Below are 54598 nucleotides of genomic sequence, written 5' to 3' on the forward strand. Positions count from 1 at the left end.
ATACGCTCATGGGCGTATTCTTTTCCATATTAATATATTGAGGCACATAGCCGATCCCCAGGTTCTCCACCCTCTGGGATTTAAGGTCTTTGAATTCGATGCTGCCCTCATGCCGGATCTCCCCCAGAACAGCCTTGACCAAGGTGGATTTTCCTGCTCCGTTTTTTCCTATGATGACTGTAATCCGGCCGCAATGGATATGCAGGTTAATATGATCGATTATTACCTGGGATCCGTCTCTGACCGTGATATTGCTCATCTGAATACAATGAAGACCGCAGGCGGCCTCCTGCTGCCCATTCGGCCGGATTAGCTTTCCGGAGTTATTTCTTGCTGCTTTCATGGCACCTCCTGCCTTTCTTGTATTTATTGAATTAAGCCGGTCAGGGTATCTATATTTTTCTGCATGGAACGCAGGTAGGAATCGGATACGCCGTTACCCGTTACCGCACTGTCTATAATAGAAACCGTTGCCCCTGTCTCCGCGGCAATCCGTCCGGCGATGGAGTCACTGAATTGTTCCTCTGTAAACAGATACCGGATTTTGTCTTGCTTTACTTCCTCTACAATCTCTGCTATCTCGCCCGCACTGAGTGCCGTATCCGAATCCAGCGTCACGGTATGGGCTACGGAGATACCGACACGGTTCGCAAGATAAAGAAAAGCATCGTGGAAAATCACCGCCTGCATGCCTTGTGCCTGCTGTCCGGTTCCTTCCTTGAATTTCTCCTCATACTGCCGCTTCAGCTCTGCAATCTGAGCATCCAATTCTTCTATTTTAGCAATATAGGCATCCGCATTCTTCTCAATGGAATCGGAATGGATCAATCCCTTCAGTCCCTCGGCCACGTTATTAATCTGCCGGATGTAGAGCTGGGGGTCAAGCCACACATGGGCATTCCATTCGCCATGATTGTGCTCATCGTCATGCTCGTCCGCGTCATGGTCATGATGATCCTCTTCACTGGAAAGCATGGTAATTCCTTCACTGGCATCAATTACGGCAAGCTGAGGATAATTGGACATTACATCCTCCAGAAAGCCTTCCATCCCGCCGCCGTTGATAATCATTACATCCGCATTGGATATCAGCTTCATATCCTCTGTGGTCAGCTGGTAATCGTGCAGACAGCCTGTATTCAGGTCGGTTAAGCTGTCAATTTGCACTCCGTCCATCCCTTCCGTCAAATTTAAACCAATCATATATACCGGATAAAACGTGGATATAATTCGAAGCTGCTCTCCTGCATCCGCCGCCTCCCTATCTGATTTTTCAACTATAATGTGAATGGTAACCCCTGCCAGCACTACCAACAAAAGCATAATTCCAAGGAGCGTCGCCAACTTTTTTTTCATAGTATAGTAATCCCTTTCTAATTGCAACTCATTTGCATTAATAATTATATATGATAGCATCGCCTGCTGTCAACTTATTATACAAGGGAAAAGCAACAATTTCTTGTAATAGGGGCAAAACTGTGCTATGATTTGTCATGATAAATTTTAAGACGAATCTGTGACAGAGGTATTGGGAGGCTTTTATGAAATCAAACAGTATTAACAAATTAGTAACGGCAGCTTTAATGGCCGCCATGACTTGCGTTGCAACCATTGCAATTGCTGTTCCTTCCCCAATGGGAGGCTTTATTCATCCGGGCGACGGCTTTGTCATTCTGTCCGGCATCCTGCTGGGACCCTTCTTCGGAGGAATGGCTGCCGGTCTCGGCTCGATGCTTGCCGACATCATTCTTGTTTATGGTGCCTACGCTCCGGCTACTCTTGTGATCAAATGCCTTGCAGCGGTGACAGCTTCCTGCATCTACCGCATACTTCATAAAAATAGAAGGCCGGAAATCATCTCGGTGCCGATCGCCGGCATATTAAGCGGAGCGCTTGTAACCGCAGGATACTTTCTCTTTGAAGGCGCTTTCCTGGGCCTAGGATTTGCCGCGGCATCGGCAAATATTCCTTTCAATTTAATTCAGAACGGATTTGGTGTGGTAATATCCACCCTGCTGTTTCCCCTGCTCCTTAAAGTGCCCCAGGTCAAAAACAAAATGTACCGATAGAAAGGGAAATGGCTGAAATACCGCATTACAATGGAGGGTAATATGAAGAACCAAAAAACAAAACAAGTTCAAAACAGAAGCAATTTACCTGGTAAAAAGCAATCAAAGACGCATCAAAGTCCGCCCGCAGACAAGGGCTTGATATATTTGCTGCCGATTATGTTTATTGTCAGCATCTTTCCGCTGATCGTAAAGCTTCATGTATATTCAACTCATTTTTCACAATTTCCCTGGCACAGTGAGAACGATCTGTTCGTTGATTTCTTTCTGTATTATAAACAGATATTTTTGATCCTTACCGCTGTTATTATGGGCATCATCCTGTTATACCAACGCATGACCGATAAAAACAGCATAGCTTTCCCAAAGATATTTATTCCCTTAGGAATCTATGGTCTGCTGGCTCTGCTTTCTTCTCTTCTTACAAAATACCGGAGCTTTAGCTTTACCGGCACCCTGGAACAGTTTGAATCGGTATGGGCCCTGTTGTCCTATTGTCTTCTGGCCTATTACTCCTATTTGTTCGTCAAATCGGAACGGGATCTGAAATTTGTCCTGTATGCCCTTCTGGCCGGAGCCTTTATCATGGGCCTCCTTGGCGTGACACAAGCCTTTGGGAAGGATTTCTACAGCACAGATATCGGCTGGCGTATGATATCCAACTCGCTTTACGCCGACACCAAGGCAACCTTTCCTGTGAAAACAGTTTATTTGTCCCTGCTAAACCCCAACTATGTGGGTGTATATGTGTCCCTCCTGTTTCCCATTACCCTCTATATCCTCTTGTTTTCAAAGAAGCTGTGGCTTAAGCCTGCCTGCCTGCTGATCATCGCAGGTCTCATGATCAGCCTGTACGGTTCCCGGTCCACCGCGGGGTTCGCCGGTGTCGCTGTCACCATCCTGGTTACCGTGCTTTTGCTGTGGAGATATCTGATCCGGTATTTTTATCTCACCATACCGGTTATTCTTGCTATTGTTTTGGGATTGTTCACAATCAACAACTATACCAATAATTATATCGGCAGCCAGATAAAGAAGCTGACAAATATTGAGAAATATGCCCCCCTGCTGACAGATATCCAGACAAATGATGGCAATCTGGTGATTCAGTATGGAGGCAATACCTTAAAGGTAGTCTTTGAGGTGGATGAATACGGTATCTGCAATTTCTTCTTTCAGGATCAGACAGACAGTCCGGTTGCGGCAACCGTTGAGACGGTTAACGGCCCTGTAACCGTGACAGATGAACGTTTTCCCGGCTTTGTCTTCACCCCTGCCTCGAACCGGGATGGTGTAATCGGCTTTGATGCGAACATTAATCAGCAATTATGGTTCTTTACCAACCAGAGAGGGGACAATACCTACTATTATGTAAATGCCCACGGTAAATACGATAAAATCGTGCTGGCCCCCTCCGCCGTCTTCACCGGGTATGAGCGCTATGCCTCCGGCCGGGGATATATCTGGTCCCGTACCATTCCCCTCCTGAAGAGCCGCATCCTCTTAGGCTCCGGCGCAGATACCTTTGCCCTGGTATTCCCCCATAATGATTATGTACATTACAGAGCCAACGGCTATGAGGGACAGGTTATGTCCAAGCCCCATTCCCTCTACCTGCAGATCGGCGTACAGACCGGTGTGGTTTCATTGCTGGCTTTCCTGGCCTTCTGCGGCTGGTATATCCTATCCAGTGCCAAGCTATATTTCCGGTGCAAACTCAGCCAGCCCGGCGCTGCTGCCGGTGCAGCCATTTTCGTAGCTGTCATTGGATACCTGTTCAGCGGCATCTCCAATGACTCTACCATCACGGTTGCCCCGTTGTTCTGGGTGCTGATAGGAATCGGCATCGCAATGAACCAGAAAATCAAATCCGATATAGAGAACAGCAAAAAAGCACTCAATTGAGTGCTTTTTCTTTAAGCTGTTGGGCAGACTTGAACTGCTGACCTCCTCATTACCAATGGTGCGTACTATATTTTCATCGATATTCATTAACGCTCAAACCATTGTAAAATAAGGCTTTTCTGATTTTGTTAAAATCACTTAGATCGATATATTACCATAATTTCATAGAAATACTCATAGAAAATATGTTGCATATTTATAACGCTAACAAGTAAATCCTCCTATTATAATACAGCTTTCCACTGCCTGTTGGTAATGCAACTCTGCCAAAATAATGTAATAACTTTATACACTTTGTCCTATTTACAAATATGTCCATGTATGCTATGATATATTTACTGATATAAGAATATACAAAGAAGGCCTCGCGTAATGCGGGGTTTTCTTTTATTACTAACTTGACACAAGGACAAATAGAGCATTATAATAATTATGTCGAGGCGCAAAGCATCGTTGCTTCCTCGTAGCCCCACGGCTGGGGCGCTGGATTGAAATACATTTAATTACATTATTGAAAAAGGCTTTGGATTAATAATCCGAGGCCTTTTTCTTTGCCTGTAGCATTGGGCAATGGTGTTTTTAATTCAAAAAAAATAATAAAATAAGCATTGACTTTGTACACCTTTGGGTGTATAATAAATATATAAACAAGAGATCAACAAACTTAAGGAGGTAGCGATATGAAGAAGACGTTAAGGGTTAGCAAGTCAGTAGTCATGAAAAAAGCCTGGGAGCTTTTCAAGATGTCACAGAAATGGGTTGATAAATTATCTTTTTCCGAATGCCTTAAAAGAGCCTGGGCAACAGAAAAGAGAAATGCTGTTGAATATGTCGGACAGGTTGGTCTTTATATTAATGGGGCTTACTGCACTGCAATGATCGCTACTGGATACGTCGAAGGAAATACGTTTAAAGCAAGGGAAATACTAAAAAAGTTCGGTCTTGGCTGGAATGGTTATGAAAAAGTATGGGAAGGTACTCAAAAGCAGATGCAGGAGCTTTGCAGAGCATATGCATAATAAAAACACAGAAAAGGAGAATATCATGTTAGCAGAAGCCAGAAAAAGAATGGGGCTATCCCAGTCTCAATTAGCAAAACTCAGCGGTATATCTGTAAGGATGATACAGCACTATGAACAGGGGGTGAAGGATATAAATATGGCAAGTGCCCAGACTGTGTATAAACTTGCCGAAGCACTGGGTTGTGATACCTCGGAATTATTGACTATATTTAGTGATGCCGAATCCCTCGAAGCCCTATCAGATGATGTTAAAAAGGCAATTATAAAGAGAGAGGCGGCTGAGCGGTACAGTGGATTTAAAGCCTATCCAGGAACTTGTAAAGCTATTTTTAACTTTATTCCGGATGATATGTTTCACCGTCTTCCAGCAAAGGAGCTGGGGGAGATTGCAAAAGTAATTAATACCGCATATCAAGCCGGAAAAAGAGAAAAAGCCTCAGATTAATAATCCAAAGCCTTTTTCAATAATGTAATTAAATGTATTTCAATCCAGCGCCCCAGCCGTGGGGCTACGAAACAACAACGATGCTTTGTTGTTCGACATAATTATTATAAGGTAATTATTGCAAATTGTCAATTTATTAAATAAAAAAACGGAGGTATTTATTATGAAGTTGGTAGAGAAAAACGAGGGAACAAGAAAAGAATTAGTGAATGGTACTTTAGAGGAGTTGGTAACATGGTTAGTTAATAATCCAGATGAATACAATTGGCAGCTTGACGAAGATCCGAATGCCGTAATGCCTGATCTGTCTAATATTGAAACCGTTAATGATTTGCAGATTGAACTTGATAAGGTTGATTTATCCTGGTGGACTTTAGTAATCGAATAACCCCGTCTGATGATGGCCTTCCGGGTACAGGCCGAAACTCTCCCCAGCGTTAACCGGGGAGGTCACGGGAACCCGTCGGCATAGTGGATAATCGCCGCCGCTTTTATTATAGATTGTACATTGATAAATATATAAGTTTATCCGGCAATACGCCGGGTATTTGTCTGCTCAATAAAGGATTTAACTTGATCGTATCCCCATCCGCAGTCTACAAGGCCACCAACCATACTCTCCATAGATTGGATAGCCCTGAGTTCAGTTTCCGATAAGCAGTCCCTGATGTTGTCTCTTTTTGATATTCCGTACTTATCTCTCAACTGATTGGCATTCATTCCAAATAACACCTTGTAGATGCAGTTTGTGTAAGTAGAATAGGCATGGCCATGCATTCTATCATTTTCGGTAGATTGCTGTAATGCTTTTGTGAGCGATTGTCTTACTGCAATGCCTTTCTCACGTTCTATAAGTTTGCCAGTGAGTAGCTTTTCCATGGCGTTAAATTGCTTGATATAGCCTTCCTTGAATTTCATTGCCTTCGTGCCGGTGTACCCCATGGCAAGCAACGTAAAACCATCTTTTGTCATATGGTACATTGGTTGTTTTTTGTTCTGAGAGTTAATATAGTAGGACTCTCCATAATTGGCGAGTCTAAATTCATTACTACATTCGAGTTCCCTTATGTCTCTCAAAACCTTGTCATGGCTTTTTTCAAAAGTTTCTGCTACATCCAAACTACTGACTACGGTTACCTCTTCTTTATTAATTCTTGCGATTTCAACTAACATATTAACATTCCTTTCTGATGTTTTATTTTTTTATATCATATAATACATGAATTAGGAGAATATCAATCGACCGTCACTTGTCCTTGTAGTGCGCCTACTTTGTCCGGCCTGCAGCCAATACCTCCCGGGTAGCCGTACCTATCTTAGTGCCGTCATCCTGCATGTGCTTTCCCCAGCCCAGCTGATCCCAGTAGACCAGTACCGCAATGCGTGTCTTTGCCCCGTATGAGCCGTCTATCGTTAGTTTTGGCATCCATGCAGGCAAGACAGTATTAAGCCTCTCCTGGGCCCATTTAATGTCTTCCTTAGATGATTGAGGAGTAATGGTTTTTGTAGGCACATAAGGCGCACTGCTTTCTGAAATATACTTTACTCCGGTATACTCGCAAACCCCCCGGGCGATCTCCTGGGCGCTCTCCTTCCAATAAGCTTCATTTGCCATCATGGTGGTAGCTTCCTTCTCATTGGTCATGAAAGCCAGCTCTACAAGGATCGCCGCCTTGGTATCCATGGAATTGCAGTTGCACATTGCCCAGCCATACTTTGTCACTCCCCGGTTGGTCTGCTTTGTGCCTCCGGCCAGGTGCTTCAGCACAACCTGGGCCAGCTTTTCGGATTGCCCCGCATACTTGTCATGGATATAAATACCCACGCCCTGGGCGGTGTTAAAGCTGTTTCCGTCGCCGAAAGCATTAAAATGGACAGAAATACTATAATCGCAATTTGCCTTTGCTATGGCCCTCTGGCGATCTGCCAGGGCGGTGTCAGGATCATCGGCAGCATTACTGTCATTGAAGCCCGTCTGCATGGTGTCGAAGCCGCAGCGCTGCAGCTCCTTTACCAGGAAGGAGGCCACCCCTACATTTGCATAGTGCTCCCGGTACTGTTCCCCTTTTTTGATATCATTGATACCGTCTTTATCGATATCGACCGCCGCCGGAAACGGAGGGGTCCTCTTGCCGGCTGTGTTAGTTCCATGACCTAACCTGCGTCTATAGCAATTTTATATTTTACTGCGTTAGACATGGGCATCACCTTCCTTTCATAAATAAAAATCAAGCCATACGAATAAAGCGTCCTGTCACGGGGTCTCTGGCCTGTATATATTCACCGTAATGCAATTTCGTATGGCACGTTTTACATAATACTTCCAAATTTTCAATTTCATTGTTATGATGATCTCTGTCCTTGTGATGTACTTCTAATTTTTCTTTTGATCCGCAGCGGTTACACTTCTTTCCATGGGCCCTAAACGCTTTTAATCTGTATGATGCAACTCTTTGTCCTTTATATCCATTGCTGCAATATTTAATAAGCCAAGGAACCTCTGCGTGATTTTTACTTATTTTTTCTTTAACTCCCGGCTTATTCACTGGATTATCATGGATATTGCGATATGTCGTTCCACATGATACGGAACAAAACTTTCCGCCACCCCTGTTGATTTGGCATTGATGGGTCTTGAAGTCCTTTCCGCATTGTAAGCATTTTCTTTCAATCAATAATCTCAACTCCTTTACAAAACAAAAGCCTGTGATATTTATCACGGGCCAGCATCTACGCATATCTTAATTGCCATCTATGTCATCCTCCGATTTCTTCTTTAATAGCTCAATTGCATTTTTAATCACCGCAGGAACCGGCAAGCCCATCAACCCTGCATTTTCAAAGATCGATATTGACTCATTTGCAAGGTAGGCAATAATCACTGCATTCCGGATTATATTTGTGCCGGTGACACCCTCCAGCTGGGCCGCAACCAGGATGATCAGCAGGGTCATGCCCTTGCGGCACAGTCCCTTCCACCCGGCTCTGCTTTCCAGGGCTCCGTGATCTGTCTTTGGTGATCTTTTAAATACTCCCGCTACGATAAGCCCGGATATGTAGTCTGCCGCCATGAAAAGTATTAATACCTGCAATGCCGTGTCCCACCCTCCGAGTAAATTTGCAATGAAGCTTCCAGCGATACCAATCGCCGCTAATACTGTTTGTTTCATAAAACCATCCTTTCGCATAATTAAAAGGGAGGTGTTACCCTCCCTGAGTGTTACGGTTCCTGCGGTTATTCCGCAATGATACAATCGCCGTATGTTTCGCCGGTGGTCTGGTTCACAGTCGTGGTTAAAATCAAATCCACCTCCGCCTGCCATTTGCCATAAAGCATTTTTGCGGCCCGCCTCACAAAATAGGCCCGGTACATATCCTTCCCTGCCTCTAATCCTCCGTTATCCTTTGCCAGCATGATTTGATTTGCAATAAAAGTTTGCATCTGCATCACCTTTCCTTTCTCCTTTCTATTCTTCGGGTATCTCTTCCGGATCTTCTTCCGGTTCATCTCCGGTATCGTTCCCGGATTCATCCACTGGCTCTTCCGCTGGCATAACAAGTTCTATGATTTGAGGTATAACCTCTGTCAGCATGGTATTAAGCACCGTATTAGTTGTCTGTAAATCGGTCTGCGCAGCTTGTAATTCGCCCTTGACAGAATCCAATTCGCCCCGGGCAATAATTAATTCCTCTTGCGTAAACTGCAGTGCCTCTTTAGCATTTTTCAGCTCTGCCGATACTTTATCGGTGGACAGCGTTACAATATACTTACCTTCGCTGTCCTGCGTTATGGACTGATATGCTGCACAATCCGTTATGGTTTCCCGGATAGTCCCGTCCGCTAACAGGTAATCCAATCTCTCTATTGCAGTGGCATCCTTAAAGGCTGTTTGCACTTCTCCGATGCCCAGGGGGGACGAAAAACGGAATTGTATTTCATGGCGGTTGTCATCTTTCATCATTCCGTATCCGACCAGATCAAATTCCTGTCCGGTACATAATCTAATTTTGTTTGGCATGGATTTCCTCCTTTCTTCGCATAAAAATAAGCCCTGCATGAGGACTTCAATTAATAGCTATTTTCGAATATTTGTTCCGAACTTTAGTTCGCTAAATGAAAATTTGATCAAACTTAAGATAAATGTGATCCGGATAGAAAGCCAAACTGAGCTCGATGCCGCAATAAATAACATTGCCGGAACAGTAGGTACATGGTATCGCATGGTGATAGGTATGGTTGTCTCGACAAGTCTTGGTGTGGGCACATGGTACCTGGAGGGATTTATTGCATCACCTTTATACGAGTGGCAATGTGTAACTAAATATGGCAATCCAATAGAGGTACTCTATAGGTCAAAAAATAACGGTGTATGGACAAACTGGGGCATTAAATAGCTAATTATATCAATGGATATTCTATCGCAAAATTAACATACTTTACTGATCCAGCACCGGCTCCAAATACTATTTCGATAACGCCATTTGAGCCAATAAAAAGTGCACCAGTATAATATGTTGCCACTTCCCACCCTCCAGTATTGCGCCCTGTTGGTGTCCCCCTTACTGTTATGAGTGGTCTATAATCTGCGGGTGTTCTTGGTAATGTTGCAGCTGTAACCCTGCTGCCAAGAGTACCAACTACAGTAAGGTCCGCTGTTAAAGTTACTTTATTTCCAGCTATGCCCAGTATAAGGCTGCCTGTAAACAAAGACGTATCTAATGATGATGATAGGTTTATTGTCTTAGACGCTAAATTATCATTTTGTTCATTAATCGCCGCCACTAAATCGGCTTTTGCTGTGGTCTTTAAAAGCGCCAGATCTCCGATTGCATCATCACAATCTTTGATGCCTTTGTCCATCTGATTAAGATTAGGCTCGTTTACAGGTGTTGACGTTGATGGACTGTTTTTCCAGTTAATCCTTGCGTATCTCTTCGCCATGCTTCTTCACCTCTTCCTCAAAAGCTTCCTGCTGCTGTGCTACTGCTGCAGCCTCTTTGGATCGCATCAAATTTACATAATCAGCAAAGATGTACTTCAGCACCCCTGCCGGAAGATTGGCCTTGTTGATTGCTTCGACGATATCATTGTTTAATTCTGCGATTCTCAAGTCCATTCCTTTGACAATCTCTTCCACTGGTTCGGGTTTTACTATTGATCTATTTTGGTTCACGGGATCACTCCTTTTATGGTATATTTTGTTATATTGTGGTATAATCTCCTTACAGCTTGTCAGAGCTGAAATATTGAAGAGAGGAGGCGTTGCCATATGAAACTAAATCCGGACTGCATAAGGGATATATTGCTAACCGTTGAAGAAATTGCTACATACAGCAATATATTTGAATATGATCCCGAATCAAGCGACCTTAAAAGGCTAAAATCATATTCCGAAGAAGAAGTCATGTATCATTTACGCCAGTGTAAAGAAAATAACTTCTTCATCAAGTGTACATTTAATATCATTGGAGGGTGTACAATAATTGACCTCTCCCCTAAAGCACATCAGTTTTTAGCTGACATTCGTTCTGATAATATATGGAGCAAAACAAAGGAAACAGCTAAATCTGTGGGCTCATTTTCACTTGACATTTTAGCGAAAATTGCTTCAGCAGTTGCCACTTCACTAATTAACTCGGCATTGGCGGGAAATCCACCAACATAGTAACAACGAGCTCTGTTTTACCTTTGGCAGAGCTCGATATTTTATAATCCAGAACGTTTTTTAACTCAAAATCATCAAGCGATAATTTAATCTTGCCATCTTTATTTCCAACAAATAGATTACTACTCATTTTTGATGCTTTATTATTCATGATCTTCCTCCTTTCTGCGCATAAAAAGAGCAGATACCTTTCGGCTCTGCCCTTAGTCTATATTGATTTATAAGTTACTCAGTTACTGATACGTCACATCTTAAAACAATTACCTGTCCGCCCGCTGTAATCGTGCATGTGATATACGCTTCCCCAGCCGACACTGCCGTTACCTTGCCGTTGGCCGTACCAACCTTGACCACTGATTTATCAGAGGATGCAAAGCGTATATTTGACTTAGCAAGCGTATTCTCCGCCTTGATGGTGTATTTGTCCCCTATGCCTAAATCAAGGCTTGTATCGCTTAAATTCGGGGCGTTATCATCATATCCTATAGTGACAACGGACTGTAACTTGATGATCTCCCCATCTGGAGGAGTGATCTCACAGGTGATCGTTGCGGTGCCCTCAGATACGGCTGTGACAAGGCCATTTTTGCTGTTTACTTTGGCTACCTTTGTATCGCTACTTGTCCACTTGTATGTGGAGCCGGGGATTTTGTCATTTAGGTTTATGTCATAGGTTGTCGCATTGGTGAGTAATACGGTTGATGCGGTGAGGGAAGGGGTTGTGGGTTCGTCTGATTCTTCTGGCTCTGGCACAAATACATTGACCGTATAATACCCCCGCAACTGCTGATAATCTTTGTCGTTCGGAGTGAAAACAAATTCAAGATCCCACTTCCCAAGCCTCATATTATCATAATTAGGAAACTCCAAAACACCATCCATCCTCTTCCACTTTTCATTATAAACTTCAATTGGCGGTAAGTTTCCAATTATATCGCCGCCCTGCCTCATTTCAATACCGTCTTTACCTTGCATACACCAAGATATCAGTTTTCCATCATCCGATTTAAATTCCATCATTTCAGCATAAGCCTTTGAAGGAAAAACCGTAATCATGAAAGCAGTTAAAACTAACAAAAGTACTTTTTTCATCTTCTTTTCACCTCCATAATTGTATTATATCACCAATATCACCAAAATCCACAAAATTAATTAATTTTTAATCATTTCAGCAAAATTGATATTATTTCATGATATAACCCAAACAATAAAGGTATAAATTCATTGTCCCTTAAACCATAATCATATCCAATTATATCACTTTCCGTGTCATATTCTTCAAGATCGGTTCCGTCGTTGTCTTTAAGCATCTTGGAATACTTAGGCGATTTAATCAGCCCGGCGAATTCTTTGTCGGATATACCACATTCTATCATGGCTTCCTCTACTTCTTGAGCAATAAAGCCCACATGCAACCTATCACTTGTCCCGTCGTTATATTTAAATACTCTCGGCATAATCAATCCGGCAAATTTCAAATACTTTTCAGATAAAAAATCTATAGAATGCTTTTTGTTTCTATCAGATGTGACTACTGGCCCCGATCCAAGATATGCTCCGGCCCAATAATTTGATGATGATCCAACGTACATATCGCTTGCATTCGGTATAAAGTTATCCGCCGTAGAAATATATGCAGAGCGCAAACCATTAGTTACTCCTTTGGCATAGGCCGAACCAATATTCCCGATCGTAACAGGCGTATAACCGTTCAATGTGTCACAATCTAAATACTTAATTCTTCCATTTCCGTCCGGCAGTATGCGAGCATTAACCACGCCATTCTTTGATATTTGAATCCCGCCAGAAGAAACTACATTTGAATTTCCGTTCGAGGAATCTGTATATCCAACACCCCCCGCAGCATAACTTGATGATAAGCTTCCCGATGCCATGGATATATATGTAGTGGATACCCTTCCGTTTTCAATTATTGTTGCGTCGGAGCCGGACTGACTCACAATCCTGGCTCCGCTAACTTGACCTCCGCTGATATTTGGTGCTATTATGTTGTTGCCATTTAAAGTCCCTGTAAATGTGCCAGTTGCCGCAACTAATTCACCACTAAATTTTCCGTTCGTCGCTTCCATGCTGCCGTCAAGGTTGATCTTGAACCTACCATTGGCTGTGATGATTCCTTCCAGAGCGATATTGTTCGCCGTTATCCTTGCGGTTTCCGGGCTAAGATTGATTGCCGCTATAACCCCGTCCCTGGAAACCTTTAATTCCATTTCTCCGGCCAATAGTGTAATACTGCTGCTCAGTGTACCTTCTGCTGCTGTGGCTCTGGTGACTTCCGCAGTGATCTGACCGTGCACTACACTAAATGAGGTATCCACATTTTCGGACAGATCCTCCAAATCAATCCGTACTCCCTCGACATCCATCTTGATCCGGGTTGCTTTGCGGTCAAGGATTGCTATCTTTTCATTTACGCTGGTGTTTTGCTTAAGCTCTCGGCTCCCGGAAGCCTTATACTCATCATTTAGCACCTGTATCCCGGTCAGCGTCCGATTAAAGATATAGCCAACCACCGGGTCCTCCTGATCAAACTTAATCATATCCCCAGGCTCCAGATAAGGCAAACCTATGTTAGTGCTCTCATACGGTCTATATGGACGCTTTGCCATGTTGCCAAAGGCATTATTAGCAATCACCTGTAATTCGGCGGCAGATTTGCCATAGGTTAAAAAATTGCCCTGTATGATATATGCATTGGTGCCGGTCCCGACAATTGCCCCAATATCATCCTCGTCTGACCGGATGATCAGCTTATCAATCTCTCTGACCGTGTATTCCTCGAAGCGTACCCGCTCAACACCCCTGCTGATCGTCTCATTAATCAAATCACCTTGTACATATGATGCGTCTGTCTCTGATATCGGGTACAGATCATCACTGGGATAAAGATCATTAGATGGACACAGTCCATAAGTGGGCATCAGTATCACATGCTTAAACTTGCCACTCTCCCGGCTGATATGTCCAAAAGCCCCGTTAATCTCCTCACAGGCTTCTATGACGGTCCGTCCGGGTAAAGATTGCGGCTCTATGGTCCGTGTAACGATCATGCTGTCATTGGGGAGCGGTAGGCGGCTTGTGTCCTGCTCCAAACCGACATACGCCAGAAATGACGCACGGAATGCCGACAATGTCATTGGCAACGGTAGGGATCTATACCAATCCGCTACATCCACGTCAATGCGTTTCATGCGGTCATAGGCTGTGACATCCTTAAATCTCAGATCATCCTGCTTCGGTGCAGTCTCCACTGTAAAATGCCCCAGCGGAAAATCATATGTTTGTGATCCATTGATCACTTGTTGTGTCAGCGAGAATTCTTTCCCTGTAATCTCGTCGGTGACATCGGCAACTGTAAACTTCACTTGGGAAGCATTGCATTTCCCAAATTTGAGTTGCCCACCTGTGCAGATACTTTCCGATAGCTCAAAGTCTCCTTTGTCCTCTGCAAACTGTCCTGTATCAACCGTCAGATTAAGCGCCGGAAAGTTAGCTATCAATTCCTTCGGTACGTTCTGCGGCACATGAGGAAACCGGTCATTTTTATATATCTCTCTGAGTTCGCTCAATATATTTATCATCACTGATCCCCCTCATATGCGATAAATTCAATCTCAAGTGCATTGAGAAAGGTAGCGCCCTTGATCTGTTTTTTGTGTGTATATTTTATTTCTGGGACATAAAAACGCGCTGTTTCGTAATTGTTCGTTTCGTCATTCCAGTACTCCATTGTAATGACATCACGGGGAATAAAAAATGCCTGCAATATAATCTTCTGCCCCATGGAAAGCCAGTCAACGGTTTTAATCGTGATTGTGCTGGGTTTCTCCGGAAGGATGCCCCTGTTTAGTTTTCCCCGCCCATCCCTGTATGCATTTTTGTCCAGCCTTATGTTGGGCGTATCAGAATACCCTTCCGTAGCAAGGAGGCTGTTGGGAAATTGTGTCCCATTAACTTTTATATAATATCCCGCAAAAGCCATAGCACCCCTCCTTAATGTGCAAATATTACATCTCCTGTTGATTCATAATTTTCATTTTCTGCTTCGACTATAGCATCAAGCAATACTCTTTTATCGACCTTAAACACACCGTGTACCATTTTACCGGTACCAGCGCCGCCCATCTCCATAAGAGCCTCTTTAAATGCCTGCTTCATATCCGGGATCGGAGATACAATCTCGGGATACCTGGAATCACCCATAATGGATAAAAACTCTCCGTAATTAGCAGGTACAACGGTACCAGTTGCCAACCTGGGGATTTTAGGAGCAGCAAATTCCGGAACATTAAATCCAATGCTCTTCCCTCCGATTCCCGGAATCCAATCGGGAAGGGTAAAGCTAATACTGTTAATCGCACGGATAACCGAATTAATACCGGATACCACACCGTTTATCATACCGTTGATGATATCAATAATTGCATTTACAGGGGACTTGACCAGATTGATCAATGCGTTAAACACCGTCTTAAATCCAGTTTTAATATTTTCAAGTGCTGTAGCCGCGCCTTTTTTTAGTCCATCCCATAAGCCGGTGAAGAATTTTGCTATCGGCTGAACAATTTTAGTGTCAAACCAATCGCCAACCTTATTCCATGCGGTTTTTATGCCTTCCCAGCATTTTGATGCGGCTTCTTTGACTTTATCCCAGTTTTTCACGAGGAGAACGACTATGGCAATTAATGTACCTATCGCCAATACAACTAATGTAATTGGGCTTGTTAAGATGGCTACCGCTGCGCTAAATGCTCCGGTTACTCCGGTTGCTATAGCTCCAACTACATTCCATATCAGCATAGCGGCATTTACCAGTCCCCATGCAGCAGCAAAGGAACCAACGATTATTGCAAATGTCTCTACGGCACCTTGATGCTCACCGATCCAATCACCAAAGTCTTTTAACTTATCAACAATCCATCCCAATACATCAACAATTACCCCGCCTGTCCATTCCGCTATGGGCTTCAGTAGGTTTTCCCATAGCCATAATGCAAGAGGCTTAAGGGCTTCTATCGTCTCGTTTAAAATATCAAACACTGCGGCCAGCCCTTCAAAGAATAACGGTATGACATCTTCAATCGTCCATTTGGCAAGGGGCAGTAATACATTTTCATAAAGCCACACCAATGCATCCACAATATTTCCTGTAAGAGGTTCCAGTGCCCCCGTAAGCTCCTGGAAGGCTGTTAGTATCGACGTAAAATCAAGAGTGGTTGCCCAGTCCAGTGTTGCCTGACTCATGTCTCTGATGCCGCCCAGAATATTGTTGATTATATTCCAGATATCCTGCAGAATTTGCGTTCCGGTGCCATCCGTAACCCATGCCGTATTAAAGTTTTCCGTTATAGCCGATATAGTATCGTTTATATTCGTAAAAATGATCAGTATATTATCTATAGTTTCTGTACCGGTACCATTGAGCCAGACCGTGCTGAAGCTATCTCTTATTGACCCAATCAATCCAAGTACACTTCCGAAGGCTCCGCTTACAGAGTCAATGGCTGGCTGCCCGTAGATATCCCAGGAGCTCTTGATTGGCTCAAATAAGCCGCTTAAAGTGTCCTTGAATGAATTGACAGTATCGATCAGTTTGCTATCAATCTCAACCTCCTCGAACATCTGTGACGGTTCCGGGATACCAGGTGTTCCAGAAGCCCCTGCTGCATCATCCCCAACTACATTTAATTTATCTATTGGGCTTAATGCCTTCTTAGCTTCCTTTGCTGTTTTCTGCAATGATTTTGCGTAGTCCACCTGGGCATCCTTTGCCTTAGTAAAGGTTGTTGCACCATTTAAAAACACCGCAAAAAACTGTCCGGCTGTCGTTATGGCCTGGGACAGGTAATTGATCAATGTCTGTAGGGCTGGGGTGATCGTCGTTAAAATCGGGTCAAATGCCGTAGCAAAGGAATTTTTTAGTGTCAGCCCGGTTGTGGCAAGCGCGGATAGATTTTTATTTGTACTGGCACTATACTGCGCCAAATTCTGAAACCCTTCCTTCACAGCCGTAGTTGCTGCATTTAATACCCTAAATGCCACGCTAAATAGTAATGACATCTTGAGCAGTTTCATTGCCTTGCCAAGACCGCCGACGCTTTTCTTTGCCTTATCAGCACTCTTAGCAACCTTCTTCGTGCTTCCTGCCGCCTTTTTTTGCTCACCGTCTGCCTTGGTCAGAGACTTTTTATAGTCATTAAGGCCCTGTGAAAGTCGTTGGAGCTTACTGTAAGTCTCATCATATTCCTTGTCACCAAAATAATACCCCTGGGATTCGAGTGATTGGATACGGTCCTTGTAACGGTCAAGTTCATCCACCATGCTTTTGATTTTCTGGTTTCCGCTGTCATCTGCAGGATTTAAGGCGCTTTTAATTGCAATCCCAGCACCGGCAAACGTACCCTTTATGCTGTTTCCGATCTGCCCGAAGATTGCAGGGAGGCTGCGGCCCGTCTGTATTATAAAGTCTAATGTATTTTTGAATTCGGATGCTGACCGTTCTGCTTCATGTACAGATGCAGTGATATCATCCAATGCACTCTCAAGGGCTTCGGCTGCTACTGTATCGCTGTCCGGGATGATATCTGATACAGCGTCCTGTTCCATGGCTGCGATTGCCGCATCTACATTCCTCATGGACTCTTCCATGCGCCGGGCGCTGCCATCTGCGATATCCATGGCCTGTGCTGCACTTCCGGCAGCGGATTCAATTTGTGATGTGTTGATGCCCGCGAAAGCGTCTTTTATGCTGTTACTCAGGTTATCAATTGAGGATTGTAGGTGCTTCATGATATCCTTGAGGTTGTCTACTCCTCCTTCGAATCCATCGGTATCAATTTTGGTATCAAATTTTAGACTTCCATCTGCCATATCGCACCTCCAATCTATCCAAGGATTTTATTCCAGTAATCAATTTCTGCCTGCTCTTCTTCTGACAGTTTTACCTTCAGATCAATGAGCGCTTTATTGTTTCTGTAAAATTCCTGTTCATATTTTTCAAGTTTCTTTCCTTTGTTTTTCTTTGCTCGGATGTTGATAACTGTGGAAAGTAGTCCTTCACCGATTTCATTGAAATATCCAAGAAATGTCCACCAGTGCATATAATCAATTGCCCTGGTCTCAAATCCGGCAACTTTGTTCACAGCGGAAAAGATAATCTTTTCATCCTGTTCCCAGTCCATTACTTTCTTAATCTGCTGATGTTTTGAGCTGTCATCCTGCTCTTCACCACCCTCAAGAAACCATACCGCCATATCATTTGCCGCCTGGTAATCTTCCGGGGGAATTTTCTCCGGCTCTTGATATAAGCACTCGATCATCACTATAACTTTTTCCTGGTCTGAAAGCTCCGGGTCCCCGCAGGCCTGGAATATCAAAAGAGCCACCCGGTAATCACTCCGGATAGCCCTGTATGTACTATTGATTTTTAATTCTTTTGGCAGTTGCCCAATCATTACCTCACCTGCTTTGTATACTTATCAATGCGCTTCTGGCTGGCTGCCTGCTCCGCTTTAATCTCTTTTTCTATGTACGGACCAGCTGCATCAAGAAAACGTTCAAACAAAAACTTCCCCTTGACCGTGCTGATTGGTGACTGGTTTCCAAATGCGGTCTTTGCAACATCCGAATTAAATATATAATTGATCTGTGAGTTAATAATCTCATTGATGTTTGTGATAAGCTTTGCCGCCTCTTCAAGTTCATCCTCTGTGCCTTTTCTGAGTTGGACATCTTTTTCAATCTCTGTTACCGCCAGCATAATATTTTTTTTTGCATCCGAAAAACGTTTTAACATACTGTAATCTGCCGGATTAAACCGGATAACTCTGTTTTCGTCTCCGTTGATACAAAACTCTTTGTAGCCACTGTCAAAATTAAGACTATTCATATATCCTCCTTCATATGGGCAGCGGAAGGAGGTGGACCGCTGCCCATCAAACTGATACTTATAGGTTGATTAATCTGCCGTGAAGGTCTTTGTTGCTACTGCAAACTCGCCTTTAACCCGGTTGCCGATGTTATGTACATTAAATGCAATCTGGTATCCGGTGCTATCTCCACCATAGGATGACACCTCTATCAGTGCGTCCTCTTTGTATGCGGCAAATGATCCGGGGGTCTCCGTAATCGGTTCCCATAGATGCACCTCAACTGTAGTTGTCTTGAGATCATCCAATGTCTGGCGATCATCAATGATCTTTTGCAGCCTTGTAAACATCGGATCATCTTCGTCTGCATAAAATGGTTCTACAGACGCCTGTGCCTCATAGCTACTTATGGTCTTACTGGTTTCTCCTAGTATATTCTGTGCACTGTTGACCTCGGCATTTAACTCCACATTGTACTCCTCTAGGTCTTTTCCCAGCCTGGTATAAGCCGGGGTGCCTGTCGCGGAGGCATCAATGTAGTGAGCCATTAATTGTCTTTTAATCTTTGCCATTATAGCAATACCTCACTTTCTAAATGGTATTTGGCATAAATCTGTAACTGATATGTTACCGGTCCGGACAGATTTTCTGTGTCATTCCCGTATAGCATACCGTTGGCACTGCTCAGTTTAGTAAGCGTAGCCGGTACAGATTTATCGTTTATAGTTACCTCGATCTTTTGTCCTCTGGAAGCACGTTCCAGCCAGTAGGCCAGATCAAGAAAAAATGTGCTGTTCATTATCCTGTCGCACTCTTCACTTGACTGGAATTTAGCATACAACACAAAGTTGTGTTGCCTGTCCTGGTTCCCAATGATATCTTCTTTTAAGAGTTGGTCCCCTGTAGGATATAATCCACAGCTTCCCTCGGCACTCTCCGTAAAATCCACATTTATACCATTGTTAAGCATGGACATCTGTGGGAATACGGATAAAACATCTTTCACCAATTCGATTATATTCATTTTACACCTGCCACCTTTTCAGCCCCTTCACGGATATTGTCCTTATGATCAGCTTTCATCCTCTCAAACCAAAACGGCCCCGCCTGCGGATGGAAAGCGGTGTTATGTTGCAATGGTCTCCCGGTGGGATGCTTTTTCAGCCCTTTCGGAGACCGGAAGCCTGCAAGCTGACCGTTTTCATAAATTGGGAAGCTGGGTCCATATATCTCTCCATAATACTGATATCTGGCGTATGGCGTATCCTGTTTAACCTCTCCGCTGCCTATTATAGTGCTCTGAGTTGCGCTCTTTTCCAATTCTCCATTAAGAAAAGGCGTATAAGGAGCCATTAGCCGGATACACTCCTGGTCCACAAACTTCTGTACCCTTCCGCCAGGCTCAAGGCCCCTTGCTTTTAACATGGCATCAGTAGGTTTTAGCTCTAACCGCCCATCAAATCCCATCTGATCACCTCATTTACAGGATAGTTGATAATGCTGCATCCCTGGACTGCCGTACAGCTTTGCGTCAGCCGCATTAATACCATATACAGTATGGGCGGCTTTAAGTTCCTTTAAGGATGCGGATCGGGTTGCTTCCGTTGTGTTATCAATCTCAAAATCAATCACCTCTTTAACAACCATATCTTTAGCAGTGGCAAAAGTCATTCCTTCCGGGAGATGGGAGGCAGGTATCATGATCTTGATTGTATCCGCCCCGGTAAGGCCGCTTTTAAGGATGCTGGACTGTTTAACCTCATCCCATAAGGCTCCCTTTTTTCCATTTTTCCCGATGACATGGAGTCTATTTATATTCCCGTTTTTATCATACCGATACAAGGTAATATCTACATTCGTATGCATCATCAACACCCCCTATATAACAAATCAGTAAATGCAAGCCAGTTATAGATAATGCCCTTGACAACGTTATTGTGTGCCCGCTCCCTGGCTTCTGCCGTCTCATAGCTGGCGGAGTGCCCTCCTGTGGTCTCTGCTATAAGCCCTTTAACCCCGGCCTCCGTATCATGGTCAGCCGCATCCTTTTTAGAGAGGTATTCGGCCAGCTCACAGCAGCACATCTTGACATCATCCGGGATATTGTTATCCATAACCCTGTTAAAGGTGTACTGCCGAATAATCAGCGTAGCACTCCGTGCATAGGTATCAAAAGAGGCGGCATCAAGGACCGCCCCTTTGTATGTATCTTTGTAATACGTAAAGTCCGCATAATTGGTCATTGCGCCGCCCTCCTATCTTTATCCTCTGGTAATCACCCTTGCAATCGGAATCGCCTTGTGCGGGAAATATTCGCTTGATCCGCCCTCGTTGCTGTTTGCAAGTGACCATTTTGAGCCGGTTTCAAGATTGGCATCCGTGGGGGAAAGTACCGTGCTATCAGTGTAGGAAATACCATAAGGAGCGAATATCTTTCTCTGTCGGCCATACAGTGTATCCTGGCCTCCATTCTTCGCCGGATCTCTGTCTGTTTCATAGGGCACTTTTGCACCGCAATCAGTATACTCGATAGCTCCATCACCCAATACATAGGATGTATACTTGGTATAGGCAGCAACTTCACCAGTCGCAGGTACCTCCTCCACCGGCATGGTATCATCCACAAGTACAAGCTTGCCGTTCAGCGTTGCAAGAGGTAGGGATCTTTCAATGCCGTCACTGTCGGTATACTTCAAGTATTCCAGCAGATTGAGGTTTTCCAACCCTGTAGCAACTGCGGAGTGCATGATTGCAAGTGTAAATTTTGCCTTATTGTCGCCCAGCGCCTTCTGAATGGCGTTATTAAGGGTTACGGCATTAAATACCCCGGTTCCGTCCGTTTTATCGGATACGTCATAGGTATGACCATTTACAAATTCCAAATTCTTTGCTCCAGTCATGGAGAATATACCTTTGAGCACGCTCAATAACGTCTGCTGGTCAATATCGTCCCAGTATTCACCGACCTGGGAAGCGATCTGTGCCATAAAATCGGCTCCTCCGGTAATGTCATATCCAAAGTCCGTCTCTACCCAGGCATTGGCACGGCCTACTACCACCCGCCCCTGTGTGTAGGTCTTAAACTTGTTTGCAGTGATATCGGTAGACCCATTGTAATTCTGTGCAGCCCCTCCAATGCGTCCGAAGATCGGTACAGTAGCGTAATTACCGCCCACCTGGTCCGTGAACTTAGCGGCGATATCGGCTCTGTTTCTGATCGCTTTGGATTTCAGCAGTTCATTCCGGTTGAGGTTTGGTGTCTTCTCGACATAGGCCATAAACACCTCAGAGTTAAAATTCTTACTATCAAAAATTCCGGGCATATTATTTTACCTTCTTTCTTAGATTAATGTGGAGATATCGACATCCGGATGCGCATTTTTATAGGCCATAGCCTCCGCGAGCGTCATTTTTTCCCCTGGTTTACGTGGTTTCGTTGGTTTAACAATGATAGGCGGCTTTGTGCCGTCATTCTCAGATTCAAATGCTGTGGGGTTCGCTTCCTTGAGCTGCTTCATAAAATCATCACCACCCAGAAACTGACCATCTTCAAGCTTGAGCTCTTTTTTTCGGAACTCTTCAATTGCTGCCTTCTTTGCTAACTCGGAAGTGAATTTGAAGGTTTCGAAATACTTATTCAAAGCACCGTCATACTCCATCCTGGCAATTGTTTCATTAAATTCCGTCTCCTTCTTTCCCAATTCTTCTTTGAGCTTTGTGATCTCCCCTTGAAGATCATCGACATTGACACCTTCAAATTTCTTTAATGCTGCCTGTGCCGTATCAAGTAAGGACTTATAGTTATTCCGGTCCTGCTCAATGCTGTCATACTTAGCCTTTCCGACATACTCGCCGGAACCCAAATTCGCAAGCTTGACCTGCTTATCTTTGTTTTCAGGTAGTGCATTGTAGGCCGTAATGGCCGCTTCAAATTCGGGATACTTGTCGCCTAAAATTGCTTTTAAAAATTCCATATATCCTCCATATCGAGCCTGTTTTTAATCGTGGTGCCTTCCACTTCGATGCAGTGTTTAAACGCCTGTCTGCAAGGCAAGATTAGTTTAAACGTCATTTCGGACAATAAAATAAGCCGTATTGCTACGACTCTTCATTCTCATAAAAGGCTGAAATTCTGTCTTTTCGTATGTTGCATTTGTAACCATCCGGGAAGTGAAAAGGAATAAAACTATTATCCTTGATAAATTCATCATCCACGATTTGTCTTACTAGCGTTATGCTTTCCACAACTTCATAACTCGACCCATTATCAAGATGTATAATGGTATTGAACACCTTCTCGGCATTCATTTCATCATCCCCAATCCGTCAGAATAGATGCGTTCCCTTTGCTGTGGAAGCCCCATAGCCTGTGAAAACTCCCGGTATTGCCTCATTGTTTCCTGGTACCAAATCTTTATATTAATGATTTTATCCGGATCGGCTTGCGCCCTCTCCAGCAGCTTAATATCCTGTCTCTGTTTGCGCATGAGGGTTTCAAGCTGTCTCTGCCTCTGAGTAGCTTCATAGGTGGTGTATTCCTTACCTTTATACTCCTTTTTCTCATTTTCCCTGGCGTTCATTTCGTCAAGCTGTTCGTCCGTATAGTTGCGTTTTGATATCCCCGGAAGAAAAGGATAATAGGAATGATAGCAGTTCCACCCAGAAAGGCCAGGACCAGTTCCCAGCCCGCATACAGTTTCAAGTTCCTTCCGGCTGTATACCCTCCCTTGCCACACTTGATGGGTAGGTCTTGCGGTGGCGTGCCATGATACCTCAAAATAGTCTGTCTCCAGGGCTTCGGCGTTCATATCATTGATGCGAGCCGTCACCTGGGTAACGCCGGTCATTATAGCTCTTCTGGCGGCAACCTCTATCCGGTTATGCCATCCGCTCTCATATTCCACTACCCTCACGCCCGATCTGGTCATCTCATGGATAGTATTCGCAATCACTTTGTTATAGTCAAAAGCGCCCGTTGTAATGTCCATACTGGCCTCGTCAAGCTTTTGCTTTAGATAATCCGCTGTGGTGTGGTAAGTGGCTACCCCTCCAGTCTCCACCCTTACAGCCGTTGTCTGGGTGATGTTCGACAACTCCTCTTTTGTCTGCCGTTTTACAGCCTCTATGAGTTGCTGTATAGGGCGGTTATCCTCATAGCGGGTAAATGGCTTTCCGGCTGCTCTGTATAGACTCTCATCCCTTGCATATCCCTCTTTGATCACCTCATCATATATCTTGTCTATCTCCGCTTCTGTTTTTTGAAGGGTGCTTTTAATCGCTTTACGAATCGTGTCGGAAGACAGCCCAATGCGGCTTAACTGGTAAATATCATAGTCAGCAGTACGGGAAATGCTATTAATCATATTGATCCGGTCAACCACATCCTCCATGATGCGCAGAGACAACTCAATCATAAGTTTCTGCACCTCTAAAGGAATACGCTCAAGTTCTGCTGGTGTAAGCATTATCTATCACCCCTTACATCACAACTTCGGCTGGCACATTAATCATTTTAGCAGCCGTTGCTTCGTCCTCTTTGTACCACTTCATCCTGTACTCTAATAATGTCATGGCTCCCATGGCTACCTCCTGCCGATCAGAAGCCCGCTCCTTGTCAACATCAACGATTATACTGTCATCCCATTTAAAAGTGACTTTATTACTGGTAGATTTGACCGGCAGCCCTGCAAGGGACCCGACAACGCCCATAGCATAAACCAGGTGCTCCAGGGCCGTCTGTAGAGATTTCTGTGCATCGGTCACTGACTGGTAAGATCGCTGTTTGCTGCTCCTAATCTCTTCCGCTGTCTTTTCTACCTGCTGCGGATCGCTGATTGTCCCATAGGCCAGGCCACATTTAAACTCTATTTGCTTAAGTAGATTATTGAGCCCATTAAATAACGACACGTCCCGGATAGCCGGGGAAAATACCTCAAATGGCTTCTTGTACTCATTGGCCTCATAATTGAGCATTCGGAACAGTCTCTCTTTGCCTTCCGGAAGATTATATTCGTCAAGGCCGCTGCTCTTGAAGCAATCAATGCTTGCATCTATAGCAAGCTCTGAACCTTTATACTCCCATAATATACGGGAATACTGCTGATCAGCTTCTTCTATGTCTCCTATTGCCCTGGAGTACACCGATACACCTAATGGAGATGAGGGATCAACCGTATTGGCCTGGGGCATCTTAAAATAGGCGAACAGGGGCTTATCCACATTCTGGATTATTACTTCCGGCTCAAGCTCTGCCCAATCATCAACATCAGTGAGAGGGATTTCCTTGCCCAGGGATTCGCTGTTTTCTATGTTTTTTGTAACATAAGCACGGTTTGATATGTAATATCCCTCGGCAGTTAGGTTGTGATACTCCAACCTGGTATAGAGCTTTTCTCCGATTGTTTTCGTGTCAACAAACACTGCGCCAGTTATTTCCCCTCTGTTATTGTGAGCAGTTGGGAAGAAGAAATCTGCCTGCGTGAAGTCAACCTCAATATTATCCCTATTGACAAATGGCTTAAATACAATTCCGCCTTTTGCACATGCATACTCTACATAAGGCCGGATGCCATCAATGACAATTTGATATTGCTCGTTAAGATAATCATTCCCTTTAACTGCACTCTCCATCTCCAATGTGATGAGCCTTGCGAACTCCGATGCTACCGTAGCGGACAGGTTCATGCTTTTAACCGTATCACTGAGCCATGGAGAGTGGTTTTCATACATCTCAGTCCATTCCGTGATCGCCCTGGCCATCTTATCACTGGTCACTACATCAACCTGCATCTCTTTTTCGATTGTTCCTCTGTTAAACATCTTGCTTATCACCTGCTTTACAATGTCCATTAATCTCTGTAACACTATTGCCCCCTCCTTCTCCAGATTTCTTCAAGGGCGTATCTGATTGCATCTATGTGATGATTATTCTTGTCCGGGTAACCACTAATGATATTCCCTTCCTTGTCCCGCTCATATTCGTATTCAATAAATTCAGTTGCTGTATGGGGGGTTCTGGTATTGTCAATGACAATCTCAATAAGGGATGCCAGCCATTTCATGGAGTACTCGACGCTTCCTGGTCCCTTGATCGCACCACGGGCAAACAGTCCATAGTCTTTATAATCTGATACGGACTTTTCTTCTGCACTGTCACAAGTAAGTTTATCATTCGGAGTAATTCCATGCTCTTCCCGAAGTATTCTGGCGGTTTCAGCATTTTTTGTTTTATTCCGCCGATCCTCATCGATAATAATAAGGCGGTGCTGTGCTGCATTATAATACATTTTGTTAAAGGCCCATGGATCGGGATACCATCCCCAGTCAATACCGAAGTATAACCTGTCGAATACTGCAATCTCTTCATCAGTAATCTTTCGGATTGTGACATTATCAAATACATTTCCCCCGGTGCCATTGGCAACGCCCATATACTCATTTTCATATGCAATAGGATTAACCGCTTTTAGATGATCGGCCTCGTCCAGGAACGGCTTACCAAGCCAATGTTTCGGCACATCCAAATAAGTACTGTGTGTTACTAGTCTTGTAGCCTTTGGTATTTTGATATACTTGTTGGCCCAATTCTGTGCGCTCTTAGGCGGATTGAAGGATTTAAATATATAAGCTCTTTCACCGCCGCGAATAACAGACTGCTCAATCTTTCTGACTGCTTCCTCACCGGTGAATTGATCCAACTCCTCTAACCACAATACAGCAATGTATCCAAAAGGAACCTTGATCGACTTAACCTTTCCTGGATCATCAGCTCCTCTAAAATAAATCTTCTGACCGGTGCTTTTTCGTGTGATCTCTAGGGGGCTTACAGTACAATGGAATTCATCTTCCAAGCCTAATGCTGATATCGCCCATAATATCTGTTGATAAACCGATGTGCGAAGCGTATCAGCCACTTGGCGCATTACAACAGCATGTGTGTCTTCGTGCTTCATGAGCAGGTCGAGAACTTCAAGTGAAACAAAAGATGACTTGGTCGAACCACGTCCTCCGGGGAATACATATTCATTGTATAGTTGCTGCTCTATGTCGTGAATTACTTTGATAAACGCAGGTGCTATCATCGATGCAGGAATACCGGAGTATTTAACACCTTCCGGCGGTTGCTGCGGTTCTGCTTTCTTCTGCTCTAATTCCAATTTCTTTTTGTCATATTCCACCTTATGGCGGTCCATTGGGTTAAGCATGAAAAATCTATCCAGCCAGTCCAATGACTTTTGCTTATCTGCCAATTTAATGCTGAATCCGTCTTTTCCTTGCTTTACTTCCTGTATGATTTGTGTGTCTACGTTTGTGGACTCATTCGCTTTGACAACATTCACGACTTTGGTTAACGTCTTTTCTTCTCCGGTCTCTTCATCCTTAACCTGTACAGGGCCAAACATTGACATTACCGGTAATTCCTCTCGACCAAAAGAAATATAATTTCCGATATCCGAAAATGCGATTCTCATGTGGAGATCAATCAAATCAGTTTCTCCCGCTACGATTTGCTGCCTCTTTATTTCGTTTAGCCGCTGCAGTTCTTCTTTAACCTTAGTGTTTCTTAGCAGGTTGGAGCCGTTTACCATTGCTGTTTCATATGTGCATCCATATGCTTTTTGGTAACTTTGTGCGGCATTAAATATCTTGCTGTAGTATATACAGAATAGCCTTTGCTCATGGGTAAGATTTTTGTTCAGCATGGTTTCCTTGGTCCCATCATCAATAGGCTTTTGCTTTGCGATATTATTTGCGTTGCATTGCATTGCGTTGCGATCCCAATTATCACGGGCCTTCCAGCTGCGCACTGTTGTAACCGGTATATTTAACTGACTTGCAATCTCAGTTAATTCTATTCCGGGATTATTATCATAAATAACCTTTGCTTTGTCTCTATTCGGGTCTCTGGCTCTTGGCACTATCACCACCTCTCAATCATGCTTTTTATCTTAATCCTCGGCCCCGCCCTGCCCATTTAGGATTATCCCCCGCCTTACGGCACACCTATGTATAATTTGTTCCTCAGCAACCAATGTAAAAGGCACCGTCCTGAGATTTCCACACAACGGTGCCCTGCCTCCGCTCTTGGAGGTCTTTATTATCTTATGGCCTACTGGCTCTGATATTTGTATAAGGCACCCTACCGGACGTGCCAGACGTAGGATGCCTTTCAAAGGGGAAATTTTATTGTCCTCTGTTATGAGGAATAGGAGCCGGCAGGATTCGAACCTGCATCCTCTGTACCTGTTATGCGCGCCAGTGCTCTGCCTATTGAGCTACAGTCTCCATAAATGCCTACCGCTATGGCAGGCATGATGTCTATATATGTTTTAGTATGCCTATGAATTACTTACCCATCGGAATCCCCTCCTGTAATCATAGTCTATGCGAGCTGCCAAACCCGCCAAATCTCACTCGCTTGTGATCATTATCACGATCTTTTCACCGACTGGCACGGCTTACGGCTCATCACCGCGACGGGTTATCATATTCATCTGCAAATTTTAAATGCCAGGTTTAACAGGCACCTGGCGGCCTCCGCTTAATTATCTGGTCTACTAAGCTGGTCAATACACCCACTAACGTTACAGTATCACTTAACGTTTTGCATCCTAAGCGCTATTTACTACCGGTTTATTGGGACCGTTTGAAATAGTAAGTCAACTTTTACCCGAATCAGCCACCGGCCTTATTCAGACCGGCAGCCGACAGGAGGGGCCGCCTATTGGCAACCTTCCTGCTTACACATTAACACAGATGTAATGTCTCATTCTATCTCATAATTAAAATTTATTAATGCTATACTATGTATTCGGTGTGTCTGCGCTCTGCTGTAATTCATCTCTGCATAAATCTGTTCCCATGGCTTAAACTCTATATACCTTTTATACAGCACTTCGCTCTCTGCCCCATCTTCCAGATCCGCTATTCTACGTTCAATTTCAAGTCTTCTCTCCATGCACTCGGCACGCTTTTGGACTATCTTAGTGAAAACCACCTCAATCTGCACCATGATATCAGACAAATCCGTCTGCCTGCCTCCCTTCGGCATATCGGACAACTGCTGTATCTTCGCCGACTGCTCCACCTCCCGAAGTGATTGCAGCTGCTCCTCCAGGGACTGGACTTTTCTGCACAGGTTTTTATAGCTGCTGAGATACTCTTTCTTTTTCTCATTTTCCGTCAATCTCTCACCTTCCCCCTCCCTTTTTAGTCGCCATCACTGTCATATTCGCTTTGGGTTATCCCATCTGAAACAATGCGATCTCCTATTTCATCAAAAGCGCACGGCCTCATGTCCATTGCGTCTTCAATATTTCTAGCGACATTTAGGTAATTTATTCTTCCGTTGCTCTTATACTTTTGGAGGTTCATCAGCTGCTCTCCCAGACCGGATTTCATTTGATGTTCCCAGCGTCCTGGATGTGTCTGGCGCAAGACCGACATGTGATTATCTTTAAATGCTATATCTGTACAGCACCCAACACACCCATTTCTTTTGACATGACATATTTCACCTTTTGAGTTTTTATACTCAATATCATAAAGTGAAGAATATGGCACATCGTACTTGCGTATGTATTCCCAGATATCCTCATCCCGCCATATTCCAAGCGGGGACACATGATAAAACTCCGGCGCATGTGGTCTATGACTTTTAAAAATATATCCCCTGGTCGCGAATGAAAGCAATCTGCTATGGCTTTCCTCTGCCATAAGCCCCTTCATGATCACATCAATCCCCAGTTCTTCCTGTTTCTTTTCTGACGGCTCCTTTTTCAGAATTGAACAACAGTGATTTGAGGTTTTAACCTGCCGTATCAAATCATAGTATTCCAGCGTTTCCTGCTTTTCCGATTCTGATTTTGAAAATTGTAGGAAACAGTCAATATTGATCCGCCGTGCTGTAAGCTTCGATGCTGCCTTACCCAGGATCGGATAACCATATTGATCAACGCACCAATTGAATGATTTCATCGTTCCTTTCCTCCAGACAAGTCCCCGGTTCCGGAAGTCTTCCCACATCTCCGGCGTAGCCTTCTTCTCCAGAGATACCGTAGATTTAAGTTTCCCATCATCCTTCAGTACTTCTCCAATCCGACCTTCGCAGATCAGCCAATTCAGCACTTCTCTTTGTGCCGCATATTTTAATCCGTCCTCCGTTAGCCTATCCGGGAGAACCTCATGAAACTGTACGTTTTCATTACCCCATTCCTTCCCAAGCTTCCTTGCGAATTTTAGGCTTTCTGTAAACTCCACTGTGGTATTCCCGAAGATTACATGATACCTGGTATCTGGGAAATATGTTCGGATAAGGTGCCATAAAACAGTAGAGTCTTTTCCTCCACTAAATGCCACTCCTACGGCACTCTTCGACAGTTCCAAAGCTTGCTTTATAGCTTTAACCGCCTCTGTTATCTTGTAATCAAGAGGCTGTTTCTGCGCCTCAATAATCTCTTTAAATGTATATGCTGTGCTCATTTTTCATACGGAGTAAAGAGCTCTTTTATGCTGGCCAGCAAACCTCTTACCCCTTTCTTTATTGCTTATAATAGTTAGCTATACATTAAATCTCTAAATTAATAATTCATCCACAGCACCTCGGTCCGGGGTAGGCTGTTTTCCGCTCTGGCCGGGATGCTTTCTTTCCGCCAATCCCACAGATAATCGTTATAAATATCATTGTCATATCCGGATAACATCACCGGACCGGTATGTACCAGCAGGGCCTTCAGCAGTTCCACATGCTCCTGATCAGACATCTCATGCCGGTACATCTTCCGGGACCTGGTAGACATTACATAGGGCGGATCTGCATAGATCAGCACATTGCTATGATTAAAGGACTTGATCAGCTCTACAGCTGGCCTGTTCTCGATCTGTACCATTTTCAGGCGCTGCGCCACACCAGTGATTACCGCGGGCAAGTCATTCCAGTACCTCACGGCATAGGCTGCTTCCCTGGCGTATACATCCCGCTTAAATCCCGTCTTTTCGCAAAGCCTAAATCCATGTCCCATTCCGGATCGGACAAGAAAGTTCTTCGCCCTTTCAACCTCGGTGCCCCCCCCCAACAAAGGAAACGTCATACTCAGCTCTAGCATAAGGCGTATACACAATCTGCTCGATCAGCTCCTCCCGCTTGTTGCGGATCACCCGGAAAAGGTTAACTACATCATCATCCAGATCATTGATGGTCTCTATCCGGGACGGCTCCTTATTCAGCAAGACAGCGATCCCGCCGGCATAAGGCTCCAGGTAACTGTGATGCGGTGGCATATGTGATATGATCCAGGGAGCGATCCGCTGCTTACTGCCGGGATATCTTAGTAGTGTTCTCATGTAGCCTCCTTGGCTCGATTATCTTTGATAAATCTACGGATCAATTCATAATCTTTATCCATAATACTTAAATGTTCTTTTGAATTAGCCTTGCAATAAATAATCACATAGTCCTTATCCTTAACCGCCCTAAGTACTTCATATGGATTTTTACTTGTGGCAAGGATCATATACCCGTTCTTTTCAAGCCACTGCTCCAGATCATGGAGCTTGTTTTTATGTAATAATTCTCTTGTTGCCATTTATCTCTACCTCCTTCTCACCCTTCCAACATCGGGTATGTACAAAGCTGTACCCCCCCCTGCTGGTTTTACAGGCCTGGAACTCACAGGCCGCCGCATCGGCCTCTGATATGTACTCCATGCATATCCTGCACCGGGAGCGCTTAGCCTTGTCGATCAGTTTCTGATTATAGTCCATAGGCACCTCACTTCTTCTGAAGGTCTTTCAGATATTCCACAATCTCAGTCATACTTGACTCCGTATGAACATACTTTTGCTCAAAAGTTTTATTTTTTTCATAGGCCGGCTTATTCTTTTGCAGAAGATGATAGTGACATCTGTTTGCCTCATAGCCCCAATACGCACCCCTGTTCAGATATTCTTCAACCACAAGCCTGTCACCATTCGGAAAATCGTATTTGTAATAATGACAATCGATATGCTCATCGTAATACCATTCTCCCCATGCCTTATAATTCTCAGCCCATGCCTTACGCTGATCGTTATTTTTCAGAATAGGCAGCTCCGGCTGTACTGGTATCGGATCCTCTACTACCGGAGGCCTCTGCATCTCTTCGGCCAGCAGGGCGATGGCATCCAGGCGCATTTTAGCTTTTCGCCGCCCGGGTACTGTGTCATTGTTCCGGCGGTAGACATCGACGTATTCCGTTAACCTGTCTTTCTCCTCTTGTACATCAAAGGCTGAGTATATCTCATAATCAATCTGTCTATCTGCATCCTCCGGTACCGTCTGGATGATGTCGGCTTCTACAGTTTCCACCTGTTCAATAACAGTTTCCGGCTCTTTGATAACAGATTCCGATGTTTCAATAACGCTTTCCTCCGCATCGTTCACGGTTTCAGGCTGATTATCTACATTCTCCGGGGTATCGTTCACAGAAATCGGGGGATTGTCTGGTATCGGGCGATTAGCCTTGTACCGCTCAAACTCATTCACAATCCTTTGATAAGCAACCTTGAAGTCTTTTCCGCTCTCCTCATTTTCAAATGTGATGTAATCCGCATCCCGCTGCTCCGCAAAATACGCATATGCCCATACCCTGAAATGAATTTCTTCGGTCTTCATGTTGATGGGGCTCAGTCCTCTGTCATTCAATGCCCCGAAAAATTGATCGATTGCCTCAGCACGGAATGCTCCGTAACCCTCGCAGTCATCTTCAAACACGCCATCTTCCCAATTGCTTTTCTTAGCCGGTGTCTTAAGGCTCCTGCCAATCCCCGCAAGCTTTTCTTTTATCTCTGTAAGGCACTTGGCAGAGATATTGCGGATCGGAATTACCTCATCTTCGGTCATACTGCAAAGTTCGTCCACCGTATCTACCCCTGCGCGCTTCATACAATTATACGTTCGGACAGAAAGATCAAGATCATCAATAGTATTTTCCTGCTCACTACCTTCCGAATCATCCGGAGCGGGTTCCATTTTCGCTGGCGAAAATGACGGACCCTCCAGTACCTTTTCTGGACTGCCGATCTCACGTATTTCAACCTTTGTCATTCCTACGGATACTTGTTCCAACTGATCACTGGTAAGATAGAGCATTTCAGATAACTGTGTCTTGTCAAATTCCTGATACTTCTCGAGTAGAATAGGCGAATTTCCATTGACTGAAAATTTATCATTGATACTCATGTACTTGCTGGCCTGAGATGGCCCAATCCCGAACTTTACTTTGGCATATTCAAGCACTCCCGAAAAACCGCCGTCTTTATATAATTGCCTATCCCTAACATATTTCAAGTAGTACCCGATAGCGATAAAACTCCTTTTGGCTGTATTGATATTGGCAATAATAAATCGATCTATCTCCTCCAATGTCATTGGCGCCTGGTACCATTCAGGATTACTGCCAACAATCTCCTGTAATTCCTCATTCACTTGGATCCCTCCTTCAACTCCTTTATAAACTCCTTCGCCTGCTCCCTTACTTAATTCCTGGAATTGCCTGTGTAATACCTGCTATCTCAAGCTGTCTCCTTGCTTTCCGAAAAACATAATCAATATCCGACCCGGGAAGAATGTTACCCTCAGTATCAAGATGTTTAAGCGGTATCCATACGTTCTGGTTTGTGTTGTTCAGAGTGTACCGCATGGCTTTCCGATCACCGTATTTCCGGTTAATTAGTTTAAGCGGTATACACTTGTAATACTGCGTGTTAAAGTTCATCCTCACTCCTCCTCTCATTTTCAATACACTCGATCAGATCCGCTACCATATGCCGGCACAGGCTGCAATCATATTTATGCTCCAGGGTATAAGCTTCCTGCATCATCTTACATTCCTTTGTGGATGGAATGTATTTTTTACACTTTCCGCAGTTCTTCTGCCGGGTACAGTATTTCTGCGTTCTTTTTTTCCACATGGATGTGGTTGCGGAAAATATCAATAGTTTTATATGGTTCATTTTGCCTCCCTGCTGCCGGATTAGATCAACCATTTTTCCACGGCTTCGAAGGGTATCGTCAATGCCGTATCGCCATGTCCCAGTGTTAATGTCTTCCCTGTTTCATCATTGCTTATAATTGCCGTAATATTGGCCTCCCTTATCATTGGTCCGGTCTGTACTGCTCCGTTTATAGATATACACTTATTCTTACATTTCATATATTTCATCCTTTCTGATGCACCGCATCAATCCAGCTTTATTCCAATTCTTTCAAAGTAAAATTCTACTGGTTTAACATCCTCCTGGACCAGGCCATACCTTTTCGCTATACCATATGTATTTATATCTCTTTGCAATCGCCCTGGTATTTTACTTAGCTCTTTACGGAAAGTCTCCAACTGCATAGTATGTTTATAGTTGTTGCAGCTCCTGCAGGATGGAAGCATATTATTGATATTGTCTGCCTCAACTCCGTTCCAAGCCAAACATTCCACATGATCCGCATTAAATCCTTTAAAAGGTATCTCGCATCCGCAATAGGCACAATGTCCAGAGGTCTTATTATATACTTGTTGGCGTTCAGCCCTGGTTAGTTTCCTTCGCATATTTCCTCCTGCTACATTTGGCATTCTTCGACTTGGTAAGTTACCGTCACCCTTACAACCATCAAGTCATCTGCATTGCTGTATTCCTCTCTTGCTGCGTCGGCATCCTCATATGTGGGATAGTTTATCACTTGATTAGGATGACTATATGAGTCTTCATCCACTTCTCCATCTCCCCAATCATATCGCTCCATGTATACATCATTATCCTTGTCGTAGATTACAAAGTATTCTTCTATCATGCTGATCATATTATTTCCTTTCCGATGCAGGAGCATCTATCTGCAATTGTCGCAGAGCCCATCTCTTAAATCTTCTGGATAATAATGCCCTCCGCATTCTTTGCACTGTTCAAATTGCTTTTTGCAATCATTGCACAAAGGTAAGTCTTTGCAGATGTTTGGCTCTTTTATTATGTTTTTGTGTATTTACCGCATAGTGTACATGCTCCGCCAATCTGATAAGCCATTGTTATTCCTCCAATCTTTTAGTCGATGCAGGGGCATCATTAATTTATTTTACCGTTATACAATTTTAAGCTTCCGTCAGCATTATACATAACCGTTACGCTTTTCCCCGAGCCGCCATCCCTGCAAAAATATAGCACTCTTGTATCGGTATCTGCGTATATTGTATATCCCGCTGTTACATCAACAATTATCATCATATCGCCATCGGTTGCATTATCAGCATGCTTTGTCCCGGCGCACCCGGATAAGATTAATACACATATCAAAATTATTGATAGTATTACTTTTTTCATATTGCTTTTCCTCGCTTTCTTTTAGGCGATGCAGGAGCCGGTCCCGCCTGTCACCCCTGCATCTATATCAATCCAATTACGCAACTTCTTCCGCAATCTTCTCTGATATTACCCTGATTAAGTCATTAAGCAGCATTGATTGATTTTTGTTTTTATTAACCAATTCTGCAATTTTAAGCACTGGGAAGTCCATATTGACATCGTGTAGATATTTTCTGACCATTCCTATCTTTTCGGCTTCATCCAAGACCTCAACTTCATGCTTCACGGAAAACCGCCTCAATAAAGCTTCGTCTATCCTGTCTATCCGGTTCGTGGCTCCAATCACAATAACATCATTTGGTAGCTTATCAAATTCCTGCATAAGGGTGATTGTAACCCTTGCCATCTCTCCACCGGAGCCGCCGCTTGTCCCTGAGTCCTCACGCCTGATACTAATACAGTCAACTTCATCCAGCATAAATACGCACGGGTTTGAAATGGCGTAGGTAAACGCTTTGCTGATATTTCGGGACGTGCCGCCCATATAGGAGTCAACCAAATGAGAAAAATTCATGTAGCAGAATGGTAAGCCTGTTTTGAATGCCACGTATCGCCCGAACGTGGTCTTCCCGGTGCCGCTCTCTCCGTATAAAAGCGTAGAGTTTATGTATGGTATTCCCATTTCCACAAGGCGTTCATTGACCTTTTTCATTCGAACGATGTTTTCAAAAACTTCCTTTTCCCTGTCGGAAAGAAAGTATCTGCCCTCCTTGAATGATAATGATACATCCTCGACGGTCAGCAACCCTTTCAGGTCTTGTGGCAGCTCATACATATTTGCGCCGGTCATTTCAAAAATGGTTTTATATCTTTTGCAAAACCATTGATTTTTCTGCGTTGTATCTTCTGTCAGGCAGGCTACCGCACACTTTTTGGCTGACCGGATATCATTTTCTGCTATTGCCCTAATAAGTCTTTGTTGATTATCTGTGAGTCCCATTATTTCCTCCTTGCTGTTATGTCTATCAATCCCGGACTGGCCAGACGGATTGATTAAAACTGTTTCCCGTGCTTGTACGGCCTGGTCTTGTTAAATTCGTACTTCTCCGTGATTGCTGCTTCCAGGTCAATTTTATAGTAATCAGCCATGTCAAAGCATCGAATCACTACATCGGCAAGTTCTGCCGGTACTCCCTCCGGTTTCCCATCGTCCCTGTAATATGTTTCCGTGGCTTTCCTGCCGTCCCGGAACTCCTCCAATATTTCCGATACCTCACTATGTACCAATGCCACAAAATCAGATGGCTTTAATGCATCCTCACGAAAGCCATGAGCCACATTATTATCTCCAACTATTTTTACAAAATCATTTACCTTTAAAACCTTTGCCTTTTCTTCCATGTACCAGGCTCTGACTTCTGCCATACCCCACATAGCGCTGTAATACATTGCAAGTACTCCTTCTTGGTCATTGGTGCCATATTGCAAATAATCTAAGATGCTTTCGTCAAAGGCTTCGTCATCTTCCATCTCTGGGCTATTTTCTTCCCATATGCAAAGGTTTACAGCTATTTCCCTAACGAGATTCCGGCATGAGATCTCCCTCTCGAAGTCTCTGTACCAGGCCTCACCGTCTTTAATAAAAAATTGGTTGTGTGTGAGCTGGGTCATATTCATTTCTTTTACATCTTCAGTCATAAGTTGATAATCAAACATAATGTTTCCCTTTCTGCTGCCATGCAGCCCTAAATTTTAGTAATATGTATCTGTTAGTTGTCCCGCTTCTTCCATCTGCCTTTTGATGCTAATAATGTGGTTTCTTACCAGTAGCATGTTGCAACCGTCAGACCAAAATGGATCTGACCCTCCGTGAGAATAAAGATAATTCCAATGATCATATCTCTCCTGGAGCTGTTCTTCAAGACTTGGCTTCTCTTTTTTCATCACTGCCTCCTTTCCACACCCATATTAATCTTTGCTGGTTCCGTCCTTGATAATCCACAGGCTTTGCTTGACATCGTAGCTCTCATTCGTCATCCTCCGTTTCCGCAGCCTCTCCATTACCGGTAATATCAATACCGTAATCCCAGCCACTGGCGGGCTTTCCATCCTTGCCGATCTTACGCTTTTTTGCGAGACTGACAGCATATCCACTATCTACAAATATCTTAGCTGCTTCACCTCTGTATTCGGCCTTGATTTTATAAAACATAGGATCCTCCTATTCCCCGTTTAATCCGATTTGTTTCGTGGTCCTTTCGATAAGCTCATTCATCATTTTCTGTTTTTCGGAAAGCAACTGCGGCGGAAGCTGATTGTTGACTTTCTTCCGGTTCGCTTCTGTCTCATAAATCATCCGAAAGTTGGCCCGATCAGCCGCCACATTCTCTGACATACAGATATTCTGAAAACCAATTCTTCTTACGCACATCCGTGTAAGTTCATCCATGCTCTCAAGGGCTTTTTCTGTTTCGTAATAGCCATATTTTCCAATGGCCTTGATTACACTTTCCCATGCCTCTCCCCAATCCTTAATCGGTATGGAGGTAAGCCCGGAGCATTTCTCACGGATCTCCGCTATCGTGGGAGGAAATTTACTGATGCTGATCAGCTCCAATACTGCCGCCTGGCATACACGGTAATCAATATCCCCAAGCATCATATACCAGATGTCCATTGCATCACTGTTTTGCAGTATTTGCGAGTTTGGAAAAGTGGTCTTTATTGCAAGCGCTATTTTCTTAAAATCATCTTTACTCATTGCCCCAGTCCTCCACAACTTTTTTATAATCGGGCTTATTGCCCTGTTTATTGTCCTTCAGCGGGTAAATGTCCTTCCAGCAGTTAATGATTGATTGTTCCAGCATCCCTATGGCCGTATCATTGTCAAGATCGTTGATTTTTTTTATCATCATGGATATTGCCCGCTCCGTCATAGGTGACTTTATTTTTTTACGCATGTCCACAAAATCAAGGAAAATCTGGTTAAGCTTTTCATCATTCGGGAAATACACTTCTTTTTTGGTATTTTTTTCTTTACTCTCTTTTGTTTTTTTATTCTTTATATCTTTTTCTATTTCTTTTTCTGATTCTATATCTGTTGCGTGACAATGCGTGACATTGTTGTGACGTGTCACGTGACATTTGCTTTCGTTGTCACGTTGCCTTTGCTTCCTAATACGGTTCTGTTCACGTATCTTTTCCAACCCGGAAGAGTTTTGATGTTCCTCCCATCCGGTAATGGTGATAAACCCATCGTGCATGTGAATCATGTTAAGTCTTGACATTTCATCTATGGCTCTATCGACAAAGGATTTCTTAAAATCAAATCTCTTCGCCAGCATTTCAGCATCCATCGGCACGCTTTCTGTAATGCATATCTTTCCTCCTGCATTGCTCCTTCCTGCCGCGGCAAGTAGCATGATCCAGACAAGTACAAGGTTATTGCCATCCGGCTTTAATGATCGTAAATATTCAACCTTTGGATTGCTAAAGATATCAACATTTAACTGTATCCATTTGACTCCGGACATCTAATCACCAACCTCACGTATTTTTACATCAACCCTTGCCATACTGCTATAAACCTTACTCATGGTTAGCTGGACCACTTGGGTATCATCCTTATATGCGACACCATTAAGCGCATCCAGCACAACTTTTGCTATATTGTCGATATCCGGTTTTTTTGTAGGATGCATAGCCCTGGACAGCATCTGCTCCCGCATCTTTTTAGATGTACTTTTCGGTGGTTCGTAGCACGCCATGATAAATACTTCAAGCGGTTTCTCCGACATATAATCTGTTTGTTGCTGGTACATTAGCTTAATAAGATTTTCGTATAATACTGTCTTTTCCGGGGTATAGGTCCCGTGATATGTAGTCCTGGCCCTCGCTTTGCCTTGAGGGGGACCGGGTATAGTAAAACTTATAACCATAGTTCTCCTTCCCCCGCGGGAAAGCATGGCGCCCGCCCGCGGAATAGATTGAGGTGAGATATGTAATCGGATAAGGGGACATTGTGATATGTTATACTTATCCTTGAGGTGCTATAAATAAGATTTTCCAAATATTTTTATAAAGTCCTGCCTGTGATGCGCTTCCTCAAATTTGCGTTGCGCTATCTCCTTCAGCAGCAGGTCAAGCACTCGGTTGTTATGTACTCCTGTATTGCCTCGATGATGTTCTTGGCACAGCCAAACCTTCAAACCATGCTTTTCGCTTAATTTGCGATTTGCGGTGCCGAAAAAGATATGGTGGTCCTCAATTACATAATTGCTCCGTTCGTTGCCGTATGGAACAAATACAAGGTTATGCGCACATACATAGCATTCCTTCTCTGACTGTAAGATTGATTTCATACGCCCCACCTTTCCTTCATTTGCCGGAGTTCGTCCGGTGTTAAAGTTTCAATCTCCATATCCTGTGCGTCTGACACAATGCCGTCAATAAAATCGGCCATTTCCTTTGTTGTGTATTCGCTGGAGCCCTTTATGACGATATAGTGTGAGAATTCCTTTTCTCCAACATAGCCATTGCCGATGAATTTTATATGTAACCCAAACCGGGAGACATCAATACTCGATAGTACTGATATTTTTATACTGGCGCCGCTTTCATCCAGATATGGACTGCCGTACTTTTGCAACATCAAATCATAGACGCTGTTTTTATCTGTTTTTAGGATTGCTGCAATCTTTGACATGAGAGCCCACGCATAAGCATTCGCATCAAGTGATCTCTTCCTGCTGTACTTCACGGCATTCACCCGCAGCTTATCGCATTTATTTATTTTTTCATATTCCGGGAGGATACCGCTTTTTTCATTAACGGAGAAGGTTATTAGCATTTCACCGGTTATGAAATCGCTTGATATTCCCTTAACTTGTCCGGTAAATTCCATCTATACACCTACTTCATGCCGTACTTTTCTAATTTTTTTAAGGCTTCAACATACTGGTCTTTTGTCAGTTTTCCCACGGGTATATTAAATATCTGATTGATATCCAATCCCTTTTTGTTACACAGATTTTTTAATACATCCGCCTCGGCCTGCGTGATTGTACCTTTCTGCGGCTCAGACTTTCCGTCATATTTGGTGCGGTCTGCGCTCCAGTATATATCTGCACCGAATCCTAACTGCTTGCAAGCTACCGATATGGCGTCAGTGGTTGCCATCTTATAGCATTCGTCCGATACATAAATGCCGGCTTTTTCTTTCGATGCAAAGGAGCTGCCCCCGGTCCCGGATATCGGCATAGACCATTCACCGTCCACCTTGATATAAAGCTCAATATCCACAAAGGCGGCAACTTCATCCCCGCACGGTTCCAGCCATTTACGGACAGGATTATAATACCAGCCTATACCGCAGGGCCCGAATTGCTCTGTTAAGGCCTTGATTCGCCACATTGGATTAATATCCGTCTTGCCGTTCATGCGCCCGCCTTTGATTTCTTTTTGCGCCTCTTTTGGTACTTCCCGGTATCGCTCATAGATCGTTAAATTATCCATAACGCCTCCTATAAACTGATTGCCTGTTTATCAAGCAGCTCATAAATCTTTTCCAGCCGGTTGCAAAGGTCCGCATTATCCTCTGTGTCATAATCCAAGCACAGTGACATTGCATCATCCAGTGCCGCCGCTATCTCGCCTAATTTATCATTATAGTGTTGATCCCGATCTCTTTGACGCTCATACTGTATATAAGCATCGTTATTATCTGGTATATACACACTAAATCACTCCTTTGGATTTGAAAACGTCTCTGCCTTGAGTGACGTTTCCTGAGATACTAAAATCTTACCTTTGTTATATGCCCTTGCAATTGAACTGCCGTACATCCTCTGGACTGTGGAACTGTCGTACATCCTCTGGACTGTGGAACTGTCGCACATCCTCTGGACTGTGGAACTGTCGTACATCCTCTGGACTGTGGAACTGTCGTACATCCTCTGGACTGTGGAACTGCCGTACATCTCCTGGACTGTGGAACTGTCGCACATCCTCTGGACTGTGGAACTGTCGTACATCCTCTGGACTGTGGAACTGTCGCACATCCTCTGGACTGTGGAACTGTCGCACATCCTCTGGACTGTGGAACTGCCGTACATCTCCTGGACTGTGGAACTGTCGTACATCCTCTGGACTGTGGAACTGCCGTACATCTCCTGGACTGTGGAACTGTCGCACATCTCCTGGACTGTGGAACTGTCGTACATCCTCTGGACTGTGGAACTGTCGCACATCTCCTGGACTGTGGAACTGCCGTACATCTCCTGGACTGTGGAACTGTCGTACATCCTCTGGACTGTGGAACTGTCGCACATCACCTTTACATCATTAAGTATTTTCTTTACCTCGCACCGCTTTAACCGGTAATATCCACTTGTAAGCTCTTCAATTTTCTGATCAATCAGTACATGGGTTGTCCACCACTCTCTGACAGCAGACCTAAATTCATCCTCATACTTCTGCCGGTCATCTTCGAACCATTCCGGGCATACATCTTGATCGACAATAAAAGTCCATGTATCTGGATTTGACCACCATTCGCTATTTGATGGAATCAACTCCGCCCGAACAAAAGTCTTTGTTGCGTTTAAGTAATTATCCTCAATCTTAAGCTCTTCGAGCATTTTCGAATGATGATCCTCATTTGCTATGTAACACCTATTTTTTAAGATAACTCCACTTTTAAATTGACACATCTTGATTTCCTCCTTGTTTTGTGCTACTATGCACTTAGATTAATTTCCTATGGCCCGGACGGAAGATGCCGCTTCCCAGGGCCTTTTTCATTTCCAATCGCCGTTTTCCCGCTGATTCTCCAGATACATGATATCCAGTTGCAGGATCAGCCCTGCAAGCGATAACCCGGCTATGTACCAACCGATTCCCAGGTGTTTGTTTGCAGTGGCACCAGTGAGACAGATAATGGCTGTCATGCATAGGACGGCTATTACAAAGGATATAAACTGCTTGATTTTCAAATGCCTGTCCTCCTTATGCTGCATATTTGATGGCGTACTCCTTTACAATGGTTGTAAAGATTTCCTTCAGCCGGGCATCGGCCTCAATTACATCCATCCTGCCGAATGCCTCTATCTTTGTTTTGGTGGCTCCGCTGTCTGTGAGCCTGTCCCGCCCGTTACGTACCCGGATTGATAAATCACAGCGGGCCCGTTTCTCCAGATCGTCATAGAGCCGGTTGTAAGTATCCTGGTAAGTCATATTGGAGCCGCGCTGGATACAGGATACTAAGTGCTTAATCTCTGCTCTCCAATCATCGTATACGCCGATTATGGTATCTTTAATTGCCTGGGATGTTTCAATAGCTTTCTGGCTCCGTTGTCTTGCCTCGCCGATATCTGCCGCCTGTTGCTTCATCTGGTCCAACATGCCTTGCAGGATATCCAGCGTCTGGTTCTGCGGCGATATGTAGGTGCCGGTTCGCCGGATTGCCGGAAGAACATCTGATGTTACCCAGCGCTTAAATCTTTTTGCGCTTTCAAGCTGGCTTCCAAATACTAAAGCATATAATCCGCTTTCATTCACTACTACAATTCCCTGCTTCCCTCCGGGGGTGTCCATTTCGTTCACCCCTTTGTCCTCAATGTCTACATGGTCTCTGATTGCCTTTTGTGGATTGGCATAGCCTAATATCTCAGCTACATCCTTCCCGACAAACCAGGGTTGTCCGTCTCTTATCACGGTGCGGACCTGTCCAAATTCATCGTTCTTAAAAATCTGTAATTCTGCCAATAATTTTCCTCCTCTCTAATACATGGCAACCCTTGTCACGGCCATGATAATAGATGCATGGTCATCCCCTGTGATATCAACGCGACGCTCAAATCCGCTGTCGTATTTGATGTATACACGGTTTTCGTCTTTGGTCAACTCCAGAGATTTAACGCCTATCTCCGCATGGTGGAGTGTGTTGGTAAGTACTTCTTCGATAAATTCCTTCTTTGTGATGGGCTCTTCTCTTTTAACTTTGATCATGGATTTTCACCTCCTTATATGGTATATTTTGTTATATTGTGGTATAATCTCCTTATCAGCTCCGACAAGCTGAAATACATGAGAAAGGGGAAAATACATATGGCTGATTCTTGTTATTATCTGTGTCCGAAGTGCAATAAAAACTATCAAGTAGGAACCAAACATTTTCTTCCTATGTCGATATCATATTGCGATTCGTGCGGCTCCGCATTGGTTAAAAGTTGTCCATCTTGCAACAAACCGATTACGAGCAATGTAGCCGAATATTGCCGCTACTGTGGCAACAAGTACATTAAAGCTTAACGCCGCACATAATACAGTAATTTATAGGATGTTGAGATGTCTCTTTTTCTCTGACATATCCACAATTACTGCACGTAAGAGGCTGCACAGGATAAAGCTGTTCGGTCTCTTTCTTTGTGGTTTTGCTGATTTTGCCTTTATTCACTGCTTGTCCCTCCTTTCTTTAATAGTTAATAGGTTGCTCTTTCTCAAAGCCCTCTTTAATAAACCATGCAGGGATAAGTACTTTCCCACAGAATTTGGCTCTCGGAATTAATCCCTTTTTAATCCCTCTGCGAATAGTGGCTTCTGATACCTGTAATATTTTTGTGGCCTGTTCTAACGTGTAGTATGCATTTTCGCCCATGGGTACCTCCTATCCTGTTTTCTTATTGCTTAATCCGTTATAGATACTCTGGCTTACCGATATGACCATTCCGTATTTGTCTACAAGGCTCATGAGATTCACTGTGTCTTCGAGGATTGACTGCCTATCAACTAACATTTCCGGAGACATTTCGCTTTTCTTAAGCATCTTAGGAAATCCATATATATTTGATATCGCCTTGTCTGCTATCGTGTTTGCCATGATGTAATCTTTACGTTTTGGCTCTTTTAGCATCCCACATAACTTAGCCATCTGTTCATTCTGAAAACCCTTGTCCAACGTCCGAAAAATTTCAAATCCCTCAAGACCGGAAGACTGACGCAAGATTTTAAGTAATTGTTTAACCCATTTTTTAAAATCTTTAGCATCAGGCTTACCGCTACTAAAAATAGCTTCATAAATACCGGTCTCGGAAATTATGGACATATTCTGAATACCGCCAAGGGTACTCACTTTTTGCGTATCCTTTTCATCTTCATCTAAATTTCTAGTCATATCAGAAGCCATGCGATAATCAAGCGCTTCCGCAATGTCTTTAGCTACTGCCCACCATTCTCCTGACTCTTTCTCGACAAATCGGATTTGATGTCCGGCCCATGTTTCTGTTTTAATATTCATCTGCATTCTCCTTTCTTACGATTTTCGTAAGTTTTGATTAAAAAAAATAATCCCAGCTTTCTCTGGTTCTATTTTCAGAGCCGTCATCAGTTTTTCGATCACAGTAGTTGAAGGCTTAACATCTCCATTCAGCACTTTCGACAAGGTATTTCTATCAATACTGGATACTCTTGATAAATCTATTATCTTATCCAAGCCTTGTTCTACCATAATTTTCTTTACTTCAATAACATCAACCTTGTATTGTGTTTGCACTATTATACCCTCCCTTCTTACGAACTTCGTAAGTTTATATTACCACCTATTTTTTTAAGTGTCAAGTACTCTTTTGCATTTTTCGTAAGTCTTTTATATTAGTGCATAAAAACTATTGCATTTTTCGTAAGATTATGGTATCATGTCGTAAAAGAAAGGCGGATAATAAAATGGCGATATGGAATGAAAGAATTAAACAAAAGCGATTAGAAAGAGGTCTCACGCTGGCACAAATTGCAGATGCTCTTAACGTAACAGAAGCAACAGCACAAAGATATGAAAGCGGAAGTATAAAAAATGTCCCATACGAACACATGTGTACATATGCTAAATTGCTTCACTGTTCACCACAATATCTAATGGGATGGGAAGACACAATAATGCCGTCGCTTAACTTTGAAACTAAAGTTGACAATACCCCGCTTAATCGTGCTATTGAAAAATCAGAAAATATACCTCTTTCAGAAGAAGAAGCAACAGCCTTGAAAAATGAACTTCCCAAAATACTAAAAAGAATACCAGAGGCTTTTAAAGAGGCAGCAATCAGTATTGATAATGCATTCAAAAGTAGACTTGTTTCATATTACGACTCTTTAAATACAGATGGAAAAAGGGAAGCATTAAAGAGATTGGAAGAATTGACAATGATACCAAGATACACAAATAATTATAAAGACGAGTATCTTAACGCCGCAAATGAGCGCCACGGAGCCACGGAAGAAGATAAGGCTCATGACGATGCTATCATGGATGACGAAAACTTCTAAACACGCAAAATGACTGTAGGATACTATATAAGTATCATGGGGTGATTGACTTGACATATGATGATTTACTTATTGAAGCTGATAAATTGGGGCTTACAGCAAAAGAAAAACCGTTAATAGGATATAACGGAAGAATAAAAGGATGCAAAATAGCCATAAGAAAAGATATACCTACGTTAAAAGAAAAGGCTTGCATTCTGGCGGAAGAGATCGGGCACTTTCTCACCAGCTCCGGCAATATTCTGAATCAGAATATAACGGAAAATCAGAAGCAAGAGTATAAGGCCAGACTATGGGCATATGACAGACAGATCGGATTGATCGGTATCATAAGTGCTTACAATGCTGGATGCCGAAATATTTTCGAGATGGCAGAACATTTAGACGTCACAGAAGATTTTCTTTCTGAAGCATTGGAAAGCTACCGTAGAAAATATGGTGAATATATTTCCGTCGATAATTACATAGTTTACTTTGAGCCAAACTTCGGAGTGTTAGAGCTTTATCAGCAAATATAAGCATAATAAAAACCGCCCCGATGCTGCCAACACCGGAACGGCTTTTAATAGATACTATCCGGTGCAGGACACCGATATAATATCGCCTTAGACAGCCTTATTATATCATCATAATTCCTGCGCCGCAATAGGTGTATTTTTTATGCCCAATTTTAAGGAGGAAGAATCATGAGCGTACAAAAAAAGAACGGTCGTTGGTATGCCGCTGTATATCTCGGCACAAAAGACGGCAAGCAAGAATATGAGTGGTCAGAAGGCTTTGACAAAAAGTCTGATGCACAACTCAAAGAGCTTGAAATGAAAAAGGACGTTATCGAAAGAGAACACAAGGTACTTGATAAAGCGAGCCTGGGATATATCGCAGACGTATGGTTGAAATCCAAGGAAAAGACAGTTGCATACAGGACATACACTGGATACAAAGAGAGTTACGAACGATATATAAAAGACGAGTTTGAAACCAAGATCATAAAAGATATTGATCCGATAGAGATAAATGCCTTTATGGTATCCCTAGATTTAAAGCCGGCCAGTATTGCAAAAATCATGTGTACTCTAAAGCAGATATTTGACTTTGCAATGTCCTTAAATTACATCAGAGCGAACCCATGTTATGGGATAAAAAAACCGAATATACGAATTGAAAAGAAAAAAACCTGGAACCCCAAGCAGATCAATACATTTTTAAACCTTCCTGACACAAAAGAAGCCACATGCTATACCGCTTTTATGATACTATTTAACACTGGTATGCGCCCTGGGGAAGTGTGTGGGCTTAGATGGTCTGATTATGACGGTGAATGTTTTGCTCCCAAAATAGGAATTGATAAAGAGGGTAATGTAACAGAGTTAAAGAACGATAAGGCCAGGGAAGAGGTTTATCTGTCTCCTGAGATCATATTACATCTGAACAGTATAAAAATCATCCAGGAAAGCATCTGGAAAAGCCAAAGGCCATTTGAAGATTTTCCTTCGGACACTTTTATTAATTGCTTTACTGATGATTGGAGACCAATGACTCCCGGTTACCTATACAAGGCGTTCGGGAGGATTTTGGTCAGCAACAAAATAACCACAATCCGATTATATGATGCCCGGCATTCGTTTGGCACAAACTTAATGCGTGACGGTGTAAATCCAAAAATGGTGGCAGATATGATGAGGCACACCACGGTAAAAACCACGCTGGACAACTATTCTCATCCCGATAAGACGATGTATAAAAATACAATTAAAAAGTATAATAAAAAGCTGGTTTAAAATAGTAATAGAATAAGTCATAGAAAAAACGGATATAACGATTTTTCAAAACCGCTACACCCGTTGATTTTACTATATTTCTTATTAAGCTGTTGGGCAGACTTGAACTGCTGACCTCCTCATTACCAATGAGGTGCTCTACCAACTGAGCTACAACAGCATATATCATGCTCGGCTAGATTACCTTCAGTACCTGGTTTAACTTCGCCTTAATTCTGGTTAATGCATTGTCGATTGTCTTCGGTTCTTTTCCAAGAACCTCTGCAATCTGTGTATATTTTAAATCCTGCATGTACAAATCCAGAACCTGTTTCTCCAGGCCACTTAAACGCCTTACGAGTTCATATTCTATCATACTGGTACTCTCTTTGTCAATAACTAATTCTTCCGGATTCGATATATTTTTCTGATGAATGATATCAACCAGGGCTTCCTTATCCTCCGCGTCTCCATTTTCCCCATAAACAGGGGCATAAAGTGAAATATAGGTATTTAAGGGGATATTCTTCTTGCGGTTGGATGCCTTGATGGCGCTGTAAATCTGCCTTGATACACAGAGATCGGCAAAGTTAAAGAAGGAATTATCTTTACCGGACTGATAATCCCGGATTGCCTTATATAAACCGATCATTCCTTCCTGGATCAGATCATCCCTGTCCCCCCCGATCAGGAACAGGGTCTTGGCTTTGCTGCGAACCAGATATTTATATTTCTCCATCAGATAGTCGATGGCAGGCTGGTCTCCCTCTTGAATCCGGCCCACGATCTCTTCATCGGTCATAGTATCATACTTTACCACTGCGCCCACTTCAGGTACCCTCCTGCCTGCTACATGCTTCCTTAACCCAGTCTCTGCCTTACAATTTCATACGCCAGAATTCCCATGGCAACCGATGCGTTCAGGGAATCCACCTTGCCGAACATGGGGATCTTAGCCATGAAATCACATTTTTCCCTCACCAGACGGCTCACACCCTCACCCTCGCTGCCGATTACCAGCCCAATGGGCCCTTTCAGATCCATCCGGTACAGTAATTCCCCTTCCATATCAGCGCATACGAACCAGAGTCCTTTTTCCTTCAATTCTTCGATGGTTACCGCCAGATTGGTCACCTTGGCTACGGGAAGGTAATTAAGAGCTCCTGCGGAGGTCCTGGCCACCGTCGCCGTCAAGCCAACGGCACGCCGCTTGGGAATGATAACACCATGAGCGCCTGCCTGGTGCGCCGTACGGATAATTGCCCCCAAATTATGCGGATCTTCGATACCGTCCAAAAGCACCACAAAGGGCGGTTCCTTCTTCTCCTCCGCCGCCTGTAGAATATCCTCCACTTCGGCATATTCATAAGCCGCAGCATAGGCAATGACTCCCTGGTGCTTTTCCGTAGAGGAAAGCTGATCCAGACGTTCTTTTTTCACATAAGTGATAATCGCATCCGTTTTCTTCGCTTCCCGGACAATCGATTTCACCGGACCATCCTGACAGCCGTCCAGAACAAACAGCCGGTCAATGGTTTTGCCGGAACGGAATGCTTCCATTACCGCGTTACGGCCTTCTATTGTAAATTCTTCGTATCTCATGAATTACCCCCAGGTTTCTGTTTTATCCTTGATACATTTCTTCATAATACTTCTGATAATCTCCGCTGGTCACACGCTCCATCCAATCCGCGTTGTTAAGATACCATTCTATCGTCAGCCGGATGCCTTTCGAGAAATTGGTATCCGGTTCCCAGCCCAGCTCGGCTTTAATCTTATCCGGTGCGATGGCGTAACGGAAATCATGGCCCTTGCGGTCCTCCACATAGGTAATCAACTCCCGGCTGACATTCTTCCTCCTTGGGTCGTCTGCAGGCAGAAGCTCCAGGAGAGTATCGATAATTGTAGTTACAATCTCAATATTCCTTTTTTCGTTATGGCCGCCCACATTATACACCTCTCCGATCCGGCCTCCTTCCGCCACCATATCAATTGCCTTGGCATGATCCATGACATAGAGCCAGTCCCGGACATTCCTGCCCGTTCCGTATACCGGCAGCTTCCTGCCGGAGAGCGCATTATTGATCATAAGCGGTATCAGCTTCTCCGGGAACTGGTACGGCCCGTAGTTATTGCTGCACCTGGTGATATTAGCCGGAAAATGATAGGTGTCCACATAGGATTTTACAATAAAATCAGCCCCCGCCTTGCTGGCAGAATAGGGACTGTGGGGATCCAAAGGCGTTGTCTCATAGAAATACCCCTCTTCGCCTTCCAGGGAGCCGTAGACTTCATCTGTAGATACCTGAACATACTTCTTGCCGGGCAGGAAGCCTTCCTCTGTCCGCCAGGACGCTTTGGCGGCATTCAACAGATTCACCGTCCCCAGTACATTGGTATTCACGAATACCTCCGGATTACGAATGCTGCGGTCCACATGGCTCTCCGCCGCAAAGTGAATTACCCGGTCAATATCATATTTCCGGAATACCTCTGTCACGGCCTCCTTATCGCAGATATCTATCCTAAGGAACTCGTAATGATCAGACTGCTCTACCGACTGCAGATTCTCCAGGTTCCCTGCATAAGTCAGGGAATCCAGGTTGATGATTCTGATCTCCTTCCCGTATTTCTCCAACATATACAATATATAATTGGATCCGATAAAACCGGCTCCTCCGGTTACTAGATAAGTTCTCATTGTCCCATCCTCACTTTATCTTTCTGATTTTTTGCCGTCTTACCTCAGGCCTTCAGCAATCCTTCCTCAGCCATGAATTCATAAAAGGCATCCTTCCAATCCTTCATATAGTAGCCATGTTTCTCGCGCAAGGCTTTATTGTCAAGAACGGAATACATGGGACGCCTGGCCGGTGTCGGATATTTGCTGGTAGGAATCGGCTCGGGCATAACCTCAAGCCCTGCTGCCTGAAAGATGGTACAGGCAAATTCATACCAATTGGTGCTGCCCTCACAGGTTGCGTGATAGATGCCATAGGCATCTGTTTCCACCAAAAACAGAATTGCCCTGGCCAGCTCCAGCGCACTGGTGGGTGTTCCGTATTGATCCTCTACCACACGAATCGAGCTGCCGCTTTCGGCAAGACGCAGCATGGTCTTTACAAAATTCTTGCCTTCTCCATAAACCCATGCTGTTCTTACGATATAAAGTCTGCTGCAGTTCTCCAGAGCAAAGCATTCACCGGCTCTCTTCGTTCTTCCATACGCGCTGACAGGATTGGGGGAATCCTCCTCCTCATAGGGTCTCTCTGCTTGTCCGTCAAATACATAGTCCGTTGATACATGCACCAGCTTTGCTCCAATCCGCTCCGACGCCTGCGCCAGATACCTGACCCCCAGCGCATTAACCCGATATGCCGTATCCTCCTGGCTCTCACACAGGTCAACCGCAGTAAAGGCGGCACAGTTAATAATAATATCCGGTCTGTTTTCCTTAATATAATTTTCCACCTCTGCCTCATCCGTAATATCTAATCGGTTCAAAGCAGAATTTTCATCGACACCGGTTTGTAAAATCTCATACCGGGCCTGTCCCTTCATCAACCGGCAGAGCGCAAGTCCCAATTGCCCCGACGCTCCCGTAATCATGACACGCTTCATATCTACCAGTCCCTTTCCTGTCCGCTGAATCCTTCCATGCCCGCTACTCTGCCGTAACCCGCGAATTCAACTATAGTATAATCAATTCACTATCAAATTTCAATCCCTAACCATATCCCATTTCGATCGCATTCCCGCCGGTAACAGTTCAGGCGGGCGCTTGTTCATAAGACAAACAGCGATATCCCCTATAAGAGGCGATATCGCTATCCTGTTACAAGTCTTATTCTGCAGCATTTTCCTAGCTGACCATTCCTCCTACCATCCCGCTTAATCCGCAGATCAGAAGGGCTGTTGCCAAATTCCCAATCGGCAGAGTCCCGGCATGGTTCATGGCCAGGGATATGATCATCAGAATGATAAAATAAAATATGCCCAAAAGCAGGCCCCATAGGAACTTTCTCTGCTCCGCTTTCTTTCCTACAAAGAAGCCTCCGATAAAATTAGACAGAATATACGCAAGGATAATTCCTCCGCTGATCACCGTGCTTGACATATCCAGCTTCAGCATAAGTAAGGATAGAAGCAACAACAGGAAAGCCGTTATGATATAGGAAAAAAGAAGCCCCTTCAGCACTGCAAACATTTTTGTATTCTGACGGATTGCCTTATCCATAGGACACCTCCAGGTCATTTATACTAGATGTATATTAACGTTGTCTTCTATTTATTCCAAAGCTGCCAATATCATCTCCTCAATTGATTCTGTACCTTGCAAAGTACCGTAATCATGTCCGGATCATATAGGGTTCCCGCTCCCTGCCGAAGCTTATTCAAAATATCCTCCTGGGAACAGGATTCCTTTGCCCTTCCTGAGGAGATCAGCTTATCATAGGCTTCCACTATGGCTACAATTCGGGCACAAATCGGTATCTCATTGCCGGACTTTCCCGCCGGATATCCTGTTCCGTCCCATCTTTCCTGATGATAGCAGGCAATATCTGCTGCCATTCGGATAAAATCATTATCGGGATTTAGCTTCAGAACCTCCTTCAATATCCGCGCTCCCAGCTCCGCATGGGAACACAGGGTCTCTTCATCGGCAGAAAGCGCACCAATATCATGAAGCAAGGCTGCTTTCTCGATGATATCTATAAAGCTATTGGTAATCTCATCTTTAAATTTGGGGGAAAGCTGCAGGCTGATGGCTAATATTCTGCAATTGTTTCCAATCCGCAGGGTATCCGCTTTTCTTCCTCTTCCGCTTTCAACATAGAGCTTTGCCAATGCTTCCGCCACGTTCTTCTGGCCTTCATAGATTTTCCTTATCTGGTCGTTGATGATCCGGTACAGCTTTTTACTATATATCTCCAGCTCCTGCTGCATTTTATATATTTTTAGGTGCGTATTGATCCGTGCCATCACTTCCTCTGCTTCAAAGGGCTTGGTAATGTAGTCTGCCGCCCCCAATTGAAAACTTTTTCTTCTATCTTCTTTCGAATTCGGAGTTGTCATTAAGATTACCGGAATGTCTCTGGTAATTCTATTTTTCTTCAGCATGGAGCAGAACGCAAAGCCGTCAATCCCAGGCATGAAGATATCCAAAAGAATCAGATCGGGCAGCAGCGCTTCCATCTCATCCACGGCCTGTCTCGCACTAGACACAGGACGGGCAATATATCCCGCTTTTTGTATCATCTTTGTCAGCACCGCCAGATCCGAGTCTAAGCTATCCACCACCAATACGCTAGATGGGGAAAATGACTTTTTATCCATTGTTATCTCCATTCTGCCGCCCCGTGCAGCACTTTAGCCTTCCTTCATAAGGTTTTTCAATTCACCGAGTATTGCGATGGAAGCGCTGTAATTCTCCTTCCTGACTTCCAGAAGCAGACGAAACATCATCTTTGCGATATCCCTCAGTTCCGGCGGAAGCTTCTTGCGGATGAGATACACCATTTCTTCCGCCTTATCCCACCGCTCCATATCAATACAGATAGAAAGCTTCTCCAGTGCCGCAGAAATACTCTTGAACAGCTCCTGCCTCGTAAATATCACCGGAATCTCCGATCTGCCATTACCGGCTCTCTTCAGGGATCTGTCGATATATTCCGCATCGGCAATGATCTCTTCACCGGCAGCCGTGCCCGCCGGGCTGCCGCAATAATACCTATCCTCTCCCGCGTCTCTGCCTTCCCTCCGGTAAACCTCATCCTGCCGGTCAGGTAATCCTAAATGCACGGAGAAAGAGAAGGTACTGCCCTTTCCCTTCTCGCTATCCACGTCAATGAAGCCTCCCATGGCTTCAACCAACCCTTTGCTGATGGCAAGACCCAGGCCGGTACCGCCAAATCTTCTTGTAATGGAGCCATCCACCTGGGAAAAGCTCTGGAACAGCTTGTCCTTTTCTTCCATACTGATGCCAATCCCGGTATCCATCACCATGAAAAACAGCTCCACGGATTGATCCGTCTGGGAGAGCGAAGTCACTTTCAGTATAACATGTCCGAAGGCAGTGAATTTTACCGCATTGGAAATCAAATTATTTAAGATCTGGGTCAGGCGATATTCATCTCCGATTACCCGCTCCGGAATATCCTCTGAAACAGAAAACAGCAGCTTCAATCCTTTGTCGTTAATTCCCGGCCTGTTAAAATCAAGGACAGAGTTAATAAAATCATGGAAGCAGAATTCCCGCTGCTCCAGATCCATCTTATCATTGACAAGCCTGGAATAATCCAATAGATTATTGATGGTTATTTCCATATTGCTGCAGCAGCGCTTAATCAGCTCAACGGACTCCTGCTGTTTGGGAGTAAGCGGGGTATCCAGCAGATTATTGCTAAGTCCAAGAATACCGTTGACCGGAGTCCTCAGCTCATGCGTAATATTGGCAATAATCCGGTTCTGGCTGCTGCTCAGGGGATGAAAGCCATTCTTCGTCTGCCCCTGCCTCTTGTCCCTCGATCCGAATTCCGCCTGCTTTCTGGCTCTGCACTGACCGATGTAATACTTTCCGCATTTGTACACCGATACCTTGAGCAGAATAGGAAAACAGGTATGATTTTTCCGGTATGCCACAGTTTCCTCCGGCCAATCAAGGCAGTTCAAAACCTTGGGGCCATGCTTTCCCGGAAGGAAGGTGCTCTTGAATATCTCCTGTATTCTTACATTTTTCAATTCCCGGCCATAGCCCAGCTCCCTCGCAGCCACCGGATTGCACTTCGTTATTCTGCCCTCCCGGTTGAAGAAAAGGAGCATTTCTTCCGAATTCCTGCAAAAAAACTTATACCACCGCCGCAATCCCCAATGATACGGTATCGCATGCCAGGATGCACATTCACTATATTCACCGGTATTATTTCTGCCGTTACTATACTTACCAATACATCGATGCAATAATTGTTTCATTGCAATTCTCCATATTCTTTTGTTTCTGCATTTTCTTGTTGTCTGCTGCATTTCATTCCGCCTGCCGGTGCCGGATTCATCAAAAGTTATTTGAACATTATATACAATCTTCCGTATTGTGATTGACACTGATATTTTCCTGGATATATAATTAATTAGGGTGTCAGGCACTCTACCAAAATTGCACTGACTTGGCACAGGAGGAAAATTGAATGAATTTTAACGCACGTCTC

At 43.9% G+C, this 54598-nt stretch carries 76 protein-coding genes and 2 tRNA genes (2 of these 78 only partly in view); 11 read left to right on the forward strand and 67 right to left on the reverse strand.

Translation table 11 applies throughout. The features are described from left to right. Positions 1-343 carry the 5' portion of a metal ABC transporter ATP-binding protein gene (locus HNQ56_RS18200; RefSeq protein ID WP_429149142.1) on the reverse strand. The gene continues 428 nt to the left of window position 1, outside the view, so the window shows 343 of its 771 coding nt (coding positions 1-343); it begins with the start codon at positions 341-343; its stop codon lies beyond the left edge, outside the window. Between the two features lie 23 nt (positions 344-366). After that, positions 367-1356 (reverse strand): metal ABC transporter substrate-binding protein, encoded by a 990-nt coding sequence (locus HNQ56_RS18205; protein WP_429149144.1) that lies wholly within the window; start codon positions 1354-1356, stop codon positions 367-369. A gap of 185 nt (positions 1357-1541) precedes the next feature. On the opposite strand from HNQ56_RS18205, the gene HNQ56_RS18210 reads away from it, so the two are divergent. The 5 genes from HNQ56_RS18210 (at position 1542) to HNQ56_RS18230 (ending at position 5829) form a co-directional block, all read left to right on the forward strand. Continuing rightward, the gene (locus tag HNQ56_RS18210; RefSeq protein ID WP_429149146.1) at positions 1542-2069 is read left to right on the forward strand and encodes an ECF transporter S component; all 528 of its coding nucleotides are present in this window, start codon (positions 1542-1544) and stop codon (positions 2067-2069) included. Between the two features lie 42 nt (positions 2070-2111). Then, positions 2112-3974, forward strand: coding sequence for an O-antigen ligase family protein (locus tag HNQ56_RS18215; protein ID WP_429149147.1), 1863 nt, complete (start codon positions 2112-2114; stop codon positions 3972-3974). Positions 3975-4654: 680 nt separating this feature from the next. After that, complete coding sequence (locus HNQ56_RS18220; protein ID WP_429149149.1) at positions 4655-4993, forward strand: hypothetical protein; 339 nt, start codon at positions 4655-4657, stop codon at positions 4991-4993. A gap of 25 nt (positions 4994-5018) precedes the next feature. Next, positions 5019-5441 (forward strand): helix-turn-helix domain-containing protein, encoded by a 423-nt coding sequence (locus HNQ56_RS18225; protein ID WP_429149150.1) that lies wholly within the window; start codon positions 5019-5021, stop codon positions 5439-5441. A gap of 163 nt (positions 5442-5604) precedes the next feature. Then, a complete protein-coding gene (locus HNQ56_RS18230) occupies positions 5605-5829 on the forward strand; it encodes a hypothetical protein (RefSeq protein ID WP_429149152.1) in 225 nt (74 codons plus the stop codon). Positions 5830-5966: 137 nt separating this feature from the next. Here the strand turns inward: HNQ56_RS18230 and HNQ56_RS18235 are convergent, their stop codons facing one another. From HNQ56_RS18235 to HNQ56_RS18270, 8 genes are all read right to left on the reverse strand, one after another. Continuing rightward, positions 5967-6614: a Rha family transcriptional regulator gene (locus tag HNQ56_RS18235; RefSeq protein ID WP_429149154.1), complete on the reverse strand. Its 648-nt coding sequence runs from the start codon at positions 6612-6614 to the stop codon at positions 5967-5969. Positions 6615-6708: 94 nt separating this feature from the next. Further along, on the reverse strand, positions 6709-7539 hold the full coding sequence (locus HNQ56_RS18240; protein ID WP_429149438.1) for an N-acetylmuramoyl-L-alanine amidase: 831 nt from the start codon (positions 7537-7539) through the stop codon (positions 6709-6711). A gap of 130 nt (positions 7540-7669) precedes the next feature. Next, entirely contained in the window at positions 7670-8116 is a 447-nt protein-coding gene (locus HNQ56_RS18245; protein ID WP_429149156.1) for an HNH endonuclease, read from the reverse strand. A gap of 66 nt (positions 8117-8182) precedes the next feature. Continuing rightward, on the reverse strand, positions 8183-8611 hold the full coding sequence (locus tag HNQ56_RS18250; RefSeq protein WP_429149158.1) for a phage holin family protein: 429 nt from the start codon (positions 8609-8611) through the stop codon (positions 8183-8185). Positions 8612-8676: 65 nt separating this feature from the next. Continuing rightward, the gene (locus HNQ56_RS18255) at positions 8677-8892 is read right to left on the reverse strand and encodes a hypothetical protein (RefSeq protein WP_429149160.1); all 216 of its coding nucleotides are present in this window, start codon (positions 8890-8892) and stop codon (positions 8677-8679) included. Positions 8893-8908: 16 nt separating this feature from the next. After that, positions 8909-9460 carry a coiled-coil domain-containing protein gene (locus tag HNQ56_RS18260; protein WP_429149161.1) on the reverse strand — a complete coding sequence of 184 codons (552 nt, stop codon included), beginning with the start codon at positions 9458-9460 and terminating at the stop codon, positions 8909-8911. A gap of 380 nt (positions 9461-9840) precedes the next feature. Further along, on the reverse strand, positions 9841-10383 hold the full coding sequence (locus HNQ56_RS18265; RefSeq protein WP_429149163.1) for a hypothetical protein: 543 nt from the start codon (positions 10381-10383) through the stop codon (positions 9841-9843). Then, a complete protein-coding gene (locus HNQ56_RS18270; protein ID WP_429149165.1) occupies positions 10358-10615 on the reverse strand; it encodes a hypothetical protein in 258 nt (85 codons plus the stop codon). The genes HNQ56_RS18265 and HNQ56_RS18270 overlap by 26 nt, the downstream gene beginning before the upstream one ends. A 96-nt stretch (positions 10616-10711) precedes the next feature. Here HNQ56_RS18270 and HNQ56_RS18275 point away from each other — a divergent pair, with 96 nt between their 5' ends. Further along, positions 10712-11107, forward strand: coding sequence for a DUF2513 domain-containing protein (locus tag HNQ56_RS18275; protein ID WP_429149166.1), 396 nt, complete (start codon positions 10712-10714; stop codon positions 11105-11107). Here the strand turns inward: HNQ56_RS18275 and HNQ56_RS18280 are convergent. The 46 genes from HNQ56_RS18280 to HNQ56_RS18505 form a co-directional block, all read right to left on the reverse strand. Further along, positions 11073-11258, reverse strand: coding sequence for a hypothetical protein (locus tag HNQ56_RS18280; protein ID WP_429149168.1), 186 nt, complete (start codon positions 11256-11258; stop codon positions 11073-11075). The two genes, HNQ56_RS18275 and HNQ56_RS18280, sit on opposite strands and share 35 nt — an antisense overlap. 74 nt (positions 11259-11332) lie before the next feature. Continuing rightward, positions 11333-12199 (reverse strand): Ig-like domain-containing protein, encoded by an 867-nt coding sequence (locus HNQ56_RS18285; RefSeq protein ID WP_429149169.1) that lies wholly within the window; start codon positions 12197-12199, stop codon positions 11333-11335. A gap of 71 nt (positions 12200-12270) precedes the next feature. Next, positions 12271-14628 (reverse strand): tail fiber domain-containing protein, encoded by a 2358-nt coding sequence (locus HNQ56_RS18290; RefSeq protein WP_429149171.1) that lies wholly within the window; start codon positions 14626-14628, stop codon positions 12271-12273. 80 nt (positions 14629-14708) lie between these two features. Continuing rightward, complete coding sequence (locus HNQ56_RS18295) at positions 14709-15110, reverse strand: DUF6711 family protein (RefSeq protein ID WP_429149173.1); 402 nt, start codon at positions 15108-15110, stop codon at positions 14709-14711. A gap of 11 nt (positions 15111-15121) precedes the next feature. Beyond that, the gene (locus HNQ56_RS18300; RefSeq protein WP_429149174.1) at positions 15122-17998 is read right to left on the reverse strand and encodes a phage tail protein; all 2877 of its coding nucleotides are present in this window, start codon (positions 17996-17998) and stop codon (positions 15122-15124) included. Positions 17999-18012: 14 nt separating this feature from the next. Continuing rightward, positions 18013-18582: a Gp15 family bacteriophage protein gene (locus HNQ56_RS18305; protein WP_429149176.1), complete on the reverse strand. Its 570-nt coding sequence runs from the start codon at positions 18580-18582 to the stop codon at positions 18013-18015. Then, positions 18582-19016 carry a hypothetical protein gene (locus tag HNQ56_RS18310; protein ID WP_429149178.1) on the reverse strand — a complete coding sequence of 145 codons (435 nt, stop codon included), beginning with the start codon at positions 19014-19016 and terminating at the stop codon, positions 18582-18584. Before HNQ56_RS18310 ends, HNQ56_RS18305 begins: the two co-directional genes overlap by 1 nt. Positions 19017-19085: 69 nt before the next feature. After that, positions 19086-19568 (reverse strand): hypothetical protein, encoded by a 483-nt coding sequence (locus tag HNQ56_RS18315; RefSeq protein ID WP_429149180.1) that lies wholly within the window; start codon positions 19566-19568, stop codon positions 19086-19088. Beyond that, positions 19568-20020 carry a hypothetical protein gene (locus tag HNQ56_RS18320; RefSeq protein ID WP_429149182.1) on the reverse strand — a complete coding sequence of 151 codons (453 nt, stop codon included), beginning with the start codon at positions 20018-20020 and terminating at the stop codon, positions 19568-19570. Before HNQ56_RS18320 ends, HNQ56_RS18315 begins: the two co-directional genes overlap by 1 nt. Next, a complete protein-coding gene (locus HNQ56_RS18325) occupies positions 20017-20463 on the reverse strand; it encodes a minor capsid protein (RefSeq protein ID WP_429149184.1) in 447 nt (148 codons plus the stop codon). The genes HNQ56_RS18320 and HNQ56_RS18325 overlap by 4 nt, the downstream gene beginning before the upstream one ends. Before the next feature lie 9 nt (positions 20464-20472). Further along, the gene (locus HNQ56_RS18330) at positions 20473-20865 is read right to left on the reverse strand and encodes a DUF6751 family protein (RefSeq protein WP_429149186.1); all 393 of its coding nucleotides are present in this window, start codon (positions 20863-20865) and stop codon (positions 20473-20475) included. Continuing rightward, positions 20865-21239 (reverse strand): head-tail connector protein, encoded by a 375-nt coding sequence (locus tag HNQ56_RS18335; RefSeq protein ID WP_429149188.1) that lies wholly within the window; start codon positions 21237-21239, stop codon positions 20865-20867. The genes HNQ56_RS18330 and HNQ56_RS18335 overlap by 1 nt, the downstream gene beginning before the upstream one ends. Before the next feature lie 18 nt (positions 21240-21257). Next, positions 21258-22319, reverse strand: coding sequence for a phage coat protein (locus HNQ56_RS18340; RefSeq protein WP_429149189.1), 1062 nt, complete (start codon positions 22317-22319; stop codon positions 21258-21260). A gap of 18 nt (positions 22320-22337) precedes the next feature. Continuing rightward, positions 22338-22970 (reverse strand): phage scaffolding protein, encoded by a 633-nt coding sequence (locus HNQ56_RS18345; RefSeq protein ID WP_429149191.1) that lies wholly within the window; start codon positions 22968-22970, stop codon positions 22338-22340. Between the two features lie 330 nt (positions 22971-23300). Beyond that, entirely contained in the window at positions 23301-24461 is a 1161-nt protein-coding gene (locus tag HNQ56_RS18350) for a phage minor capsid protein (protein WP_429149193.1), read from the reverse strand. Between the two features lie 13 nt (positions 24462-24474). Next, a complete protein-coding gene (locus HNQ56_RS18355; RefSeq protein WP_429149194.1) occupies positions 24475-25860 on the reverse strand; it encodes a phage portal protein in 1386 nt (461 codons plus the stop codon). Continuing rightward, positions 25860-27914: a PBSX family phage terminase large subunit gene (locus HNQ56_RS18360; RefSeq protein WP_429149195.1), complete on the reverse strand. Its 2055-nt coding sequence runs from the start codon at positions 27912-27914 to the stop codon at positions 25860-25862. Before HNQ56_RS18360 ends, HNQ56_RS18355 begins: the two co-directional genes overlap by 1 nt. A 289-nt stretch (positions 27915-28203) precedes the next feature. Beyond that, a tRNA-Val gene (locus HNQ56_RS18365) sits at positions 28204-28282 on the reverse strand. 480 nt (positions 28283-28762) lie between these two features. Continuing rightward, entirely contained in the window at positions 28763-29182 is a 420-nt protein-coding gene (locus HNQ56_RS18370; RefSeq protein ID WP_429149197.1) for a DUF1492 domain-containing protein, read from the reverse strand. Positions 29183-29205: 23 nt separating this feature from the next. Continuing rightward, the gene (locus HNQ56_RS18375) at positions 29206-30477 is read right to left on the reverse strand and encodes a phosphoadenosine phosphosulfate reductase domain-containing protein (protein WP_429149199.1); all 1272 of its coding nucleotides are present in this window, start codon (positions 30475-30477) and stop codon (positions 29206-29208) included. Positions 30478-30575: 98 nt separating this feature from the next. Beyond that, positions 30576-31016 (reverse strand): DNA adenine methylase, encoded by a 441-nt coding sequence (locus HNQ56_RS18380; RefSeq protein ID WP_429149201.1) that lies wholly within the window; start codon positions 31014-31016, stop codon positions 30576-30578. A gap of 31 nt (positions 31017-31047) precedes the next feature. Next, a complete protein-coding gene (locus tag HNQ56_RS18385) occupies positions 31048-31338 on the reverse strand; it encodes a DNA adenine methylase (protein ID WP_429149203.1) in 291 nt (96 codons plus the stop codon). Then, entirely contained in the window at positions 31335-31580 is a 246-nt protein-coding gene (locus HNQ56_RS18390; RefSeq protein ID WP_429149205.1) for a hypothetical protein, read from the reverse strand. Before HNQ56_RS18390 ends, HNQ56_RS18385 begins: the two co-directional genes overlap by 4 nt. Continuing rightward, on the reverse strand, positions 31555-31758 hold the full coding sequence (locus HNQ56_RS18395) for a hypothetical protein (RefSeq protein ID WP_429149207.1): 204 nt from the start codon (positions 31756-31758) through the stop codon (positions 31555-31557). The genes HNQ56_RS18390 and HNQ56_RS18395 overlap by 26 nt, the downstream gene beginning before the upstream one ends. 7 nt (positions 31759-31765) lie before the next feature. Further along, the gene (locus tag HNQ56_RS18400) at positions 31766-33460 is read right to left on the reverse strand and encodes a DNA-directed RNA polymerase subunit alpha C-terminal domain-containing protein (RefSeq protein WP_429149209.1); all 1695 of its coding nucleotides are present in this window, start codon (positions 33458-33460) and stop codon (positions 31766-31768) included. Positions 33461-33506: 46 nt separating this feature from the next. After that, positions 33507-33749 (reverse strand): hypothetical protein, encoded by a 243-nt coding sequence (locus HNQ56_RS18405; protein ID WP_429149211.1) that lies wholly within the window; start codon positions 33747-33749, stop codon positions 33507-33509. After that, positions 33739-33987 (reverse strand): hypothetical protein, encoded by a 249-nt coding sequence (locus HNQ56_RS18410; protein WP_429149213.1) that lies wholly within the window; start codon positions 33985-33987, stop codon positions 33739-33741. Before HNQ56_RS18410 ends, HNQ56_RS18405 begins: the two co-directional genes overlap by 11 nt. Positions 33988-34007: 20 nt before the next feature. Beyond that, positions 34008-34187, reverse strand: a complete 180-nt coding sequence (locus tag HNQ56_RS18415) for a hypothetical protein (RefSeq protein WP_429149214.1) — start codon at positions 34185-34187, stop codon at positions 34008-34010. A 27-nt stretch (positions 34188-34214) separates the two neighbouring features. Further along, positions 34215-34574 carry an HNH endonuclease gene (locus HNQ56_RS18420; RefSeq protein ID WP_429149216.1) on the reverse strand — a complete coding sequence of 120 codons (360 nt, stop codon included), beginning with the start codon at positions 34572-34574 and terminating at the stop codon, positions 34215-34217. An 11-nt stretch (positions 34575-34585) separates the two neighbouring features. Continuing rightward, the gene (locus tag HNQ56_RS18425; RefSeq protein ID WP_429149217.1) at positions 34586-34825 is read right to left on the reverse strand and encodes a hypothetical protein; all 240 of its coding nucleotides are present in this window, start codon (positions 34823-34825) and stop codon (positions 34586-34588) included. 257 nt (positions 34826-35082) lie between these two features. Continuing rightward, positions 35083-35337: a hypothetical protein gene (locus tag HNQ56_RS18430; protein ID WP_429149219.1), complete on the reverse strand. Its 255-nt coding sequence runs from the start codon at positions 35335-35337 to the stop codon at positions 35083-35085. 76 nt (positions 35338-35413) lie between these two features. Continuing rightward, entirely contained in the window at positions 35414-36319 is a 906-nt protein-coding gene (locus tag HNQ56_RS18435) for an AAA family ATPase (protein WP_429149221.1), read from the reverse strand. A 53-nt stretch (positions 36320-36372) separates the two neighbouring features. Then, complete coding sequence (locus HNQ56_RS18440; protein WP_429149222.1) at positions 36373-36849, reverse strand: nucleoside triphosphate pyrophosphohydrolase family protein; 477 nt, start codon at positions 36847-36849, stop codon at positions 36373-36375. A gap of 222 nt (positions 36850-37071) precedes the next feature. Further along, on the reverse strand, positions 37072-37263 hold the full coding sequence (locus HNQ56_RS18445; RefSeq protein ID WP_429149224.1) for a hypothetical protein: 192 nt from the start codon (positions 37261-37263) through the stop codon (positions 37072-37074). Positions 37264-37345: 82 nt separating this feature from the next. Next, complete coding sequence (locus HNQ56_RS18450; RefSeq protein WP_429149226.1) at positions 37346-37531, reverse strand: hypothetical protein; 186 nt, start codon at positions 37529-37531, stop codon at positions 37346-37348. A 9-nt stretch (positions 37532-37540) separates the two neighbouring features. Beyond that, a complete protein-coding gene (locus tag HNQ56_RS18455; protein WP_429149228.1) occupies positions 37541-38080 on the reverse strand; it encodes a replicative helicase loader/inhibitor in 540 nt (179 codons plus the stop codon). Further along, entirely contained in the window at positions 38073-38852 is a 780-nt protein-coding gene (locus tag HNQ56_RS18460) for a phage replisome organizer N-terminal domain-containing protein (protein ID WP_429149230.1), read from the reverse strand. The genes HNQ56_RS18455 and HNQ56_RS18460 overlap by 8 nt, the downstream gene beginning before the upstream one ends. After that, a complete protein-coding gene (locus tag HNQ56_RS18465; RefSeq protein ID WP_429149232.1) occupies positions 38853-39257 on the reverse strand; it encodes a RusA family crossover junction endodeoxyribonuclease in 405 nt (134 codons plus the stop codon). It abuts the gene before it with no gap. A 111-nt stretch (positions 39258-39368) separates the two neighbouring features. Then, complete coding sequence (locus HNQ56_RS18470) at positions 39369-39680, reverse strand: hypothetical protein (RefSeq protein WP_429149234.1); 312 nt, start codon at positions 39678-39680, stop codon at positions 39369-39371. Further along, a complete protein-coding gene (locus tag HNQ56_RS18475) occupies positions 39677-40222 on the reverse strand; it encodes a hypothetical protein (protein WP_429149236.1) in 546 nt (181 codons plus the stop codon). The genes HNQ56_RS18470 and HNQ56_RS18475 overlap by 4 nt, the downstream gene beginning before the upstream one ends. Before the next feature lie 8 nt (positions 40223-40230). Continuing rightward, positions 40231-40833 carry a hypothetical protein gene (locus tag HNQ56_RS18480; RefSeq protein WP_429149237.1) on the reverse strand — a complete coding sequence of 201 codons (603 nt, stop codon included), beginning with the start codon at positions 40831-40833 and terminating at the stop codon, positions 40231-40233. Positions 40834-40841: 8 nt separating this feature from the next. Then, entirely contained in the window at positions 40842-41054 is a 213-nt protein-coding gene (locus HNQ56_RS18485; protein ID WP_429149239.1) for a hypothetical protein, read from the reverse strand. 6 nt (positions 41055-41060) lie between these two features. Then, positions 41061-42029: a hypothetical protein gene (locus tag HNQ56_RS18490; protein WP_429149240.1), complete on the reverse strand. Its 969-nt coding sequence runs from the start codon at positions 42027-42029 to the stop codon at positions 41061-41063. An 87-nt stretch (positions 42030-42116) separates the two neighbouring features. Further along, positions 42117-42311 (reverse strand): hypothetical protein, encoded by a 195-nt coding sequence (locus tag HNQ56_RS18495; RefSeq protein WP_429149242.1) that lies wholly within the window; start codon positions 42309-42311, stop codon positions 42117-42119. 13 nt (positions 42312-42324) lie between these two features. Further along, positions 42325-43083, reverse strand: a complete 759-nt coding sequence (locus HNQ56_RS18500) for a BRO-N domain-containing protein (RefSeq protein WP_429149243.1) — start codon at positions 43081-43083, stop codon at positions 42325-42327. 15 nt (positions 43084-43098) lie between these two features. After that, entirely contained in the window at positions 43099-43326 is a 228-nt protein-coding gene (locus HNQ56_RS18505) for a hypothetical protein (protein ID WP_429149244.1), read from the reverse strand. Positions 43327-43425: 99 nt separating this feature from the next. Here HNQ56_RS18505 and HNQ56_RS18510 point away from each other — a divergent pair, with 99 nt between their 5' ends. Then, positions 43426-43629: a double zinc ribbon domain-containing protein gene (locus tag HNQ56_RS18510; RefSeq protein WP_429149246.1), complete on the forward strand. Its 204-nt coding sequence runs from the start codon at positions 43426-43428 to the stop codon at positions 43627-43629. 163 nt (positions 43630-43792) lie between these two features. Here the strand turns inward: HNQ56_RS18510 and HNQ56_RS18515 are convergent, their stop codons facing one another. From HNQ56_RS18515 to HNQ56_RS18525, 3 genes are read right to left on the reverse strand one after another with little or no spacing between them, the layout of a single operon-like run. Continuing rightward, positions 43793-43975, reverse strand: a complete 183-nt coding sequence (locus tag HNQ56_RS18515; RefSeq protein WP_429149248.1) for a helix-turn-helix domain-containing protein — start codon at positions 43973-43975, stop codon at positions 43793-43795. Between the two features lie 9 nt (positions 43976-43984). Further along, positions 43985-44614: a BRO-N domain-containing protein gene (locus HNQ56_RS18520; RefSeq protein WP_429149249.1), complete on the reverse strand. Its 630-nt coding sequence runs from the start codon at positions 44612-44614 to the stop codon at positions 43985-43987. Positions 44615-44629: 15 nt separating this feature from the next. After that, positions 44630-44869, reverse strand: a complete 240-nt coding sequence (locus tag HNQ56_RS18525; protein WP_429149251.1) for a helix-turn-helix domain-containing protein — start codon at positions 44867-44869, stop codon at positions 44630-44632. Positions 44870-45039: 170 nt separating this feature from the next. On the opposite strand from HNQ56_RS18525, the gene HNQ56_RS18530 reads away from it, so the two are divergent. From HNQ56_RS18530 to HNQ56_RS18540, 3 genes are all read left to right on the forward strand, one after another. Continuing rightward, positions 45040-45636, forward strand: coding sequence for a helix-turn-helix domain-containing protein (locus HNQ56_RS18530; protein WP_429149253.1), 597 nt, complete (start codon positions 45040-45042; stop codon positions 45634-45636). A 50-nt stretch (positions 45637-45686) separates the two neighbouring features. Then, entirely contained in the window at positions 45687-46154 is a 468-nt protein-coding gene (locus HNQ56_RS18535) for a hypothetical protein (protein WP_429149255.1), read from the forward strand. Between the two features lie 168 nt (positions 46155-46322). After that, a complete protein-coding gene (locus tag HNQ56_RS18540) occupies positions 46323-47414 on the forward strand; it encodes a tyrosine-type recombinase/integrase (RefSeq protein ID WP_429149257.1) in 1092 nt (363 codons plus the stop codon). Between the two features lie 87 nt (positions 47415-47501). Here the strand turns inward: HNQ56_RS18540 and HNQ56_RS18545 are convergent. The 8 genes from HNQ56_RS18545 to HNQ56_RS18580 form a co-directional block, all read right to left on the reverse strand. Beyond that, positions 47502-47574: transfer RNA gene (locus tag HNQ56_RS18545), tRNA-Thr, on the reverse strand. Between the two features lie 15 nt (positions 47575-47589). Continuing rightward, on the reverse strand, positions 47590-48222 hold the full coding sequence (gene sigH / locus HNQ56_RS18550) for an RNA polymerase sporulation sigma factor SigH (protein WP_429149258.1): 633 nt from the start codon (positions 48220-48222) through the stop codon (positions 47590-47592). Between the two features lie 32 nt (positions 48223-48254). After that, complete coding sequence (rlmB, locus tag HNQ56_RS18555; protein WP_429149260.1) at positions 48255-48995, reverse strand: 23S rRNA (guanosine(2251)-2'-O)-methyltransferase RlmB; 741 nt, start codon at positions 48993-48995, stop codon at positions 48255-48257. A gap of 22 nt (positions 48996-49017) precedes the next feature. After that, a complete protein-coding gene (rfbB, locus tag HNQ56_RS18560; protein ID WP_429149262.1) occupies positions 49018-50094 on the reverse strand; it encodes a dTDP-glucose 4,6-dehydratase in 1077 nt (358 codons plus the stop codon). A gap of 44 nt (positions 50095-50138) precedes the next feature. Next, positions 50139-51014: a dTDP-4-dehydrorhamnose reductase gene (gene rfbD / locus HNQ56_RS18565; RefSeq protein ID WP_429149264.1), complete on the reverse strand. Its 876-nt coding sequence runs from the start codon at positions 51012-51014 to the stop codon at positions 50139-50141. 241 nt (positions 51015-51255) lie between these two features. After that, positions 51256-51630: a TIGR04086 family membrane protein gene (locus tag HNQ56_RS18570; protein WP_429149266.1), complete on the reverse strand. Its 375-nt coding sequence runs from the start codon at positions 51628-51630 to the stop codon at positions 51256-51258. Positions 51631-51701: 71 nt separating this feature from the next. Then, the gene (locus tag HNQ56_RS18575; RefSeq protein WP_429149267.1) at positions 51702-52730 is read right to left on the reverse strand and encodes a response regulator; all 1029 of its coding nucleotides are present in this window, start codon (positions 52728-52730) and stop codon (positions 51702-51704) included. 33 nt (positions 52731-52763) lie between these two features. After that, positions 52764-54365 carry an ATP-binding protein gene (locus HNQ56_RS18580; protein WP_429149269.1) on the reverse strand — a complete coding sequence of 534 codons (1602 nt, stop codon included), beginning with the start codon at positions 54363-54365 and terminating at the stop codon, positions 52764-52766. A 212-nt stretch (positions 54366-54577) separates the two neighbouring features. Between HNQ56_RS18580 and HNQ56_RS18585 the strand changes: the two genes are divergently transcribed. Then, a protein-coding gene (locus tag HNQ56_RS18585) for a helix-turn-helix domain-containing protein (RefSeq protein WP_429149271.1) crosses the window boundary here: on the forward strand, positions 54578-54598 show its start. Its footprint extends 321 nt past the window's final position; only the first 21 of its 342 coding nucleotides appear in the window; it begins with the start codon at positions 54578-54580; the stop codon falls past the right edge of the window.

Origin of the sequence: Anaerotaenia torta (genome assembly GCF_050433395.1) — a bacterium.
GTDB classification, from domain to species: domain Bacteria; phylum Bacillota; class Clostridia; order Lachnospirales; family Lachnospiraceae; genus Mobilitalea; species Mobilitalea torta.

Bases quoted from the DNA above. Each gene is read 5' to 3' on its own strand.
- HNQ56_RS18280 (WP_429149168.1), bottom strand. From the start codon at position 11,258: ATGAATAATAAAGCATCAAAAATGAGTAGTAATCTATTTGTTGGAAAT.
- HNQ56_RS18310 (WP_429149178.1), bottom strand. From the start codon at position 19,016: ATGAATAGTCTTAATTTTGACAGTGGCTACAAAGAGTTTTGTATCAAC.
- HNQ56_RS18450 (WP_429149226.1), bottom strand. From the start codon at position 37,531: ATGTTTTATAAAATCAAGGCCGAATACAGAGGTGAAGCAGCTAAGATA.
- HNQ56_RS18210 (WP_429149146.1), top strand. From the start codon at position 1,542: ATGAAATCAAACAGTATTAACAAATTAGTAACGGCAGCTTTAATGGCC.
- HNQ56_RS18275 (WP_429149166.1), top strand. From the start codon at position 10,712: ATGAAACTAAATCCGGACTGCATAAGGGATATATTGCTAACCGTTGAA.
- HNQ56_RS18440 (WP_429149222.1), bottom strand. From the start codon at position 36,849: ATGGAAGATGACGAAGCCTTTGACGAAAGCATCTTAGATTATTTGCAA.
- HNQ56_RS18395 (WP_429149207.1), bottom strand. From the start codon at position 31,758: ATGGACTATAATCAGAAACTGATCGACAAGGCTAAGCGCTCCCGGTGC.
- HNQ56_RS18580 (WP_429149269.1), bottom strand. From the start codon at position 54,365: ATGAAACAATTATTGCATCGATGTATTGGTAAGTATAGTAACGGCAGA.
- HNQ56_RS18350 (WP_429149193.1), bottom strand. From the start codon at position 24,461: ATGCTTACACCAGCAGAACTTGAGCGTATTCCTTTAGAGGTGCAGAAA.
- HNQ56_RS18460 (WP_429149230.1), bottom strand. From the start codon at position 38,852: ATGTCCGGAGTCAAATGGATACAGTTAAATGTTGATATCTTTAGCAAT.
- HNQ56_RS18320 (WP_429149182.1), bottom strand. From the start codon at position 20,020: ATGAATATAATCGAATTGGTGAAAGATGTTTTATCCGTATTCCCACAG.
- HNQ56_RS18215 (WP_429149147.1), top strand. From the start codon at position 2,112: ATGAAGAACCAAAAAACAAAACAAGTTCAAAACAGAAGCAATTTACCT.
- HNQ56_RS18530 (WP_429149253.1), top strand. From the start codon at position 45,040: ATGGCGATATGGAATGAAAGAATTAAACAAAAGCGATTAGAAAGAGGT.
- HNQ56_RS18205 (WP_429149144.1), bottom strand. From the start codon at position 1,356: ATGAAAAAAAAGTTGGCGACGCTCCTTGGAATTATGCTTTTGTTGGTA.
- HNQ56_RS18385 (WP_429149203.1), bottom strand. From the start codon at position 31,338: ATGAGAACACTACTAAGATATCCCGGCAGTAAGCAGCGGATCGCTCCC.
- HNQ56_RS18475 (WP_429149236.1), bottom strand. From the start codon at position 40,222: ATGGAATTTACCGGACAAGTTAAGGGAATATCAAGCGATTTCATAACC.
- HNQ56_RS18515 (WP_429149248.1), bottom strand. From the start codon at position 43,975: ATGGGCGAAAATGCATACTACACGTTAGAACAGGCCACAAAAATATTA.
- HNQ56_RS18330 (WP_429149186.1), bottom strand. From the start codon at position 20,865: ATGATGCATACGAATGTAGATATTACCTTGTATCGGTATGATAAAAAC.
- HNQ56_RS18575 (WP_429149267.1), bottom strand. From the start codon at position 52,730: ATGGATAAAAAGTCATTTTCCCCATCTAGCGTATTGGTGGTGGATAGC.
- HNQ56_RS18520 (WP_429149249.1), bottom strand. From the start codon at position 44,614: ATGAATATTAAAACAGAAACATGGGCCGGACATCAAATCCGATTTGTC.
- HNQ56_RS18470 (WP_429149234.1), bottom strand. From the start codon at position 39,680: ATGAAATCAATCTTACAGTCAGAGAAGGAATGCTATGTATGTGCGCAT.
- HNQ56_RS18425 (WP_429149217.1), bottom strand. From the start codon at position 34,825: ATGATCAGCATGATAGAAGAATACTTTGTAATCTACGACAAGGATAAT.
- HNQ56_RS18465 (WP_429149232.1), bottom strand. From the start codon at position 39,257: ATGGTTATAAGTTTTACTATACCCGGTCCCCCTCAAGGCAAAGCGAGG.
- rfbB (WP_429149262.1), bottom strand. From the start codon at position 50,094: ATGAGAACTTATCTAGTAACCGGAGGAGCCGGTTTTATCGGATCCAAT.
- HNQ56_RS18335 (WP_429149188.1), bottom strand. From the start codon at position 21,239: ATGACCAATTATGCGGACTTTACGTATTACAAAGATACATACAAAGGG.
- HNQ56_RS18250 (WP_429149158.1), bottom strand. From the start codon at position 8,611: ATGAAACAAACAGTATTAGCGGCGATTGGTATCGCTGGAAGCTTCATT.
- HNQ56_RS18420 (WP_429149216.1), bottom strand. From the start codon at position 34,574: ATGCGAAGGAAACTAACCAGGGCTGAACGCCAACAAGTATATAATAAG.
- HNQ56_RS18380 (WP_429149201.1), bottom strand. From the start codon at position 31,016: ATGGGACATGGATTTAGGCTTTGCGAAAAGACGGGATTTAAGCGGGAT.
- HNQ56_RS18505 (WP_429149244.1), bottom strand. From the start codon at position 43,326: ATGATCAAAGTTAAAAGAGAAGAGCCCATCACAAAGAAGGAATTTATC.
- HNQ56_RS18220 (WP_429149149.1), top strand. From the start codon at position 4,655: ATGAAGAAGACGTTAAGGGTTAGCAAGTCAGTAGTCATGAAAAAAGCC.
- HNQ56_RS18375 (WP_429149199.1), bottom strand. From the start codon at position 30,477: ATGAGCACAGCATATACATTTAAAGAGATTATTGAGGCGCAGAAACAG.
- HNQ56_RS18305 (WP_429149176.1), bottom strand. From the start codon at position 18,582: ATGATTGGGCAACTGCCAAAAGAATTAAAAATCAATAGTACATACAGG.
- HNQ56_RS18410 (WP_429149213.1), bottom strand. From the start codon at position 33,987: ATGAACCATATAAAACTATTGATATTTTCCGCAACCACATCCATGTGG.
- HNQ56_RS18340 (WP_429149189.1), bottom strand. From the start codon at position 22,319: ATGCCCGGAATTTTTGATAGTAAGAATTTTAACTCTGAGGTGTTTATG.
- rlmB (WP_429149260.1), bottom strand. From the start codon at position 48,995: ATGAGATACGAAGAATTTACAATAGAAGGCCGTAACGCGGTAATGGAA.
- HNQ56_RS18390 (WP_429149205.1), bottom strand. From the start codon at position 31,580: ATGGCAACAAGAGAATTATTACATAAAAACAAGCTCCATGATCTGGAG.
- HNQ56_RS18445 (WP_429149224.1), bottom strand. From the start codon at position 37,263: ATGAAAAAAGAGAAGCCAAGTCTTGAAGAACAGCTCCAGGAGAGATAT.
- HNQ56_RS18415 (WP_429149214.1), bottom strand. From the start codon at position 34,187: ATGAAATGTAAGAATAAGTGTATATCTATAAACGGAGCAGTACAGACC.
- HNQ56_RS18540 (WP_429149257.1), top strand. From the start codon at position 46,323: ATGAGCGTACAAAAAAAGAACGGTCGTTGGTATGCCGCTGTATATCTC.
- HNQ56_RS18570 (WP_429149266.1), bottom strand. From the start codon at position 51,630: ATGGATAAGGCAATCCGTCAGAATACAAAAATGTTTGCAGTGCTGAAG.
- HNQ56_RS18265 (WP_429149163.1), bottom strand. From the start codon at position 10,383: ATGGCGAAGAGATACGCAAGGATTAACTGGAAAAACAGTCCATCAACG.
- HNQ56_RS18325 (WP_429149184.1), bottom strand. From the start codon at position 20,463: ATGGGATTTGATGGGCGGTTAGAGCTAAAACCTACTGATGCCATGTTA.
- HNQ56_RS18315 (WP_429149180.1), bottom strand. From the start codon at position 19,568: ATGGCAAAGATTAAAAGACAATTAATGGCTCACTACATTGATGCCTCC.
- HNQ56_RS18300 (WP_429149174.1), bottom strand. From the start codon at position 17,998: ATGGCAGATGGAAGTCTAAAATTTGATACCAAAATTGATACCGATGGA.
- HNQ56_RS18430 (WP_429149219.1), bottom strand. From the start codon at position 35,337: ATGAAAAAAGTAATACTATCAATAATTTTGATATGTGTATTAATCTTA.
- HNQ56_RS18260 (WP_429149161.1), bottom strand. From the start codon at position 9,460: ATGCCAAACAAAATTAGATTATGTACCGGACAGGAATTTGATCTGGTC.
- HNQ56_RS18490 (WP_429149240.1), bottom strand. From the start codon at position 42,029: ATGTGTCAATTTAAAAGTGGAGTTATCTTAAAAAATAGGTGTTACATA.
- HNQ56_RS18345 (WP_429149191.1), bottom strand. From the start codon at position 22,970: ATGGAATTTTTAAAAGCAATTTTAGGCGACAAGTATCCCGAATTTGAA.
- HNQ56_RS18455 (WP_429149228.1), bottom strand. From the start codon at position 38,080: ATGAGTAAAGATGATTTTAAGAAAATAGCGCTTGCAATAAAGACCACT.
- HNQ56_RS18435 (WP_429149221.1), bottom strand. From the start codon at position 36,319: ATGGGACTCACAGATAATCAACAAAGACTTATTAGGGCAATAGCAGAA.
- rfbD (WP_429149264.1), bottom strand. From the start codon at position 51,014: ATGAAGCGTGTCATGATTACGGGAGCGTCGGGGCAATTGGGACTTGCG.
- HNQ56_RS18225 (WP_429149150.1), top strand. From the start codon at position 5,019: ATGTTAGCAGAAGCCAGAAAAAGAATGGGGCTATCCCAGTCTCAATTA.
- HNQ56_RS18285 (WP_429149169.1), bottom strand. From the start codon at position 12,199: ATGAAAAAAGTACTTTTGTTAGTTTTAACTGCTTTCATGATTACGGTT.
- HNQ56_RS18295 (WP_429149173.1), bottom strand. From the start codon at position 15,110: ATGGCTTTTGCGGGATATTATATAAAAGTTAATGGGACACAATTTCCC.
- HNQ56_RS18510 (WP_429149246.1), top strand. From the start codon at position 43,426: ATGGCTGATTCTTGTTATTATCTGTGTCCGAAGTGCAATAAAAACTAT.
- HNQ56_RS18480 (WP_429149237.1), bottom strand. From the start codon at position 40,833: ATGGATAATTTAACGATCTATGAGCGATACCGGGAAGTACCAAAAGAG.
- HNQ56_RS18235 (WP_429149154.1), bottom strand. From the start codon at position 6,614: ATGTTAGTTGAAATCGCAAGAATTAATAAAGAAGAGGTAACCGTAGTC.
- HNQ56_RS18405 (WP_429149211.1), bottom strand. From the start codon at position 33,749: ATGAACTTTAACACGCAGTATTACAAGTGTATACCGCTTAAACTAATT.
- HNQ56_RS18230 (WP_429149152.1), top strand. From the start codon at position 5,605: ATGAAGTTGGTAGAGAAAAACGAGGGAACAAGAAAAGAATTAGTGAAT.